50 protein-coding genes and 2 pseudogenes (2 of these 52 only partly in view) are annotated in these 57,671 nt (G+C 28.7%); 5 read left to right on the top strand and 47 right to left on the bottom strand.

Annotated features, from left to right (window positions below):
- Positions 1 to 1,335: the 3' portion of a family 43 glycosylhydrolase gene (locus CLSA_RS23730; RefSeq protein WP_022743973.1), read on the top strand. 678 nt of this gene lie to the left of the window's left edge; the window shows 1,335 of its 2,013 coding nt (coding positions 679-2,013); the start codon falls outside the window, past its left edge; the stop codon is at positions 1,333 to 1,335.
- A gap of 84 nt (positions 1,336 to 1,419) precedes the next feature.
- The gene (locus CLSA_RS03295; RefSeq protein ID WP_022743972.1) at positions 1,420 to 3,108 is read left to right on the top strand and encodes an endo-1,4-beta-xylanase; all 1,689 of its coding nucleotides are present in this window, start codon (positions 1,420 to 1,422) and stop codon (positions 3,106 to 3,108) included.
- 103 nt (positions 3,109 to 3,211) lie between these two features.
- Here CLSA_RS03295 and CLSA_RS03290 read toward each other — a convergent pair whose 3' ends face one another.
- The 16 genes from CLSA_RS03290 to CLSA_RS03220 all read right to left on the bottom strand — a co-directional run bounded on the left by CLSA_RS03290 (position 3,212) and on the right by CLSA_RS03220 (position 20,095).
- Positions 3,212 to 4,819 (bottom strand): hypothetical protein, encoded by a 1,608-nt coding sequence (locus CLSA_RS03290; RefSeq protein ID WP_022743971.1) that lies wholly within the window; start codon positions 4,817 to 4,819, stop codon positions 3,212 to 3,214.
- On the bottom strand, positions 4,812 to 5,519 hold the full coding sequence (locus CLSA_RS03285) for an ABC transporter ATP-binding protein (RefSeq protein WP_022743970.1): 708 nt from the start codon (positions 5,517 to 5,519) through the stop codon (positions 4,812 to 4,814). Before CLSA_RS03285 ends, CLSA_RS03290 begins: the two co-directional genes overlap by 8 nt.
- A gap of 486 nt (positions 5,520 to 6,005) precedes the next feature.
- Positions 6,006 to 6,290: a hypothetical protein gene (locus CLSA_RS03280; RefSeq protein ID WP_022743969.1), complete on the bottom strand. Its 285-nt coding sequence runs from the start codon at positions 6,288 to 6,290 to the stop codon at positions 6,006 to 6,008.
- A 92-nt stretch (positions 6,291 to 6,382) separates the two neighbouring features.
- Entirely contained in the window at positions 6,383 to 7,873 is a 1,491-nt protein-coding gene (locus CLSA_RS03275) for an Hsp70 family protein (protein WP_022743968.1), read from the bottom strand.
- A 13-nt stretch (positions 7,874 to 7,886) separates the two neighbouring features.
- The gene (locus CLSA_RS03270; protein ID WP_022743967.1) at positions 7,887 to 9,308 is read right to left on the bottom strand and encodes a hypothetical protein; all 1,422 of its coding nucleotides are present in this window, start codon (positions 9,306 to 9,308) and stop codon (positions 7,887 to 7,889) included.
- Between the two features lie 15 nt (positions 9,309 to 9,323).
- Positions 9,324 to 10,916 carry an Hsp70 family protein gene (locus tag CLSA_RS03265; RefSeq protein ID WP_022743966.1) on the bottom strand — a complete coding sequence of 531 codons (1,593 nt, stop codon included), beginning with the start codon at positions 10,914 to 10,916 and terminating at the stop codon, positions 9,324 to 9,326.
- A gap of 5 nt (positions 10,917 to 10,921) precedes the next feature.
- Positions 10,922 to 12,466, bottom strand: a complete 1,545-nt coding sequence (locus CLSA_RS03260) for an Hsp70 family protein (protein WP_022743965.1) — start codon at positions 12,464 to 12,466, stop codon at positions 10,922 to 10,924.
- A 58-nt stretch (positions 12,467 to 12,524) separates the two neighbouring features.
- Positions 12,525 to 13,823, bottom strand: a complete 1,299-nt coding sequence (locus tag CLSA_RS03255) for a VWA domain-containing protein (protein ID WP_022743964.1) — start codon at positions 13,821 to 13,823, stop codon at positions 12,525 to 12,527.
- A gap of 19 nt (positions 13,824 to 13,842) precedes the next feature.
- On the bottom strand, positions 13,843 to 14,016 hold the full coding sequence (locus CLSA_RS22345) for a DUF4236 domain-containing protein (RefSeq protein ID WP_022743963.1): 174 nt from the start codon (positions 14,014 to 14,016) through the stop codon (positions 13,843 to 13,845).
- A 9-nt stretch (positions 14,017 to 14,025) separates the two neighbouring features.
- A complete protein-coding gene (locus tag CLSA_RS03250) occupies positions 14,026 to 14,622 on the bottom strand; it encodes a TerD family protein (RefSeq protein ID WP_022743962.1) in 597 nt (198 codons plus the stop codon).
- Between the two features lie 109 nt (positions 14,623 to 14,731).
- Positions 14,732 to 15,454, bottom strand: coding sequence for a TerC family protein (locus CLSA_RS03245; protein ID WP_022743961.1), 723 nt, complete (start codon positions 15,452 to 15,454; stop codon positions 14,732 to 14,734).
- Positions 15,455 to 15,516: 62 nt separating this feature from the next.
- Positions 15,517 to 16,095: a TerD family protein gene (locus CLSA_RS03240; protein WP_022743960.1), complete on the bottom strand. Its 579-nt coding sequence runs from the start codon at positions 16,093 to 16,095 to the stop codon at positions 15,517 to 15,519.
- 30 nt (positions 16,096 to 16,125) lie between these two features.
- The gene (locus tag CLSA_RS03235; RefSeq protein WP_022743959.1) at positions 16,126 to 16,722 is read right to left on the bottom strand and encodes a TerD family protein; all 597 of its coding nucleotides are present in this window, start codon (positions 16,720 to 16,722) and stop codon (positions 16,126 to 16,128) included.
- Positions 16,723 to 16,765: 43 nt separating this feature from the next.
- Positions 16,766 to 17,344, bottom strand: a complete 579-nt coding sequence (locus CLSA_RS03230) for a TerD family protein (RefSeq protein WP_022743958.1) — start codon at positions 17,342 to 17,344, stop codon at positions 16,766 to 16,768.
- A 150-nt stretch (positions 17,345 to 17,494) separates the two neighbouring features.
- Positions 17,495 to 18,862: a TerD family protein gene (locus CLSA_RS24430; RefSeq protein ID WP_022743957.1), complete on the bottom strand. Its 1,368-nt coding sequence runs from the start codon at positions 18,860 to 18,862 to the stop codon at positions 17,495 to 17,497.
- 690 nt (positions 18,863 to 19,552) lie between these two features.
- Positions 19,553 to 20,095, bottom strand: coding sequence for an IS91 family transposase (locus tag CLSA_RS03220; protein ID WP_022743956.1), 543 nt, complete (start codon positions 20,093 to 20,095; stop codon positions 19,553 to 19,555).
- Between the two features lie 244 nt (positions 20,096 to 20,339).
- Between CLSA_RS03220 and CLSA_RS03215 the strand changes: the two are divergent.
- Positions 20,340 to 20,591, top strand: a pseudogene (locus tag CLSA_RS03215) (transposase); the annotation flags it as partial.
- Positions 20,592 to 20,593: 2 nt separating this feature from the next.
- Positions 20,594 to 21,169: pseudogene (locus CLSA_RS24635) on the top strand (site-specific integrase); the annotation flags it as partial.
- A 65-nt stretch (positions 21,170 to 21,234) separates the two neighbouring features.
- On the opposite strand, the gene rlmD reads toward CLSA_RS24635, so the two are convergent.
- The 4 genes from rlmD to CLSA_RS03190 all read right to left on the bottom strand — a co-directional run bounded on the left by rlmD (position 21,235) and on the right by CLSA_RS03190 (position 25,151).
- Positions 21,235 to 22,590 carry a 23S rRNA (uracil(1939)-C(5))-methyltransferase RlmD gene (gene rlmD, locus CLSA_RS03205; protein WP_022743953.1) on the bottom strand — a complete coding sequence of 452 codons (1,356 nt, stop codon included), beginning with the start codon at positions 22,588 to 22,590 and terminating at the stop codon, positions 21,235 to 21,237.
- Between the two features lie 443 nt (positions 22,591 to 23,033).
- Positions 23,034 to 23,411 carry a hypothetical protein gene (locus CLSA_RS03200; RefSeq protein WP_022743952.1) on the bottom strand — a complete coding sequence of 126 codons (378 nt, stop codon included), beginning with the start codon at positions 23,409 to 23,411 and terminating at the stop codon, positions 23,034 to 23,036.
- 20 nt (positions 23,412 to 23,431) lie between these two features.
- Complete coding sequence (locus CLSA_RS03195) at positions 23,432 to 24,130, bottom strand: hypothetical protein (RefSeq protein ID WP_022743951.1); 699 nt, start codon at positions 24,128 to 24,130, stop codon at positions 23,432 to 23,434.
- A gap of 316 nt (positions 24,131 to 24,446) precedes the next feature.
- Positions 24,447 to 25,151, bottom strand: coding sequence for a helix-hairpin-helix domain-containing protein (locus CLSA_RS03190; protein WP_171770635.1), 705 nt, complete (start codon positions 25,149 to 25,151; stop codon positions 24,447 to 24,449).
- A 242-nt stretch (positions 25,152 to 25,393) separates the two neighbouring features.
- Here CLSA_RS03190 and CLSA_RS03185 point away from each other — a divergent pair, with 242 nt between their 5' ends.
- Positions 25,394 to 26,629: a D-alanyl-D-alanine carboxypeptidase family protein gene (locus CLSA_RS03185; protein WP_022743949.1), complete on the top strand. Its 1,236-nt coding sequence runs from the start codon at positions 25,394 to 25,396 to the stop codon at positions 26,627 to 26,629.
- Positions 26,630 to 26,707: 78 nt separating this feature from the next.
- Here the strand turns inward: CLSA_RS03185 and CLSA_RS03180 are convergent, their stop codons facing one another.
- The 27 genes from CLSA_RS03180 to CLSA_RS03055 form a co-directional block, all read right to left on the bottom strand.
- Positions 26,708 to 27,619, bottom strand: coding sequence for an RluA family pseudouridine synthase (locus CLSA_RS03180; RefSeq protein ID WP_022743948.1), 912 nt, complete (start codon positions 27,617 to 27,619; stop codon positions 26,708 to 26,710).
- A 72-nt stretch (positions 27,620 to 27,691) separates the two neighbouring features.
- Positions 27,692 to 28,975 (bottom strand): LCP family protein, encoded by a 1,284-nt coding sequence (locus tag CLSA_RS03175; protein WP_022743947.1) that lies wholly within the window; start codon positions 28,973 to 28,975, stop codon positions 27,692 to 27,694.
- A 117-nt stretch (positions 28,976 to 29,092) separates the two neighbouring features.
- Positions 29,093 to 29,662 carry a bis(5'-nucleosyl)-tetraphosphatase (symmetrical) YqeK gene (yqeK, locus tag CLSA_RS03170; RefSeq protein ID WP_022743946.1) on the bottom strand — a complete coding sequence of 190 codons (570 nt, stop codon included), beginning with the start codon at positions 29,660 to 29,662 and terminating at the stop codon, positions 29,093 to 29,095.
- Positions 29,663 to 29,714: 52 nt separating this feature from the next.
- Complete coding sequence (nadD, locus tag CLSA_RS03165) at positions 29,715 to 30,332, bottom strand: nicotinate-nucleotide adenylyltransferase (RefSeq protein ID WP_022743945.1); 618 nt, start codon at positions 30,330 to 30,332, stop codon at positions 29,715 to 29,717.
- A 296-nt stretch (positions 30,333 to 30,628) separates the two neighbouring features.
- Positions 30,629 to 30,931, bottom strand: a complete 303-nt coding sequence (gene yhbY, locus CLSA_RS03160; RefSeq protein ID WP_022743944.1) for a ribosome assembly RNA-binding protein YhbY — start codon at positions 30,929 to 30,931, stop codon at positions 30,629 to 30,631.
- A gap of 208 nt (positions 30,932 to 31,139) precedes the next feature.
- Positions 31,140 to 32,432 (bottom strand): GTPase ObgE, encoded by a 1,293-nt coding sequence (obgE, locus tag CLSA_RS03155; protein ID WP_022743943.1) that lies wholly within the window; start codon positions 32,430 to 32,432, stop codon positions 31,140 to 31,142.
- A gap of 637 nt (positions 32,433 to 33,069) precedes the next feature.
- Positions 33,070 to 33,369: a 50S ribosomal protein L27 gene (rpmA, locus tag CLSA_RS03150; RefSeq protein ID WP_022743942.1), complete on the bottom strand. Its 300-nt coding sequence runs from the start codon at positions 33,367 to 33,369 to the stop codon at positions 33,070 to 33,072.
- Between the two features lie 4 nt (positions 33,370 to 33,373).
- Positions 33,374 to 33,760, bottom strand: a complete 387-nt coding sequence (locus CLSA_RS03145) for a ribosomal-processing cysteine protease Prp (RefSeq protein ID WP_022743941.1) — start codon at positions 33,758 to 33,760, stop codon at positions 33,374 to 33,376.
- Between the two features lie 4 nt (positions 33,761 to 33,764).
- The gene (gene rplU / locus CLSA_RS03140) at positions 33,765 to 34,076 is read right to left on the bottom strand and encodes a 50S ribosomal protein L21 (RefSeq protein WP_022743940.1); all 312 of its coding nucleotides are present in this window, start codon (positions 34,074 to 34,076) and stop codon (positions 33,765 to 33,767) included.
- Positions 34,077 to 34,335: 259 nt separating this feature from the next.
- The gene (locus CLSA_RS03135; RefSeq protein WP_022743939.1) at positions 34,336 to 35,784 is read right to left on the bottom strand and encodes an Rne/Rng family ribonuclease; all 1,449 of its coding nucleotides are present in this window, start codon (positions 35,782 to 35,784) and stop codon (positions 34,336 to 34,338) included.
- Between the two features lie 286 nt (positions 35,785 to 36,070).
- Positions 36,071 to 36,772 (bottom strand): TIGR03936 family radical SAM-associated protein, encoded by a 702-nt coding sequence (locus CLSA_RS03130; protein WP_022743938.1) that lies wholly within the window; start codon positions 36,770 to 36,772, stop codon positions 36,071 to 36,073.
- Positions 36,756 to 38,612, bottom strand: coding sequence for a TIGR03960 family B12-binding radical SAM protein (locus tag CLSA_RS03125; RefSeq protein ID WP_022743937.1), 1,857 nt, complete (start codon positions 38,610 to 38,612; stop codon positions 36,756 to 36,758). The genes CLSA_RS03130 and CLSA_RS03125 overlap by 17 nt, the downstream gene beginning before the upstream one ends.
- Before the next feature lie 50 nt (positions 38,613 to 38,662).
- Positions 38,663 to 38,860, bottom strand: coding sequence for a hypothetical protein (locus CLSA_RS03120; protein ID WP_041716044.1), 198 nt, complete (start codon positions 38,858 to 38,860; stop codon positions 38,663 to 38,665).
- A 222-nt stretch (positions 38,861 to 39,082) separates the two neighbouring features.
- Positions 39,083 to 43,318, bottom strand: a complete 4,236-nt coding sequence (locus CLSA_RS03115) for a DUF445 family protein (RefSeq protein ID WP_022743936.1) — start codon at positions 43,316 to 43,318, stop codon at positions 39,083 to 39,085.
- Between the two features lie 382 nt (positions 43,319 to 43,700).
- Positions 43,701 to 44,492 (bottom strand): sensor histidine kinase, encoded by a 792-nt coding sequence (locus CLSA_RS03110; RefSeq protein WP_236903293.1) that lies wholly within the window; start codon positions 44,490 to 44,492, stop codon positions 43,701 to 43,703.
- A gap of 168 nt (positions 44,493 to 44,660) precedes the next feature.
- Positions 44,661 to 47,297, bottom strand: coding sequence for an ABC transporter permease (locus tag CLSA_RS03105; RefSeq protein ID WP_022743934.1), 2,637 nt, complete (start codon positions 47,295 to 47,297; stop codon positions 44,661 to 44,663).
- The gene (locus tag CLSA_RS03100; protein ID WP_022743933.1) at positions 47,294 to 47,977 is read right to left on the bottom strand and encodes an ABC transporter ATP-binding protein; all 684 of its coding nucleotides are present in this window, start codon (positions 47,975 to 47,977) and stop codon (positions 47,294 to 47,296) included. Before CLSA_RS03100 ends, CLSA_RS03105 begins: the two co-directional genes overlap by 4 nt.
- An 81-nt stretch (positions 47,978 to 48,058) precedes the next feature.
- Positions 48,059 to 48,814 carry an ABC transporter permease gene (locus CLSA_RS03095; protein WP_022743932.1) on the bottom strand — a complete coding sequence of 252 codons (756 nt, stop codon included), beginning with the start codon at positions 48,812 to 48,814 and terminating at the stop codon, positions 48,059 to 48,061.
- Positions 48,814 to 49,719 carry an ABC transporter ATP-binding protein gene (locus CLSA_RS03090; RefSeq protein ID WP_022743931.1) on the bottom strand — a complete coding sequence of 302 codons (906 nt, stop codon included), beginning with the start codon at positions 49,717 to 49,719 and terminating at the stop codon, positions 48,814 to 48,816. Before CLSA_RS03090 ends, CLSA_RS03095 begins: the two co-directional genes overlap by 1 nt.
- Positions 49,720 to 49,832: 113 nt before the next feature.
- The gene (locus CLSA_RS03085) at positions 49,833 to 50,510 is read right to left on the bottom strand and encodes a response regulator transcription factor (RefSeq protein ID WP_022743930.1); all 678 of its coding nucleotides are present in this window, start codon (positions 50,508 to 50,510) and stop codon (positions 49,833 to 49,835) included.
- 496 nt (positions 50,511 to 51,006) lie between these two features.
- A complete protein-coding gene (locus tag CLSA_RS23030; protein ID WP_022743929.1) occupies positions 51,007 to 51,174 on the bottom strand; it encodes a hypothetical protein in 168 nt (55 codons plus the stop codon).
- 266 nt (positions 51,175 to 51,440) lie between these two features.
- Entirely contained in the window at positions 51,441 to 52,205 is a 765-nt protein-coding gene (locus CLSA_RS03080; protein ID WP_022743928.1) for an ABC transporter permease, read from the bottom strand.
- A gap of 9 nt (positions 52,206 to 52,214) precedes the next feature.
- Complete coding sequence (locus CLSA_RS03075) at positions 52,215 to 52,973, bottom strand: ABC transporter permease (RefSeq protein WP_022743927.1); 759 nt, start codon at positions 52,971 to 52,973, stop codon at positions 52,215 to 52,217.
- Positions 52,966 to 53,889, bottom strand: coding sequence for an ABC transporter ATP-binding protein (locus CLSA_RS03070; RefSeq protein ID WP_022743926.1), 924 nt, complete (start codon positions 53,887 to 53,889; stop codon positions 52,966 to 52,968). The genes CLSA_RS03075 and CLSA_RS03070 overlap by 8 nt, the downstream gene beginning before the upstream one ends.
- Before the next feature lie 131 nt (positions 53,890 to 54,020).
- A complete protein-coding gene (locus CLSA_RS03065; protein ID WP_022743925.1) occupies positions 54,021 to 54,947 on the bottom strand; it encodes a sensor histidine kinase in 927 nt (308 codons plus the stop codon).
- A 2-nt stretch (positions 54,948 to 54,949) separates the two neighbouring features.
- Positions 54,950 to 55,648 (bottom strand): response regulator transcription factor, encoded by a 699-nt coding sequence (locus CLSA_RS03060; protein ID WP_022743924.1) that lies wholly within the window; start codon positions 55,646 to 55,648, stop codon positions 54,950 to 54,952.
- A gap of 977 nt (positions 55,649 to 56,625) precedes the next feature.
- Positions 56,626 to 57,671 carry the 3' portion of a YcdB/YcdC domain-containing protein gene (locus CLSA_RS03055; protein ID WP_022743923.1) on the bottom strand. It continues 1,042 nt past the right edge of the window, so only the last 1,046 of its 2,088 coding nucleotides appear in the window; its start codon lies beyond the right edge, outside the window; it ends in the stop codon at positions 56,626 to 56,628.

The following is a 57,671-nucleotide window of genomic DNA, read 5'->3' as shown; positions in this document are numbered from 1 at the left end:
CACCCTAAAACATCTAGAGTTGTTAAACTTGGGGCTGATATGATTAGTCTTGCTGGAACTCCTACTACAATAGATGCACCATATATACTTGAGGACTCAGGACTCAACAAAGATGGAAATACTTATTACTATACTTATTGTACAAATTGGGAATCTAGATCTAATAGCAGTGATCCAGGTGTTGCAGAGATTGCATACATGACAAGTAATAGTCCAACAGGGCCATTTACCTATAAGGGTACTATTTTAAAGAATCCTGGAAAATATTTTGGATGCTACGGAAATAATCACCATTCAATTGTAAAATTTAAAAACAAATGGTATATCTTCTATCATTCTCAGTGGCTTGAAAATAAGATGGGCACTAATAAGGGATACAGAAGCGCACAAGTTGATGAGATAAACATAAGTAATGGAAAAATATCTCCAGCGACTGGAACACTTACTGGTGTAGCACAAACAAAAGATTTGAATCCTTATACGTTAAATCAAATGTCAACTATGGCTTGGCAAGGAGGCATAAAGGTACAAGGTTTAGGAAATACAGATGTTCAAATGAGCGCTGGTAATTGGGTTGGAGTTTCTAATGTAGGATTTGGAACAGGTCCAGCATCTATTACTATGAAGGTATCATCGCAAAAAGGATCAGTAATTAAAGTATGTACTGATAATCCATCCAATAAAGCTTTAGGATATGTTGTTGTACCACCAACAGGAAATGCATTTACAAATGTATCAGCAAATGTTTCTAATATTACAGGAACAAAGAAATTGTTCTTTGTATCATCTAATGATTGTGTAGTAGATAATTGGCAATTTTCTAAGAATCCTGCTTCAGGAACAGGTAGTAGCACTACAAAAGATAGTACTAATACAAGTGGAACTACTCAAACATTAAGTGATGGATGGTATTACATCAAAAATGTTAATGCACAAAAATATCTTCAAGTTGCAAATAATGTAGGAAAAGCTGCTCAAAATGTTGAACTTGGTACAGGTTCAGGAGCTGCTGGTCAAAAATGGTACTTAAAAAATGTAGGAAATGGCTATGTTACATTAAAGAGTGCTTTAGGTAACTATATGCTTGATGTATACAATGGTGAGAATAAAGATGGCTCAAATATTCGTATTTTTAATGCATATTCAAACAATGCACAAAAGTTTGCTCTTAAATCTTCTTCAACAAACGGAGCATATGGAATTACAACTATGAGTAGTAACCAAACTAAAGCATTAGATGATTATAACTTCCAAACTTTTGATGGTGCCAATGTATGTCAATGGACTTATGGTGGAACTAATAATCAGCTATGGATATTTGAAGCAGCCAAATAGTGAAGTATTAGTCTGAAAGTAAATTTTGAAAACTCAATAAAATCATTATAATTAATAATTCTATATTACAAGGAGGAAAATAATATGAAAAAATATGTAAGCATAATTTTGTCTGCACTCCTTATTGGTAGTACATTTTGTACTCCAGGAATTCAGGCAAACGCAGCAACAACAAACAATACAAGTAATGCTAATTTATTAAATACTTATGGGAAAGTGTTTGGAAAGGTGGGAAATATATTAAACGCATCCCAAATTTCAGATCCCAATGCAAAAAGCGCTATAAAGAAGGAATATAATAGTGTAACTGCAGAAAATGAAATGAAACCTGATGCTATTTTAGGTCATTCTGCAAATGTGATTCCTGTAGCACAAGCAAAAGCACTTGGTTACTATATTCCTGATAATTATTCAGAAAGTACAGTTCCAAAACTTAATTTTACAACTGTAGATAATATGTTGAAGTTCTGTTTTGACAATGGATTATCAATGCGTGGCCATACACTTCTTTGGCATTCACAAACTCCAGATTGGTATTTTAGAAGTGGCTATAACAATAATGGTGGATATGTAACTCCTGATGTCATGAATAAAAGAATGGAATTCTATATTAAAACTGTTATGAACCATGTATTTTCAAGTAAATATGGAAGTGTAATTTATGCATGGGATGTTGCAAATGAATATTTACATGCAGCACCTGCAGGAAGTGACAAAGCTACTGGATGGCAAAAGATTTATGGAAATCTTGGCACAAAACCAGCTTTCGTAAAACAAGCCTTTCAGTATGCATATGACACATTAGCATATTACAAATTAACAAATAAAGTTAAATTATTTTATAATGATTACAACGAATATATGGAAGTAGATAATATTATTAAATTAATCAATTACATTAATTCAGATAGAAAAGTGTGTGCAGGAATAGGTATGCAATCTCACTTGAGTACTAATTTCCCATCAGTTGCTTATTATAAAAGCGCATTACAAGCATTTGCAAAAGCAGGATTTGAAATTCAAATTACAGAACTTGATGTTGGATGTACTTCTTTATCAGAACAATCAAAATATTATTATGATTTAATGTCTGCTATTTTATCTGTGAAAAAATCAGGTGCAAATATTAGTGCCCTTGTATTTTGGGGATTAAGTGATGATCATTCATGGCGTCGTAATGATCCAGTATATGTTAGACCATTATTATATTCTAATTATTCAACACCAAAAGAAGCATATAATTCAGTTTTAAAAGCATTTTCTGATTCAGCATATGGTACAGGTAGTAGCACTACAAAAGATAGTACTAATACAAGTGGAACTACTCAAACATTAAGTGATGGATGGTATTACATCAAAAATGTTAATGCACAAAAATATCTTCAAGTTGCAAATAATGTAGGAAAAGCTGCTCAAAATGTTGAACTTGGTACAGGTTCAGGAGCTGCTGGTCAAAAATGGTACTTAAAAAATGTAGGAAATGGCTATGTTACATTAAAGAGTGCTTTAGGTAACTATATGCTTGATGTATACAATGGTGAGAATAAAGATGGCTCAAATATTCGTATTTTTAATGCATATTCAAACAATGCACAAAAGTTTGCTCTTAAATCTTCTTCAACAAACGGAGCATATGGAATTACAACTATGAGTAGTAATCAAACTAAGGCATTAGATGATTATAACTTCCAAACTTTTGATGGTGCCAATGTATGTCAATGGACTTACGGAGGAACTAGTAATCAATTATGGATATTTGAAGCAGCTAAATAATTGATTAGTCATAAAAATTTAATAGTAAATTAAATAAAAGAAAAAAATTAACCAGTATTATATAAATGAATTTAATACTGGTTAATTTTTTTATAGCTTAAAACTATTTAACCTTGAAAGTCTTCCATGATAATTTATACACTGTAACAAGTGCTACAATTATATACACAACAGTAATTACAAGCACAATTCCAGCAAAATATGCTGGCGGAGTCTTAATTTTTGAACTCAAATAACAAATCCAAAACACTATTCCATTAATTATATTAAAGAATGGACTTTTAATGTTTAGCTCCGTTGTATATGGCTGCATTATATAATATAAAAATAAATCGTGAACAGAAAAAAACAATGATAAAATTAAAATCATAAATACCATAGGTAATATATTCACAAAATTATCCACACCATTCATCAGTGCAATTATCATAAGCGAACTCGCTATTGCTGTTGCAGGAATTAAATTTATAAACGCAACTTTAAATAATCTTATCTTGAAATTTTTTAAGATTACATTTTTCTCTCTATAAAATCCGTATCTTAATAGACTTATATCGCAATTATAAAACATAGCTTTTGTTATTCTTCTAGAATTAGATATAGAATACATAATAAGCAATAATCCTGGAATAGTTTTATCAATTTCTCCTATGAACTCATTCATAAAACTTGGAAATACTATTTGAACTACAAGAGCTGCTAAAAATATGAGTGCAATTATAATAAGCTCTATATACATTGGTTTATATAAAAGTTTTCTATGCCTCATAAAAAATAATGCATTTAAGTATTCATATCCTTCTTTATCACTACATATCTGTGAATTTAATTCCAACTCTTTAAATTCATTTTCATTTATCTTTACATCTTCAAATCTCGCTTCATTTAACTTATGATTATCACTATATAATTCATTTAATTTATTAGCAGCATTAAATGCCTTGGAATAAAATTTGTACTTTAATGTATAAACAATGCTTATAATGCCAAGCAGAATTATGATTAGTATAATAATTTTATTAAATAAATATTTATCTACTGGTAAAATTATTTTAAAAGCAGCAGGAACATATGCAGTAATTAACGCTAGAATTCCATAGATTATTATAAATATATAATTTTTGCACAATATAATATTTTTCTTTTCAAAAATAAATAAATGTAATGCCTCACCACAAAATCTAAACATGGTAAGTAATAAGGTTAACTCTATTCCTTGAAAAATTGTTCCACCTAAAATCTTACTTACAATAATTAATGCAGGTAAAAGACGTACTCCACCCCATATATATTCACAAAATATAATTGATATTGCATAATCTCTAGCTCTCATTTTCATTAATTTAATACAAACAAACTTATCTTTGCTAGGAGTCAAAGCTGATGAACTTGCAGTTGCTCCAAAAACAAAACTAAGCACAAACAGCAAATATGTAAATACTGAATATTTATCTTCTACACTGTAACTCTTATAAAAAAAGAAGATTGGTAAATATATTGCTATTGATACATATGCAATTGGCCCTAATAAGCCTTGTACTATTTTGGTTAATACTGCAAATATTGAAATAATTTTTTTTATTTTCATTTCCTTATATACTGTATCCTTTAGTAACTTACCTATAATAGGAATACACTTAAAATAGTATATAAGAAAATTAATTCTATTAGACATGCTAATGTTTAAAATGTTTTTTAATGTATCAATCATCTTTTTCATCCTTTAGTAGTTCTATTATTTCCTCTTCAAATTTGCTGCTCTTTAACATTTCATGATTAATTTGCTCTAGCTTACCTTCACTAAGTACTACAATTTCATCACATAAATCTGTTGCAAGCTGTAAAATATGCGTTGAAAAAATAATTATATGATTATGTTTTATTTCTTTTAACATCTTTTTAATTTCAAGTGCAACTACAACATCTAAAGAAGTAAGTGGCTCATCAAGCAATATTACTGGCGGTTTTGCAATAATAAAACATAGCATTTGCAGTTTATTTTTCATACCATGTGAATAACCTTTAATTAATTTATGCCTATCTTCTTCTTGGATTTTCATCATATTAAAATATTCATCAATAGTTTTTAGTTCTGAAACTCTATTTTTAAATATATCCAAATAAAATTTTATAAATTCATATCCTGTAAGAAACTCTGGAAGAATTGGTGTTGAAAAAACATATCCTATGTCATCATTACTTAAATCACTTTCATGTCCATTAATTCGTAAAATAGCATTCCCCTCATCTTGATTAATTTCACCACTTAAGCAATTAAAAAGAGTAGTTTTTCCTGCTCCGTTTCGTCCAAGCAATCCATATATTTTTCCTTTTTCAAAAATAAAGTTTATATCTTTTAATACACGCTTACTCTCAAAAGATTTTTTAATTCCTTTTAATTCTAACTGCATATTATCTCCCCCATCATCTTAAAACATATATATTTAAATAAAGCACAATAAAAAAAAATAATAAACCAATATGTTTGCCTATTCCACGTCATACCTCATCAGCAAATTCAGCTAATAGATCCACTATGAGTAAAATTCACCGCCTTGTCTGACAAGAAATATGCATCACATCTTTGGTCTATTATTTTTTGCTTATGCCTAAATCTCATACTACTTTCATCATCTCATAAAATAATATATTTTAATTATACAAAAAAATACTTGTATAACTCTTAATTCAACCTTAAATTAAACTTGGATATTTAGGGCTTTTATCATGTTTAAAACACAAAAAAGAATAAATAATAAATTAAAAAGAGTTAATTGAACTTTTACCATACTATCTCAGTAATCCAAAAGCTTCAATTAACACTTTATCATATAACAAATTTCGTAAAAGATACTCACGTTTTACAATATAAATTATACTTTAATTCTATGAAACAATTATTCTATATTAGTTCCTGTATTATTTAACTTCTTTATAATATAATATACTCCATAAATAACTAAAACTATTGGTGCAATTTTTATTGCTAATAATATAATACTTAATACTCCATGTATTAGACTTGTAGCAATACTAATAACTATCATCGATATAAAAAAGCAAATTGCCCATACTATAGCAGCCTTTTTACTACTCAATGATATAAACTTTAATTTTTTATTTATTATTCCAAGTACTGCTGTACTTAAAATTAAACTTCCAATAACAGTAATAAAAAACATTTTTTCACCTTCTTAATTTATAATTATCTTCTAGCTATCTTTATCTTCTGTAAATTCTCCTCACATATTTGTCTACTTAAAATTATTGTGCATTATATTAATTTCAATACTTCAATTTTATTTATCCCACTCGTTGCCTCTTGAATTGTTACTTTAACTTCCTGAGAGCTTCCAACTTCAAATGTTATTATAATTTCTAGCTGATACTTAGGAAATGGTTTCAATCCTGTAACTCTAACAGTTCCTACATGCGCATTATCTCTAGCTTTATCATTAGTTCCCTGATAAACTTCAACATCAATTTCTGTTTGATTATCTTCATCTGTTGTAAATGTTAAAGTTTCCTTCGCTGGAGTTTTTTGATTTTGTTCAATTAATGCAATAAAGTTTCCTTCTGCATCTTCAACGCCCAATGCATGTGCTACTGCTGTTTCTATCTTAATATTTTTATCAGAATCTAAGTTCTTTGATAGGTAAGCTGCATATATGGCTGCTCCTTGTGCAACACAAAGGCTTGGATCTATATCTGAATAAGTTTTACCGTCTCCACATTCTTCTTTAATTATTTCATCTATAATAGCAATTTTACTTGATCCACCAACCTTTATTACCTTGTTAATATCAGTCGCTTTAATTCCAGCATTATTAATTGTTTCTTTTGTTATTTTTCTTATTTTTTCTAAATATACTTCAATTGCTTTCTCAAAATCTTCTCTTGTATACTCTGCATCTATATGCATTCCTGGAATAACATCTGGTACTGCTATATAAGTATTATCTGTAGAACTTAGAATTTCCTTACTCTTTATTACTGTATCTAATAATTTTTGTTTTCCTACCTTTTTAAGTTTTTCAAGCTGTACACTTTCAAAATCAATTCCTTCTTTTTCTATTATGTAATCCATAAATGATTTATCAAAATCCAATCCGCCTAGCCTATCGTCTCCCCCTATCCCAATTACATTAAATAAAAGTTCATTGTGATTTTCTTTTATATTAATAATTGTTAAGTCGAAAGTTCCTCCACCTAAGTCAAAGACTAAGATATTTTCATCTCTAACTTTATCTGTCTCTGAATGATGAAGGCCATAAGCAAATGCTGCCGCTATTGGCTCTTGAATTATTCCTAACAAATCTAATCCAGCTAATTTAGCTGCTTCTGATGTATTTTGAAGCTGATGTGATTTAAAATAATATGGTACTGTAACAACAACTCCTGATGAATTATATACTCCACTTGGAAACATATTTTGTATGCTATCATAAATATTTTTCAATATCATCGATGATATTTCTACTGGTGAATGTGCCTTAGACCCTAACTTAATTTTAATATTATTATCATCCATTAATCTCTTAACACCAATAATTACATTATCAGGATTTAATATTCCACTCATAAAAGCAGCATTACCATATATATATTTATCATTTTTTTCATCATAATAAACTACTGATCTTAAACATCTTTCACCTTTTGGACTATAAACATCGGCATCTTTTCCTGTCCATCTTGCTACAGAACTATAAGTTGTTCCTAAATCAATACCTATTACTGGTGAATTTTGTGCATCATATTTCATTATTTTTCCCCACCTATTTTTTATATTTATAAGCTACAATTTGAGCTTGACGTAATACATGATTATGACCTACTCCATAAACATCTTTTAAATACTCATATCCACTTCTAATAACACTTTCAATTGTTTCATCTAAACTTTCATCTTCAGTATTTTCAATATCTAATACCTCAATATAAGAAAAATCTATTTTTGTTTTTAGCTGAACTTCCATTTTGCTTATATTTATGCTAAATAATAATTCATCAAAGTATTTCTTTAATTTTATATATACTGGTAATATTTCATTTTGAATAATTTCTTTAGTTGAATTCTTAACAAAACTTATTCCAGATTCAACTCCATCCATAATAGGAAATAAATTTCCTTCTATAAAATTGAAATATGTATCTATTAAATTAGACTTTTTTGACTCAATATAAGCAATATTACTATAGTTTTCATTTAAAATGCTTCTTATTTCATCTTCATATTTATCATTGATATCACTGATGATGCTCACATTGTTAAAATCTTGATTTATCATTTCTAATAATTTATTTGTTCTATTATTTATAGCATTTTTACTCATTTTATTAATCATATTAATGCCTTTTATTCTATTTTCAACAAGCTTTTTATCTTCAGCATTTAATTCTTCTAGTGTGATTGATATTTCTTTATTAAATTTTTCAACTAGCAACTCAATTTTATTAAAAGTTTTCTTTGAATTTAAAACTAATTCTTTTCCCTCTAAAGCCCATTGCTTATAATTTAGCAGATTTCTTTCATAAACTATGATGTCTTTCTCTATTTGATCTTTATAGTCATTTAAATCATACTCTGAGTTTAATTCTTCTTCTTTTACGTTTTCTTTATCATCGTCTATTATTATTTCAATATCTTTTTTGGTTTTAAACTCATCTTTCTCTTCTAAATCTATTTTATTATTATTTTCTAGCACTTCATTATTTAATATTGACTGTTCCTTTTTATCTTCAAATTGAGCTTCTTGATTATTTTCAGCTGTAAATTCATCATCATTTTTTTCTATTTGATTGTCAATTGATACTTCTTCTTTTTTGTCTAAATAAACTTTTTCTTCACACTCGCAGCTTTCTTCTTGAACATTTATATTATCTTCACATTTTATTTCTTGTTTATCTTCAGCTTGAATTTCATCCTTATTTTTTACTATTTCATTATCAGTTAATACTTGTTCTTTTTTATCCGAATAAGCTTTTTCTTCACACTCATTACTCTCTTCTTGAACATTTAATATTGACTGTTCCTTCTTATCTTCAAGTTGAACTTCTTTGTTATTGTTAACTTCCACATCCGTATTTTGATTATCCTTACTTCGTGGGATGTTACTTGATTCTTTGGACACTTCATTTTCTAAATCACTTTTATTTTGCTTGTCCATAGTTGGATTACTATTGTTAATTTCACTCATTGGTTTCACCTCTCATTACGATCTTTTTACATCCAATGTAACATTACTTTCGCTTCCGTTACTAATACATTTTGCTGTTACATTAACTATGTTTTCTTCATTAACATCAAATTTAACAACTATTTTTTCTTCACCCTTTGGTTTAGATGGAATATTACTTAATTTAAATTCTCCTATACAAATAGCTTTATCATTGCCCTCTACATTCTTTTCATTAATAAATTCAACATCTTCATCACATTGATAAATTAGAAGAGTTAATTCTGTTTGATTATCAGATTGAGTAGAATATTCTTTTTCCTCACTTATTACTTGTCCTTTAGGTATTTCTATTCCTTTTTCTATTAATTTTGAAAATCTCATTCCTGAAATCATAATACCTAAGTTATGAGTTACTATTTGGGATATATTTATATCTCCTTCTGGCTTTACTTCATTATTTTCCACACAATCTGATGGAACTGATAAAGTAGCTCCAAAAATCGCAGCACCTTCTGATACTATAGTTCTTGGATTAAAGTTGCTATAAGGTTCTATTCCAAAAATGTCTTTTACTTTTTCTTTAATTCTTGGAACTAAAGTTGAACCTCCAACCAAAATAATCTTATCAATATCTTCTACTGTTAATTTAGCATTTTCTAAAGCACATTTAACAGTTTCTTCAGTCTTATCTATTAAAGGATCTATTGCAGCATTAAATTCCTCTTTTGTGATTTCTACATCAACACTTAACAAATCTCCTTCTTCATTTTGAATAATATTTGGAATTAGTACATTGGTAGCATCATTTTCACTTAATTCTATTTTAGCCTTTTCAGCAGCTTCTTTTAATTTTTGAATAGCTTGTTTTATTTTCTTTTTGCTTATTCCTTGGTCTTTAGTTGTATCTAAAATATCAATATTATTTTCTTCTAAGAACTTAGTATTAATCATTTCCATTAACTTTTGATCAAAATCATCTCCACCAAGCTGATTTATTCCTTCTTTTGCTAAAATATCATAGTTTGCATTTCCACTTTCTGATGTATTAGCATCTAATATACATACATCAAAAGTTCCTCCACCTAAATCATAAACTAATATCTTTTGACTTTTGGTCGCATTAAATCCATACATTATAGCTGCTGCTACTGGCTCTTCTAATAAATATAATACATTTAAATTTGCAAGTTCTGCTGCCTTCAAAGTTGCTTGCTTTGCATTATCAGTAAAATTAGCTGGTATACAAATTACTGCATTAGCAATTTCGCCTAATGGTTCAAAATTATCTTGTTCCTTAGCTGCTTCAACTATCTTTTTTAATATTTCTGCTGATATTTCTTCAGGTGAATATTCTTTGTCATTTATCTTTACTTTATAACTATCTTCCCCCATATGTCTTTTGATAGAGGCAACTGTATTTACAGGGTCTATCATCATTCTTCCCTTTGCTTGCATCCCTACTAACTTAGTATCATCATTTAAAAATGAAACTACTGATGGAATATAATCATTACTGTCTATTTTAATAATTCTACTTTTGCCTTTTGTAAAAACCGAAGCTATAGTTGTTGATGTTCCTAAATCTATTCCTAACACATATGAACTTTTTGATAATATTATACTCATTTTTGTTACCTCCCATTTTCCTTAGCATCAATGATTACTTCTGTAGCCTTAAGTCTACCCATATCCAGATAAGCTTTTAATCTCTTTATATCATTACTTCCTATAAGTTCTGCATACTCTTGACTAATAGGAAGTTGCACACTCCTAAATCTAATTATCATATTTTCATCGATTTCAAACAATGCTAATATTGGAATCTCTTGCTGCATTGGCTTATTTATATCAAGAACTAATTCGCCTAAATATTCATTTTCATTAGGAACTGGATTATCACCCCTAAACACATTAAGTAAAACTCTTTCTTGATATGGTCTTGATGTAGCTCCAATAACACCATCTAAAGCAGGAAGCATTGATCCTTTTTTTATAATTGGTGTAAATACTAATTTATTATATCTGTCTAATAGATCAATTCCATATGTAAAGACTGTTTTTTCCTTTACTACAATCTTCTTTAATAAATCAATTCCGCTCTTTTTCTGATAATCAGGAGTTGCGAGTGACGTTGCCATAAGTGCGGCACCTCTTGCAACTACTTCATCTACATTTGGAGCCATATAAGGTTCTTTAATTCTATTCTTAACACTTTCCCTGATTATTGGCATTTTTGTAGAACCACCTACTAAAATTACCCTATCAATATCATCCTCAGTATAATTTATACTCTTCATAGCCATATTCATCTTCTCTATAGTTCTATCTATTAATGGTTTAGATAATTCATTAAATTCATTTCTTGTTATTGTTTTTTCTAAACAGTAATCATCAATCAAATTAGGTAATATAACTTCTACCTCATCCATATCTGATAAATCTATCTTAGCTTTTTCTGCTGCCTCTTTTACTTTAGTTACTGCTGATATATATTTTCTTTCCTTTTCTAAAGTAATTGAAATATTTAAATCTTTATTAATCTGTTTATATAATAAATTACAAATTACTTGATCGAAATCATCTCCACCAAGCCTCGAATCACCATCAACAGCTAAAATTTCAAAATTATTTCCTTTTACTTGCATTATTGATATATCAAATGTTCCTCCACCTAAGTCATACACCATTAGAGTCTGATTTTTATTTTGATCAATACCATAATCTAAAGCTGCTGCTGTTGGCTCTGGCATTAATCTTAAAACCTTTAAACCAGCTCTTTCAGCTGCAGATTTAGTAATCTGTCTCTGCTCAGATGTAAAGTAAGCTGGAACTGTTACAACTGCTTCTTCCACTTCTTCTCCTAAAGCTTCACTTGCTTTCATTTTAATAGTCTTCAAAATATTAACTGCTACATCTTCAGGTGTAAAAATCTTTCCCCCTAAATTATAATGTACATCTTTTCCAATTTCTCTTTTGCTTGAAGCTACTGAATTTTTAGGATCAATTAAAAGACGTGATTTTGCTTGCTGTCCAACTATTATTTCATCATTTCTAAGTGCTACAACAGATGGGACTGTATTTTTACCATCTATTTGAACGATCTGAACCTTTCCTCTTCTTAAACATGCAACTGCTGAGTTTGTAGTTCCTAAATCTATTCCTACTATAATTCCCATTATCCATTCCCCTTTTCTATTCACTGAATTTGTACCTAAAATATATGCCTTCAAATAATTATTTTTTTATTATTCCTTTTGAAGAAGCTTCTTTTAACCATATAGGAAATTCATTTAACAGTTTTTCATACAATGCTTCATCAGATAACGAATTAATATTATCTATCGAAAAGAAATTAGCATTGTCTACAATTCTTCCTTCCATTTCATCTAATTCTTCTAATATTCCGTAATTAGAACCTCCAACTCCCATAAACTGCCAGAAAATTGGATAATTAGATGATTCTATTAATAATTTTTTAATCTTACGAGTTTCATAAATGCCACCATCACTTAAAAAAATTACATATACCGGTAAATGGTTATACATATATTGATTAATTAATTCACTCATGACTTTAGGCTCATCATTTCCCCATCCTATATGCCATTTTTTCCACCCTTTAGATTCTTCATTTAAATAGTTTTTAATATTATCTAATGTTATAGGTGATAAATGTTTAGTTTTACTTGCAAATGCCCATGTATCCAGTTCACCATTATCATCAAACATCAAAGCTACTGGCAATAATTTATCCATTGTTCTTTGAATATCGCCGTTTCTATATTGCCAATCCATTGAACCTGAATTATCTAATATAACTACAACACTAGCAGTAGTTTGTTCCATATGTTTTTTTTCTAGTGTTATAGTTACCTTTTTGGTCAAATCAATTAAATGTGGTGCTTTTTCTAATACTAATTTTTGAACTCTATCCTTTTTTTCTAGATAAATATTTTTTCCCAAGTCTTCTTGCTTTGTATGCACTGACTCATCTAAATTAGTTAATTCACTTTCTTCAATTTCTTCTCCACCATAATTTCTTAATATATCACCTAAACCACCATTAAATCCACTTGCAACTATACCTAATCTCCAAATCCCATCTCTTTCGTAAATTTCAGCAAGAATAATTGACTTTTCACTGGTATAATCCTTACCTTCAATTTTTAATTGTCCTACTTCTCTTTCCCCATCCATAAGTCTCAAGCTACCATTCTTTACATCTTTCACAGTACCTTGTCCATCTATGGTTGCGCATAATACAATTTTCTTTATCGTTGGTGGAATCAATTTAATATCTATTTCAAATATATTTCTATCTTGAAATTTTTTTATCGATTCTTCTGGCGATGTTAACTGATTATAAAAAATAAAATATCTATCATCAGATAATTTTTCATCTTTATCTACACCAAAACAACACATATCCAAATCTATATTGTCTTTAATAAAATTCATATCTGATTTTATAGTTATCTTCATATTAGATACTAATTGTTCTAATTTTGTTTTTTGCCCCTTTATAAACTCCATATTGTCTTATCTCCATTTCTCAAAAAATCTTTTTTATTACAGTGCCAAAAATTGAATATGTAATCCTAGTTCCTCTACTACTTATATTGTATTTCATTCCTTTCGAATTTAATGAAATTGAATGACCACTTCTACTTAGATTAAGTTTCACACCTGGAATTATATTTACATTTTTTCTAAATCCTAAGCCCATAAATAATCCCTACTTTCTACCTGCTACCCATTTCAATCCCCAGTTATATTCCTTATCCATTGATTTATGTCCATCAAAAAATCTAACTAATTTTTCTACTGAAAAATTATTATCATTTACATTTTCAATCATTGCTAATGCACACATAATATACTTATTATTGTACTCATCCATATTGATTAAAATCTCCTCTTGGCCAGGCACATTAATACAAACCTTTCCATTAGCTTCTTTCCAACTTGCTGCTCCTTTATATATAAATGTATATACAAGAATCCTCTTTATATCTTTTATTTGATTTCCATTTATAAACAAATTTTCGCCATCTGCATTTGTTCCAGTTCTATCATCACCATCTAAAAATATGTACGGTGCTCTATCAAAACTACCAAAGCTGTTTCCTAATGCTTGTACCGTTCCAATTTTTCCATCTTTCAACTCATAAAGACATCCTAAATCTAAATCAATAGCTTTAGAGCCAAACAATGATGAAAATATCCCCTTTTGAGTTCCTGAATTCCAATTTAAATTTATATTTATTTTCCCTAATTGTCTATTTTCCTTTGACAAATTTATTTTTGATCCTTTTTCTAATACTATTGACATTTTTAACTCTCTCCTTTATTTAATAATCAATTATTCTTTCAGTTATATTCAAATTATTCCTAAAGTTATTAAAAATGGGTTGAACATAAGCTCAACCCACTAACCACAATTATGCAGTTGTACTTTCATTTCTTTTATTAAACTTGCTAACCACAAATGTTCCTAAAAATACTATTATTAATACTGAGAAAAATAATAAATCTGGAACTTCAATTCCTACTAATGTTACTCCTAGTTTAAGTCCTATTAAAGCAATAAGTATATATGCTGTTTTTTCCAGTTCTGGAACTTTTTCTATCAAGACTACGAATATTTGAGCAACACCTCTCATCATTAGAATTCCAAATATTGCTCCAAGGAATAATACCCAAACCTTATCACTTACTGCAAGTGCTGCTGTAACACTATCTATTGAAAAAACAATATCCATTAATTCTACACTAGCTACAGTGGCCCATAATCCTTTTTTTACAATTTTACTTATATCAGGATCTTCTTCACCACCGCCAAATAATCCTTTATAAGCCATGTAAAGTAGATAAAGTGCACCAATAGCCTTTATCCAAGTGAATTTAATTAAGTATGTTCCTACACCTATTACTAAAAATCTAAAAATGTACGCTCCCCAAATTCCATACATAAGTGCTTTTTTTTGTTGTTTTTCTGGAAGATGTTTAACCATCATAGCCAACACCAAAGCATTATCTGCCGAAAGTAATCCTTCCAGTAATATCAATAGTAATATAGTTGATATCCCTGTTACCGTGAATACCCCTTCAAAATTCGCCAATGAAAAAAATTGACTATAGTTATCTATTATACTTTGTAGCATATATTTTTTACTCCTTAATATTTATTAAATTATTTTTAAAATTTATAATGATTTTTGAACGTTTAGACATTCAACCCAAAATTTTTACATAAGGCTGCTAATCCACCTTCGAATGCACTTCCTATAGCATTAAATTTCCATTCTGATCCATTTCTATAAAGCTCTGCTACAACTATAGCAGTTTCTATTGAAAAATCTTCACCTAAATCATATTTTATAAGTTCTTCCTTAGTATCTGAATTAACTACTCTAACATATGAATTAGATACTTGTCCAAAGTTTTGCTTTCTTTCTTCCGCTTCATGAATGGTAACAGTAAAATCAATTTTATTAATATGTTGTGGAATTGACGATAAATCAATTAGCATTTGTTCATCATCTCCATCTCCATCTCCTGTTAAATTATCTCCTAAATGCTCTATCGCTCCTGAACTGTGCTTTAGGTTATTATAAAATATCATATCTGCTTCATTATGAACTTTTCCATCTTCTCCGCAGCAAAAAGCTACTGCATCTAAATCAAAATCATTACCACCATCATATTTATTAACATCCCAACCAAGTCCTATTATTACTTTTTTTAATGATGCATTACCTTTAGTTAAATCTACTTTTTGTCCCTTTTTTAATACAATTCCCATTGAAATCCCTCCAAATATTATAAAATTATTTTAACGATATTTCTCAGCCATATCCCCTAAACATGTATCTTGTGTACCTTCTCCTATTGCTGCAAACTTCCATTCATTATTATGTCTATATACTTCTCCAATTATTAAAGCTGTTTTACCATTATAATCTTCTGTCAAATTAAACATAGCAATATTTTGATTGTTATTATAATCTGCTATTCTTATAAACGCATTTTCAATCATTCCAAAACTTTGCTTTCTTTCTATACATTGATATATATTAGTTACAAAGATTAATTTATTTACATCGTGAGGAATTTTAGATAAATCAACTAAGATTTGCTCATCATCCCCATCTCCATCACCTGTTAGGTTATCTCCTGCGTGTATAACTCCTCCACACTTACTTTTTAAATTACCAAAATATATTAAATCTTCTTTACTTATAAATCTATTATTTCTTAACATAAGTACTGATGCATCTACATCTACATCAGGTTTAGAAGAACCTAAATTAAAAAATCCTTTTTTCTCTTGCTTTACCGGATCCCATCCAAGCCCTACTATTAATTTTTTTAAAGTACTATTATTTTTGGTTAAATCAATCTTTTGTCCCTTTACCAAGTTTATACTCATTATCATTCCCCTTTATGTTTTAATCTATTAATCAATTTCTTTTCTATACATTTAATCCAAAGTTTCTACATAATGCTGCTAATCCACCTTGAAATCCGCTACCTATTGCATTAAATTTCCATTCTTCATTATATCTATAAATTTCAGCAACAACTATAGCAGTTTCTATTGAAAAATCTTCTCCTAAATCATATTTTAAAAGTTCTTGACTATTATCTGAGTTTACAACTCTTACGTATGCATTGGAGACTTGTCCAAAATTTTGTTTTCTTTCTTCTGGTTCGTGAATTGTAACAGTAAAATTAATTCTGCTTATATTTTGTGGAATTAATGATAAATCAATTATAATTTCTTCATCATTACCATCTCCATCACCTGTTAAATTATCCCCTAAATGCTCTATAGCTCCTGAACTATGTTTTAAATTGTTATAAAATATAAAATCTAAATCATTATGAACCATTCCATCTTCTCCACAACAAAATGCTGCTGCATCCAAATCAAAGTCATATCCACCATCATATTTATTAGTGTCCCAGCCTAATCCTATTAATATTTTCTTTAATGATGCATTTCCCTTTGTTAAATCAATTTTTTGCCCTTTTTTAAGAACTATCCCCATTATTTTCCTCCTAATAATTTTATTATATAATTTACATTTAATTATATAATAATTTATTTTTTTGATATATATATCAATATTATCATAAATTATAAAAATATCCATATAAATTTTAACCAAATATTACATAATACACCATATATTTTTTATTTAATATACAAATTCTGAGGTATTCAAGTTAAGTTCCTTACAAATTTCACCAATCACTTGTTTTTCTATATTACTAAATTCTCCATCAGCCAAACCTATTGTGCAACATAATCTAACAACAAAACGTGCTGCATCTAGCTTTGTTCTCATTTTTGCTATTATTCTTAGTAATTCTGCTTTTCCCATCATAAAATCTCTTTGTAATTTTTGAGTATAACAATCAAATTTAGATAACACCATATTAGTATCTATGTGTTTCATTTCTTGACTTGTTTTAAAATAATTTATCAAACGCTCTCTTTCTGAATATTCTATAACACCATCTGCCATAGCAACTAATGCACTTCCAGCAACTAATGCTTCAACAAAATCATTATCTAAATATCTATTGACTATATTTTTTGCGTTATTAGATTGTTCCCTTAGCCATTGTGCTGAATTAATATTATTAGATGCACTCCAACGTTTATTGCAATTTATACATAAAAATTCAATATTCTTACTTCCTATAAGTCCACCTAAAAGACCAACTGGTCCTAAAAGTAATCCACCAACAATTGCTTTTCCTACTCCAAAGCCCTTTTTACCTGCTGTTACTTGAGTAGAATGGCAATATGGACAAGTAATTTCTGATTGTTGATTTCCATTAGATAACTGTGAATTATATATTTGTTGATTATTATCTAAGGTTTGAGGATTATATCCTTGGTTTTGATCGTAACGAGTATGTACTATAGGATTTTGAGAATATACTGGAGCAGAAGGATATGAATTATTTGACTGCTCTTCCTCTACTTCTATTCCAAACATATTACATAGAGCTGCTAATCCACCTTGGAATCCACTTCCTACAGCATTAAATTTCCATTCATTATTGTAGCGATATAGTTCAGCTACGACAATGGCTGTTTCTATTGAAAAGTCCCTTCCAAGATCATAACGCAAAATAACTTCTGAAGTATCTGCATCAATAATCCTAATGTATGAATTAGATATTTGGCCAAAATTCTGATTTCTTTCTTTCGCATCATTTATTGTTATTGTAAACGCAATTTTTTCTATATTGGAAGGCACTAATCCAAGATTGATTTTAATTTGCTCATCATCTCCACTACCAACACCAGTTTTATTGTCACCACTATGTATAATTGTTCCTTGTCCTCCATTAGGATTATTATAAAAAATAAAGTCATCTTCATTATTTACCTTGTTAAAACTATTCAATAGAAATGCAGATGCATCCAAATCAAAACTGTATCCCCTTGAATTTTGATTTACATCCCATCCAATCCCCACTATAACATTATTTAAATTAGGATTTTTCTTTGTCAAATCAACTTTTTGACCCTTACTTAATGTTACCGTCATTTTTATCTCCTGCCTCTTCTAATTTTTATTTTAATGCTTTTATATTAGTATTCTTTTTAATATTTCTTCTGTTCACCATTAATAGGTTCATTTTCACCATCTACATCAATATAATTTTTTTAAAATATATCGTTGCTATTTCCTTAATCTTTCTACCAATAACTTTATATAACATATCTTTATTTATTGCATGAATATATAAAAGTGTATCTATTAAGTATATTAATAGATTTATATCGTAGTTTTTATCAAAATACTTTGATAATTCATAAAGTAATACCACTATATTTCATAATATACCATTATTATACTTTATAACATTATATTAGACAATTAATTATATTATGATAAATATCCATATTAATGTTTATTAGCATTCTTTCGCCTAATTATAATTTTGTTTGTAATAATTATTACAAACTGATTTTCGCTTCCAGCTCTGAAAGCCGCATGGTTGAGGGATCCCCTGAAATATCAGAAAATATAACACTGCTCCTAAAACCTTATAGAATGAGTGTTTCCAAAATTGGAAGCGAAAAATAAGTTATAAAAACCTTTCGGGTATTTTTTGTACAGATAACTTATTAATTGCCTTGTCTTATAAGAATTAAAGTGCTTTTTTATTATTTCTAATAAAACTTTTTGCCATGATTTTTTCAAATATGGATATGGTATATACTCAACTTGCTTCTACCTCTTTGTCTTTTTATCAACTGCACCTTCAGTTACTAAAGCATGTACATGTGGATTCCATTTTAAATCCCCACCAAAAGTATGAATTACTGCAATTACTCCAACTTCATAATTAGAGCCTTTCTTTTTATTGTACCAATACTTAATTACTTCATTTACTCCCTCTTGTAATTCCTTTAATAATTCTCTCTTAGAATAAAAATAATTTCTAAGTTCTTTCGGTAGTGTAAATACACTGTGTCCATGTACAACTCTTAGCATAGTTTGCCTTTGTTTTTCAGCCCATTTCATTGTATATAATCTACCACACCTATTACAAAATTTACTTTTACATGTAAATGGAACCTTTGTACTCTCTCCACATATTTCACACTTATATTCTGCAAATCCGTACTTAATATCGCTACACTTTAAAGACTTACTTACTGCTTCATCAATATGCTTTCGCATATATTTCGGAACCTTATCCCAATATTTATTTTTAAAATCATTATAGTTATCCTTTAATATATCTTTTACTGTTATTTTCTCTTTCATCATAATATCTATATTTTATTAGTTATCCACAGATTGTCCAATAATATAATTTCCTAGAGAAGAACAAAGTGCCTGTGCCACGCTCTCCCTTAATCACGTTTTTGCACGCTAAATTTCTCTTAGCCATTGATATGACTGGCTTTCAAATTTCAAAATTTTTATACTTTCCTAGACATTAAAAAATGCGCCGCTACAAAACTAAACTCTGTTAGTTTTGCAACAGCCCCTTTTAGCGCATAATATTAATATGAAAAACAGAAATATTATACCTATTCATCAAATAGGTTTCCCAATAAGTTTTGAAAATATTATACCTAATGATGATTCAGTAAGAATGCTTTATGATGTTATGGAGGGATTAGATTATACAGAATTAAATAAAACTTACTCTACTATTGGTAGAAATCCAACAATCTTACCTGAAACCATGTTTGCAATTATAGTTTATAGATATATGGAAGGAATATATTCAAGCCGTGCCCTTGAAAAGGCATGTAAAAGTTTTATATTCCATTACAGATAGCTTTTCATACTGGCATGAGAGGTGGCGAAATAGTCTCCTTAACATAGGATAATGTAGATTTAGATAATGGAATTATTCATGTAAAGCATACTTTAATAGAAACTGGCACTAAAGGAATGAAAGAATTTATACTTAGTACACCAAAAACAAAATCTTCATATAGAAGTATCAATATTGGTAATACTCTAATTAATATATTAAGAAAACATAACGAATGGCAATTACAAAATAAAGAAAACTACGGTCAATGGTATCGTAATTCAAACTTTGTTTGTACTAAAGAAAATGGTGAACCTTTGACTACAAATACATACAAATATCTGAGTAGAGTTGTTAAGAATGAACTTTGTATCAATTTCTCTATGCATAGCTTAAGACATACACATGCTACTTTATTGCTTGAAAGGTGAGCTAATATTAAAGAAATACAGAAGAGGTTAGGACATAGCAAACTTGCCACTACAATGGATACTTATTCACATGTAACTGATAAAATGAAGAATAGTACTGTTGATATTTTTGAAAATATAACAAAAAATTTGCCACCAAATTAAATATTATGGTGGCAAATTAGTGGTAAATAGCTATTTTTTATATCTTTAAATCCTTATAAATGGCTCTATTTCTTAATTAGCTTCACTACAGTTTCAGCATGAGGAGTATTCGGGAACATATCTTTCACCTTAGTTTGAACCACCTTATATCCTTTTTCTACTAACACCTTAAGATCATTTACTAATGTTTTTGGATTACATGAAACATATATTATTTCTGGTGCTTTGAATTTAATTACATAGTCAAGTGCCTTAGGGTGTACTCCACTTCTTGGTGGATCTAAAATAATTATATCTGGTTTATCTTTTACTTGTTTAATTATTTCAGCTACATCTCCTGCTAAGAATTCACAATTATTTAATCCGTTTAATTTTGCATTTTCTTTTGCAGCTTCAACAGCTTCTTCTATAAGTTCAATTCCTACAACCTTTTTAGCTTTTGGTGCAACTATTTGACCAATTGTTCCTGTACCACAATATAAATCAAATACAACCTTATTTTCACTATCTCCCATAAATTCTCTAACCATTGAATAAAGGCTTTCTGCACCTTTTGTGTTAGTTTGGAAAAATGAAAATGGTGATATGTTAAATTCTAATCCAAGTAAAGTTTCTCTAATGTAATCTTTTCCGTATAATATATTAACTTTTTCAGGTATTACTGCATCGGATTTAGAGTCATTTTCTGTATGTATTATTGATACTAAATTTCCTTTATAACTTTGTTCTCTTAATAATTTAACATATTCAGTTAGGTCAAAGTCAATTTGAGTAGTTGTCACTAAGTTTACTAATAGTTCTCCTGTATTTTGAGCTTTTCTTATAACTAAGTGTCTTAAATATCCTTCAGCCTTCATTATTCTATAATATGGTAAATCCTTTTCACCAAAGTAATCTGATGTTAATTTTATAATCTTTCTATAATCTTCATCAACAAGTTTACATTGATCAACTGTTTTTATACCAAAAGATTTTCCTCTCATATGCATTCCAAGTGAAAGTGGTGCACCTTTTGCTTCATCTCCAAAAGTGAACTCCATTTTGTTTCTGTATTCCCATTGACTTGGGCTTCCTAAAATACCTAAATATTCTCCTGCTTTAACATCTGCTTCTTTAAATAACGCTTGAACTTCTTCACTTAAAAATTCTAATTGCTTTTCATATGGCAAACTTTGTGATGAGCATCCTCCACAAACTCCAAAGTGAGGACATGGTGCTTCAATTTCATAATCTGCCTTTTCATCTACGCTTAATAATTTTACTTCAGCATACTCTTCTCTCTTCTTCTTTACTCTTCCTGTTATTGTTTGGCCTGGGAAAGCATTTTTTACATATATTATTTTATCCTCTGCATATCCTATACCAGTTGATGGAAATTGTAATTTTTCTATTTTTACTGTTAAGTCGCTTCCTCTTTTCATTATTTACTCCTATATACTCGTATTTTTTCTTAATATAATTTGCTTTTTAAGCTTGTTTAATTCTAATTACTTAATAATATGAAGAAAAATAATTCCCCCATAATATGATATGTATTTTTTGTCATGCAAAAAGCATATTCGTCAATTAAGTAAGCTTTCGTAATAGCAAACAAGCTATCCTTTAAACTTTCCAACTTAGTATAAGGTACATTCAAAAAAATAACAAGTCAATTTACCTCCTTTCCTAATGAAAAATATCCACAGCAAATTGAACTTGTTATTTATTTTCGTATGCCTAACATAAAATACACAAACATACTAATCTATTATTTTCAAGATACTCAATCAAATAAAAGACTAGTAACTTCATTTAAATTATAAATACCAATCTATTAAACAAATTGTTTTTTAAGGCACATGATTCGATTGTACCTAAATTATGTCTAAATATTAAGTATTTTTTTTGCAATTGTATTTTTTAATTTTGTTTTCTTCATTAATGGATCATAAATACAATTAAACACGAAATATATACCTGCTACCATTAATATTAATATTCCATTATCTCTTACAACTCTATATTGGAACATTCTTAGCACTAAATCAAATATTAATAATAGTAATGCAGAAAATGCAACCATTAATAACTGATCTAGAGCATTTGCACAAATAACTTTAAAAATAGAAGGTTTATCTTCATTGGCTACTGATTCATCATTTTTAGATATTGTGTTATCTTTACTGACTACAACCTCTTCTTTAGCTTCAGTTTCCTTTGCCTTACTTTCTATTTCATTTTCTTTCATATTATCTTTTTCCAAGAAAAATTCCCCCTTACAGTCTACTTCATACTCATATCTGCATCAGCAAATTTATATTTTTTAGTAGACAAATTATATATTATACACTCTTTAGTGACTAGAATTTCTTCTTTTAAGCCATCTATTGTGTTGTCCAACTTAATATCATTGTCTCCATTTTTTAATTTTTGAATTATTTCTTTGTTAATCTGAGAATAATCTCTATTTTCTTGTCCTGTAAACGCTGCTATGTACTTTGCAAAAGATGTTTTACCTAAATCAAAATTATTATTTTTTATCGCACCTTCGCCATCAAAATTCAGACTTAATTTTAAGCTTATATCTCCATATGCTAAGTCTTCCCCATACGTTTTCATTCCAAAATACATACTTTCAATTTTATTCTTTTCTGGTTTTTCATTATCAAAATATATGGAATTATCATTTATTGATACACCATTTTCTTCTTTTATTTTTTCACCCTTTGAATATTTTAATCCAAAGTCCTTAGTTATCCCTTCAATCTTAGCTAACTTTTCATTGTATAACTTTTTAGTTTGATCTAATGTATAATTTTTTGCCCATGATCCTTGTAGATCCTTATCTTTTTCATCTATATTAATGTTATCTTCCGTATTTGTCTTAGACTTATCCTGTGACGCATCATTTGTTTTGCCACATCCTATTAATGAAGTTGCTATTAATAAACTCATCATTATACTTATAATCTTTTTAGACATCAACTACTTCCCCCTTGACTTTTAGTTATATTTATTAATTTAATTAATAAAAATTCTGTAAATAATAATTACATAGGAAGTCAATAATATAATGTTATCATTTTTTTATTACAACTTTGTGTCAAATCAAAATTTTCAAATTTATATATACATTATATTTAAAACTACTTTACATAATTCTCAAGACACACATACATTAATATTATATATTTTTTTATCTAACTCGGCAATTCTTATCTGTAATATGTGCTAAGGCTTATTCGAAAATCAAAAAATATTTATAATAACCTTTGACTTGTTATTTATTTTTATATGTCTAAACTTCTATTTGGTCTTTTATTTTTTCGAACATCTTACCTCCAAATCCTTTTACATTTTTTAAATCCTCTATAGATTTAAATCCACCATTTTGTTCTCTATATTCAATTATGCTTTTAGCTTTTCCATCTCCTACTCCATTTAATTTTTTCAATTCTTCGATTGTAGCACTATTTATATTAATCATTTCACTAGAGCTTGCTTGAGTTTTATTAGAATTGACCACTATATTTGTATTCGATGAATTTTGGGTTGTTTCATTTATATTTGCAATATAGACTTCCTCATGATTTTGAAGCTTTTTTGCTCTATTTATATTACTTAAATCTGCATTTTCTGTAATTCCACCAGCTTTATCTATAAGATCTTTAACTATAGAATCTTCATTCAAAGTATATACATCAGGCTTCTTAACTTCACCTTTGATTTCTACTACTATAAATTTGTCTTTTAATGAAACGTCTTCTGTTTTTGTATTCTGCTCAGAACTCTTTTTCCCTTGGCTTTTGCTAGAATTGTTAATTAAATCTTGGTCTGATTTATCATTATTTATATCATCCTCTACAAAAACACTTTCTGTATCATTCTTCTTTAATTCTTTAAATCCAGATTTCAAATATAATATTCCACTTGAAATCAATATAATTACTAATATAGCTAGTATACCAGTTGTCTTTTTATTTTTAATCATTTTATCAATTATTTTTTGAATCAAATCACCAGTAACCTCCATTTCATATCCCAAAAATAATATTAACATTCATTCCTATACAAAACATTTTCTCCACATTTGGAATGTTTTAGACGTTGCATGTAAATATAATCCAATTAATATAGCATATTTAATGTTTTTTTGATAAAATATATTTTATGTAAGCATAGGATACAAAAAAGTGTACCGTACATAACTATGCCTAAAATAATTAATGTAGTTTGGAGAATAATATGAAAAGAAGATTAAAAGCACTTACTATAATATTTCTATTTTTAGTTTCTTTAATACCAATAAAAGCATCAGCAGATGCAACCCCTCCATCAATTAATGCTGCTGGTTGTGCTTTAATAGATGCCTCTACTGGTCAAATGCTATACGGAAAAAATGAAAATACTCAGTATGAACCGGCATCCACAACAAAAGTAATGACAGCTCTTATCGTTTTAGAGAAATGTAAATTAAATGATGAAGTTACAATTCAACAAGATGTTGATAGAGAAGATGGTACTAGAATTGGATTAAAAAAAGGTGATGTACTTACTGTACACGAGCTACTTCTTGGGTTACTTCTTGACTCAGGAAATGATGCTGCTGATGCTTTAGCTTATCATGTATCTGGAAGTATAGATGAATTTGCCAAGCTTATGAATGCTAAGGCAAAAGAACTTGGTGCAACAAATACAAACTTTAAAAATCCAAGTGGATTACCTGACCCTCAGCATTTAACAACACCACATGATTTAGCATTATTTTTAAGAGAAGCTGTAAACAATCAAGACTTTATAAAGATTTCAACTACTCCTTCTTATACACTAGCTATGAGGAATGATCCTCAAAGAACTATTAATTTATACAATAAAAATTATATGATTAATAAAGGCTCTAAATTTTATTATCCTAATGCTTTGTGTGGAAAAAATGGATATACTATAACAGCAAATCAAACATATGTAGCTTCTGCTAAAAAAGATGATCATATTCTTGTAGCTTCTTTTTTATATGCAGTGGATAAAAATCAAAATTTTGAAGATATGAAGACTGTTTTCGATTATGGATTTAACAATTTTTCTTGGGTTCATATTTATTCAAAAAATGATAAAGTTTCAGAGTATAAAATAAATAATACTCTTACAATTCCTCTTCTTAGTACTAAAGATCTAGATTACGTAGTACCTAAAGGAGATGAAACTAAAGAATCTTATGATATTAAAGTGGAAGATAAGGATTTAAGTAAACAATCTTTTAATGAAGGCGATGAAATATTAAAAGGTAAAGTTTATGTAAATGATAAAGAATTAGAGACAGTGGATTTAGCCGCTGGTGCTTCTAGAAATTACACTTCATTATTTGATGTTAGTTCTTTATCTAAAAATTCTATTATAGCCATTTATGGTGGCTGTGCTTTAGCTGCATTAGGTGCTGCTACTGGACTAGGAATATTGATAAAACAAAAATTCAAAAAATAAATACTTGTCAAAACAGTACAGGCTGTAAGTTTATAAACTTACAGCCTGTTTTTATACATCTTTGTTCCATGGGACTTGTTATTTTTTTGAATGCACCTTATCTAATAGCTCTACCATGTCTTCTGGTAATTTTGATTTTAATGATAGCATTTCTCCTGACCTCGGTGATTTAAAATCTAATGCATATGCATGAAGCGCCTGTCTTTTTATTAAATCTTCTTCCTCTTCACCATATCCATATAGTGTATCTCCATAAATCGGATGACCTATATTACTTAAATGTACTCTTATTTGATGTGTTCTTCCAGTTTCTAATTTACATTCTACCAAACTAGCATCTTCAAAGCTTTCAACAACTTTATAATGAGTTATGCTTCTTTGTCCTCTCTCATCTATTATTCTTTTAGTTCCATTCTCTATTCCTTCGGGTCTATAAATAGGTAAATCAATCGTACCTTCTGTTTTCTCTAACTTACCATGTACTATTGCCAAATATCTTTTTTCCACCTTATTTTCGCTCATTTCCTTAGATAACATTCCATGAGAAAATTGGTTCTTAGCAATTATGATAAGACCTGAAGTATTCATATCTAACCTAGAAACTAATCTGACTATACAGTTTTGATTAGTTTCCATAAAATAATTTATTATCCCATTGGCAAGAGTTCCACTTTGATAACTTTTAGTTGGATGAACTACCATAAATGGTTTCTTATTAACTACTAATATATCTTCATCTTCATATATTACTTCTATATCCATCTTTTCTGGCGCTATATTTTGGCTCTCATCTTTTGCTAAATCAATTTTAATAATTTCCCCTTCATTTAGTACTCGATTCATTTTAACTACTTCATCATTCACGAAAATTCTTTTATCAATCGACGCACTTCGTATTAATCTAGTTGATAAGCCAAGCTCTGATTTTAAATATTCTCTTATTTTAACGCCTTCACCTATGTTACTAACTTTCTTTTCTAAAATGCTCATCTATTTCTTCTCCTTAATTAACTAGTTAGGCACATGAAAATAAAAAATAACAAAATAACAAGTTCATGTGCCTTATTTCCCAAACTCTTTAAAATCCTTACCTAAAATTATAACAACATCATAGTTATTATATTCTGCAGTGCTTTTCTTTTTATTACTTTTTTTAATGTTTATATCATTTTTAATTGTATTTAAAGCATTGTTATCATTAGCTAATATTATACTTTCATTACTAAGTTCAGTATTACCAGTATCAATATTTTTGTATCCAGCACCATTCAGTTCTTTCATAGCCTTCGATGCTAGTCCATTAATTTTGGTTCCATTTAATATTTTTATTCTAATATCTTTTGATGATGTATTAGTTGCTGTACTACTAGACTGCTTAGTTGAGGATTTTGATGATGAAATTACATCTTTATTAGAATTTTTATCAGGTACCAAATATGATTGTCCATTTATCATTTTAGGAGTTCCAGAAACTGTTGTCATAGATACATTATCATGATTTACTGTAATAAATTTTAATCCATAACTTATTATATCAGTAGGTGACATATTGGTTTCTACATCATCGCCCAATGCTGATAATATTTTAGGTACTCTAAAGAATACAAAAGGACTTGTACACTTTTCTACAACCTTTGATATGAATTTATGTTGATTTTCTATTCTATCTAAATCTCCATTAGCTAATCCACTTCCATCATTATTTTTTCTCCATCTAAAAAACTCTTCAGCTTTTTTACCATCTAATGTGACAGTTTCACCTGCTTTGAAATTAATATGAAGATTTTGTGCATCATCGTCATAAATCATATTCCTATCAATCTGCATTTTAACACCACCAATAGCATCAATAATATCCCTAAATGCATTATAGTCTAGTTTAACAATATAATTTATATTTATATTTAATAAATTTTCAACTTCTGATTTTATTTTTGGATACCCACCAATTTCATAGGCCGCGTTAATCTTCCAGTTTATCCCATTAATATTTATAAGAGTATCTCTTGGAACTGATACAATATTTATCTTTCTATCTTGTGGATTGTAGTTTAATACCATTATTGTATCTGTTCGTTTAATTGACTGATTATCTTCTTCATTTGGATTACCAATGTCTGTTCCAAGTAATAGAATATTAACTGGTTCATTTGAGGATACATCAATTCCTGCTGGCATTGATTTACTTCCCACTTTCATTAATGCAAAAGCTCCCGATATTAATGAAAATATAAAAAAAGTTAATATAATAGATATAGCTCCTAAAATTATTCTCTCTAATATACTTGTAGAACCATCACCTTTTATAAATCTTTTTATCTTCCATATAGTACCCATTAATCTCATAACATCACCTCTTGTTTTCTACGTTAAAAGCTTAATTTATCTTAATCAAATTCTAGAAATTATTGATATAACGCAGGTGAAAATAAACTAATATGTGGATTTATTATTTGTTGAATATTACTTATCATTCAGTAAAAGGTAATTTCTGCACTTAATTGTATTCTCATCAACTAACAAATTTTTAGTTAGCAAAAATTGTATAGTATGTGTTAGTCCTGTATATACTCCTCTATCTAAATTTTCGAAAGTAATTTCTCTTATTTTTTCAACACCTTCAAAATCTCTATTTGGCTCTATCATATCCGCAATATAGATAATTTTAGTTAAAGTAGACATATCCTCTTTTCCTGTAGTATGCCATCTAATTGCATCTAATATTTCTTCATCTTGAATTCCTAATTTATTTTTTGCTTCTATTGGTGCAATAATACTATGCCATAAATCTATATTGTTCTTTTCCACACTAGAAAGGCTTATATTATTTTCACGAATGATTGATTTCATTTTTTCTTCTGATAAATTTTTAGCCACATCATGTGCTAATGCTGCTATTTCTGCTTTTTCTTCAGAAATACAATTTAATATAGCTAACTTTTTAGCTGTTTCTGCAACACCAAGTGTATGATTATAACGTTTTTCTTTTAAATTTTCTTTAAGATATTTTTTTATTTCGTCTATAGATAACAAACTTCTTCCCTCCGCGCATAATAAATAAGTTTTCTACTTAAAATTTGATAATTTATTTTTTGATTGTACGTAAATATAACTTATGATTGACTATAAAATTATTAACTTTTGGTGGAATAAAAAAGTCTACTCTTTTTCCATCTCTTATTCTAGATCTTATATATGTTGATGATATTTCGAGCTCCTTTAATTCTAAAATTATTATATTGGCATTATACTTATTTTCTATTCTTTTTTTTTGAGCTCTTAGTTCTTCCTTGTTAAAACCACCTCTAAAAAAAACTACTAATGTGCATAGTGAGAAAATTTTAGAAATCTCTTTCCATTTTTCTATATCCATTAAACAGTCTGCTCCTGTTATAAAGAATAACTGTTTGCTTTCATCATTCTCTTTTAAATATTCTAATGTTTCATATGTAAAACTAAGACCTTTCTTTTCTATTTCATAACTTGAAATGGAAAATTCCTCAAAAGGTTCTATAGCTATTTTAACCATATCATATCTTAAAGCAGAATCAGTTACTGTAGATTCTGTTTTAAGAGGCTGCTTTCCTGCAGGCATAAATACAACTTCATCTAAATTTAACTGCACCTTAGCTTCATATGCTATATATAAATGTGCATAATGAATGGGATCAAATGTTCCACCTATTATACCATATCGCTTCATACTATTTCTCCTCCTCGAGAATGAATTAAACTGTCTTCATATTGTTTTGAAACAATATGACTTATATCTATATGCTTTAAAAATAGTTTACATCATAATAATTAATAGTAACTTAATTTTATCGAAAATTAAAATTAAAACATATATATTTTTAGATTATTCTTATAAAATTATATTACTAAATAACAAAATTTTAGAAAAGCTACTTCAATAAATTAACTTGAAGTAGCTTTTTATTAAGGCACATTCAAAAGCAACTTTGGACTTGTTATTTTCATGCGCCTAATTCTATTAAATTATTTTTTAGCAGGTGGTAATTCAATCTTAGGTTTATTTTTAGATTTCTTATATAAAGTTATCTTACTTCCTATTGCTTGAATTCCTTCACATTTAATCTTTTTGCATATTAAATCTGAAGCCTCTCTTGTATCTAATCCGCTATTTTCTAAAACCTTTATCTTTATTAATTCTCTAGCTTCTAATGCTTGTGAAACTTGAATTAAAAAATTTTCTTCAATACCAAACTTACCAATTTGGAATATTGGTGTTATATCATTAGCTAAGCCTCTTAAATAAGCTCTTTGTTTTCCTGTTATCATTTATTTTCCTCCTAAAATTGTACCAGTATATATTTTTCTAAATATACCTGTTCTATTAATTATCCCCGGGGGATTTTTTCATTTAACAGTTAACATTACATAATTAACTGTTGAAGATAAAATTCCTTTGGAATTTTTTATATTATTTCAAAGCTCGATTAGAGTTTTTTTATCAACTGTTAACTTTTAATTATTAACTGTTAACTAACTAAAGTACATACTCAAATTCGAAGTCATTTAATCTTACCATATCGCCATCTTTGATTCCCATTTCTCTAATTTCATCAAAGATACCTTTATTTCTAAGAACCTTATGGAAGTATCTTAATGAATCTGCATCATTTACATTAACAGCACTTAATAATCTATCTACAAATGTACCTTCGATAACATAAGTATTGTATCCTTCTTCTACATTCTTTTCAACAGATATTTCATAAGTAAACTTCTTATCTTCTGGTATATATCTTTCGTCTTCTGCTATCTCTAATTCCTTAATTGGAATTTCCTTAAGCATTCTTGCTGCTTCTTTCATTACCGCATCAACACCATCATTTGTAGCTGCTGACATTTTAAATACTTTAGCATATCCTAATTCTTCAACTTTTTTCTTAAAGTCTTCATATATGCTTTCATCATAAAGCATATCAGTTTTATTAGCTACAACAATTTGTGGTCTATCCCAAAGCTTAACAGAATATTTCTTTAATTCTTCATTAATCTTAAGGAAATCCTCAAACGGTTCTCTTCCTTCAACACCTGAAATATCAACTATATGTATTAAAAGTCTAGTTCTTTCGATATGTCTTAAGAATTGAATTCCAAGACCAACACCTTCTGCTGCTCCTTCAATAATACCTGGAATATCAGCCATAACAAAAGGTTCAATACCATCAACTGCAACAACTCCTAAATTAGGTTTTAAAGTTGTAAAGTGATAATTTGCAATCTTTGGTTTAGCCTTTGTTGTCATTGAAAGTAATGTTGATTTTCCTACATTAGGGAATCCTAATAATCCAACGTCTGCAAGTAATTTTAATTCTAGAACTATATTAAGTTCATCACCAGGCATTCCTGGTTCTGCATAGTGAGGTGCTTGCTTAGTTGCAGTTGCAAACTTAACATTTCCTTTTCCGCCTTTTCCACCTCTTAATAATACTAATTCTTGACCCTTATGCGAAAGGTCTGCTATTATCTTGTTGCTTTCAGCTTCTCTGATGATTGTTCCCATCGGTACTTTTACATAAAGACTTTCTCCATCTTTACCATAGCACTTAGAACCGCCACCATTGCCACCATCTTCTGCAATAAATTTCTTCTTGTATTTGAAATCTAATAATGTAGTTATTCCTGTATCTACTTGGAAAATAATGCTTCCACCTTTTCCTCCATCACCACCATCTGGTCCACCTAATGGAACATACTTTTCTCTTCTAAAAGAGATAGCACCATTTCCACCGTTACCAGATTTAACGAAAACTGCCGTTTTATCTATAAACATATATACTCACCTTTCTTAAACACTTTAGTTTATTAAGCACATTCAAAAAAATAACAAATTCATGTGCCTTATTTCTATCTTTGTAATTACATTTTTATGTAAATACACAATAATTTTTCTAAAAGTCATCTTAATCATTAGGTCTGTAGTTCAAAAAATCAAGTAACATTAAGACTTTTTATTTTTGAATACGCCATATAATAAAATATTATTCCCTTTAAAATTGTACTTTATTATATCATACTTGTTTTAGACACATAAAATAACATATCTTAATATATATTAAACATATATCTAATACTTAATTCAATAAGCATCTACAATGTACAATGCACAACTCACAATAAAAATAATAGTATTGATAAGGCACGTAAAAATAAATAATACTCAAAAATCTGCTTGTATTTTAAAAAGTTATCCACATTTTAAGGCACATGAAAAAAGTTAATCACAGATTTTGTATTATGAACTGTGCATTGTGCATTATTTTATAATATTTACTATACTCTTGTATAATAAATTTTAGATAAATAAAAGAAAATAACAAATCAAAACATGATTCATATTTTTCTCTCTTACTTACACTAAGCATTTAAAAAAGCACCCTTATATTTAAGAGTGCTTTATTTCTAAAAAATTATTCAGCTATTGCTTCTACGTTTACTGGGTAAACACTTGCTTTCTTCTTGTCTCTACCAAGTCTTTCGAATTTAACAACTCCATCAACTTTAGCAAATAAAGTATCGTCTTTACCTTTTCCAACATTTTCACCTGGGTGAATCTTAGTTCCTCTTTGTCTTACAAGGATGTTTCCAGCAAGAACAAATTGTCCATCAGCAGATTTAACTCCTAATCTCTTTGATTCAGAGTCTCTACCATTCTTAGAACTACCAACTCCCTTTTTATGAGCGAATAATTGAAGGTTCATAATTAACATGTGACTACACCTCCTCTTTTTTTAAAGTTATATATTCTTTACGTCTCTTACTTCCAAACGTTTCATCCAAACTTAAAATCACACTTTCCAAGCTTTTTTCAAAAGTTTTTAATAAAACTTGTGCTTGGTCTAACTCTTCAACATTAAAATCTTGAAGATCTAGTTTTAAGTATCCATCACCAATTTCATAAGTTGAATTAAGCTTTAAAACTTCATCCAATCCAATAATCACACTTTGAGAAAGCACTGATACTGAATTACAAATCATATCAAACGCTTCACCTACTAACGTAACATCATTATGAAAATCACGTTCAGCACATAATGCATGATTGTTTATTACGAAACCAATAATATTACCATTGTGTTGATTAATTTGTATCTTAACCATAATATTAAGCTTCGATCTTTTCGATTACTAACTTAGTGTAAGGTTGTCTGTGTCCATTTTTTCTTCTATAGTCTTTTTTAGACTTATATTTGAAAACTACAACTTTCTTAGCCTTACCTTGTGCTGCAACCTTAGCTACAACTTTAGCTCCTGCAACTACTGGAGTACCAACTTTGATACCAGCATCAGTTCCTACAGCTAAAACCTCTTCTAATTCAACTGTTGCATCAACTTCAGCGTTAAGTTTTTCAACGTATATTACGTCTCCTTCTTGAACTCTGTATTGTTTTCCACCTGTTTTTAATACTGCGTACATTAAAACACCTCCTCATAACGGTCTCGCCACTTTTGGTACAAAGATTCAACTTTGTTTTACAAAAAACCTTACGTGCGCGGTTTACAAAACTCATCATATCATGTTTATTGATTATAGTCAATAATATTTTTAATTTATGCATTTTCTGCATAAATTTCGGACTTATTACTTTATAGATAAACAACAATTTAAACTTATAATATAACTTAACTAAAGGAATGAATCTATTTTACTTGGTTTCTATATAATTCTGCTGCACCTAACCTTTTTCTATAACTGTAACTTTATAATCCTGTAGATTATCTTTTTGTCCTTGGAATATTAGTGGTTCAACTTTATATCCTTCTATATTATCTGCATAAGTTAGATATATTTCCTTATCTAAACCATCTATATCTTTGATAAATTCAAAGATATTTTCTTTAATTCTTTCTTTATAGACACTATCTACTTGAACATGAAAACAACTTATTGAATTTTCTTCTTTAATTCTTATAATTTCATTTTTTATAAGACCTTTAATATAAGACAATTTTAAAATTATGCCTCTACCCTTACATAATCTACATTCTTCTTCCATGTATTCATATATACTTTTCCCTTGTCTTTTTCTAGCTATCTGAACTAAATCTAATTCTGTAAATGGGAATATCTTCACATTTCCTTTATCTAGCTTTAAGCTTTCTTTAAGTGCTGACATAACAATGTCTTTTTGACTTTTATCTCTCATATCTATGAAATCTATCATTATTATTCCACTTAAATTTCTTAGCCTTATTTGTCTTCCTATTTCTTTTGCAGCTTCTAAATTAGTCTCAAGAATTGTCTTATTAAAATTTCTCTCTTTAATGTTTTTTCCACTATTAACATCAATAACATACATAGCCTCAGTTCTATCTATTACTATGTACCCTCCACAATTAAGATTAACTTTATTATGTCTTAATTTTAATAATTCTTTTTCTAGTCCATAAAAATCAAATAAATTTCTATATCCTTCATACTCTTCTAATTTAAAATTATTTTCCCCTTCAATAAAACTAGAAATTTTATCAAAGTCATCTTTATTATTAACATAAATTTTTGTAATTTCTTCTCCTATGGAATTCATTAATATTTTTGTTAAACTTAAATCCTCACCATAAAGTTTTTTTAAATTAGTTGAGTATTTCATTTGTTTATCTATATTCTTAAACTCTTTATAAAGTTTATCTATTTCTTTTTGAACAATGTCAAGACTAACATTAGCTCCCTCTGTTCTAACTGTTATACAAACATCTTCTAATGGTGATATATTTTTTAAAATATTATCCTTTTTCTCTTTGTCAGTTATTCTTTTAGAAAAATCTATTCCTTTTTTATAGCAGTTTAATACAACATATTTACCTGGAATTGAAGCTTTATGAGTTAATTTAGCGCCCTTATCATTTAGTGGTTCCTTTATTACTTCCACTAATATTTCGTCACCCTTTTTTATCCCATTAGCCTTAAGCTCATCACTGTAATACATGTATCCTTCTTTATCTAGCCCTAAATCTACAAATATAGAATTTATGGCTGGTAAAATATTTTTAATCCTACCCTTATAAAGTTCTCCTATTATAGGTTGATTCTTCTTTTCCTCTACTATGCTTTCTATTAACTCATTATTAGATTTAACACCAATTCTTAAAATCTTCTCTCTTCGTTCAATAAAAATTTCTTTCATAACTTTACACATCCTAGTTAGGCACATGAAAATAAATAACAGGTCCAAAGTTGCCCTTAATATTTTTCATCAGGCAAGAAGATAAATTGCCCTCATAGCGGGTCTATTAAGTCAATTTACCGATATAGCATGATGGAAAATAGGCTGACAAATTGACTTGTTATTTATTTGATTGTGCCGTAATACATAATTTACAATATACAAATTTTATCATGAAATATGGTAAATTGTTAATTCTTTTTATAAGGCATATTAAAATTTGTTATTTTTAATCTATCCTATAAAATTAGATACACTTATATAATGGTACAAGTTTATTGTTTGTATAAAAATACATTTCTTCTCTTTTTATACTTGCAAATGAATCCTTAAGTGCATTTGAAGTTTTTTCTTGAATATATTTAACTAATAAATCTGCACTTAAATGTTCCCTGCTTCCTGTGCTTATTACTACATTAAGTACTAACACTCCATCTTTAATCCAAAAGCTAAATTCCTTCACAAAAGCTCTTATATTAACTTCTTTTTCACCCTTTTTACTTTTCTTTACTGTATTCCATTCATTAACTTCTAAAAGATTATTCATTTCCTCTTCTAACTTTGAAGCATCAGAATACTTAATCTTTATTGTGTATCTTGCAGCATCAATTAACGCCATGGCTTGAGGAACTTTTTTTTCACCTGGAGTATAAGGAATTGCAAGTGCACTTATGTACTTTATTCCACTTGGAGCAGTAGCATTAAGTTTATCCACAATTTCTTGTTCATCCACTTCAGTTGTTAACACCATATCCATATATTCACCACTTGAATATACACCTACTGATAAAGGTTGCGCTATTGAAGTATTCATATGAGGATTAAATCCTTGTGAAAACTCTACTGGAAGTCCTGCTCTTCTAATATTTTTTTGAATAGTCTTAAGTACATCTAAATGAGATATAAACTTAATATTTTCTTCTTTTGTAAATTTAGTTAAGTATCGCACCTTCAAAACACTCCCCATCTTTAAAGTTTACATCAACTCCACAACCTGTACATCCTTTTCTACAGTTTTGAGTTAATTCAGCTTTCTTTGCTTTTTCATTTTCTATTTCTAAATATTTTCTATTTACTCCAATATCAATGAAATCCCAAGGTAAAACTTCATCATAACCTCTTTCTCTATAAGCATAGAAATCAACATCTAAATTACATTCTTCTAATGATTCCATCCAAGCATCATATTTAAAGTATTGACCCCAGCCATCAAATTTCGCACCTTTTTCAAATGCTTTAATTAAAACATCACATAATCTTCTGTCTCCTCTTGCAAATACAGATTCCATAATAGATGTCTTTTGTTCATGATAATTATAAACTATGCATTTTGATTTAATTGAATCCTTAACAGCATTAATCTTTTTATTTACTTCTTCAAGTCTTGCCATTGGAGCCCATTGGAATGGTGTAAATGGCTTAGGTATAAGTATTGATGTACTCACCGTAAGTCTTAGACCCTTATAATCACCTTTTTTCTTAGGTACTGCTTTATATTCAGAAACAATTTTTTCTGCTAATTCTCCAATTCCTTTGCAGTCTTCAAGTTCTTCATAAGGAAGTCCAACCATAAAATAAAGTTTAAGAGTCTTCCATCCTGCTTCAAAAGCACTTCTAGATGCTTCTAAAATTTTATCTTCTGTAAGTCCCTTATTTATTATATCCCTCATTCTTTGAGATCCTGCTTCTGGAGCAAATGTTAATCCTGTCTTTCTTACCTTTTGAATATCCTTAAGTAAATCAACTGAAAAAGCATCAACTCTAATTGAAGGTAAAGCTACTCCAACTCTATCTTCTTCATGTTCTTTCATTAAATCTGAAACTAGTTCCTTTATATCAGAATAATCACATGTACTTAGTGATGAAAGAGAAATTTCTTCATATCCTGTACTTTTAACTAAATCTCTAGCTAATGTTAAAAGATCTTCCTTTGACTTTTCTCTAACCGGTCTATAAATCATTCCCGCTTGGCAGAATCTACATCCATTTGTACATCCTCTGAATAGTTCTAGAACCACTCTATCATGAACAATTTCTGTATAAGGAACTATTATATCAGTTGGAAAATCAACCTTTGTATAATTCTTTATAATTCTCTTTTTAACAGTCTTTGGAACATCATCGTACTTTGGCTTGAATTCTTTTATTGTGTTATCTTCATTATAAATAACATCGTATAATGAAGGAACATAGATACCTTGTATCTTAGAAATCTCTCTTAAGAATTCTTTCTTTTTTCCTTTGCCCTTATATTTTTTATAAACGTCTAAGACATCATTCATCATTTCTTCGCCTTCGCCAATTTCAAAGAAATCTACTATGTCATATAATGGTTCTGGATTATAAGCACAAGGACCTCCTGCCATAACTATAGGCTCATCTTCACCTCTCTCTGATGCTCTTATAGTAATCCCAGACATATCAAGCATATTTAAAATATTTGTATAACTCATTTCATATTGAAGCGTGAAACCTAAAATATCAAATTTCTTTAAAGAATCCTTAGTTTCCAACGTAAATAATGGAATATCATTTTTTCTCATTTGCTCTTCCATATCAGGCCATGGTGTAAATGTTCTTTCACAATATGTATCTTCTCTTAAATTTATAGTATGATAAAGAATTCTGCTCCCCAAATGAGACATTCCTACCTCATAAACATCCGGAAAACAAAATGCAAATCTTATATCAACATCATTTGGGTTCTTAACTATTTCATTTAATTCCCCACCTGTATATCTACTTGGTTTTTCAACCTTAAATAAGATATCATCTGAAACTTTGTTCATTATTTCTTCCTCCTTAAAAACACATCTTCTTCTGTGGTAACTTACCGAAATCAAATACATTTTTGTTCCACAGGACTATGAAAACTTACATTAACGAAAACAAAAGAAGTATACATTATACTGTTATACTTCTCATTTGCTATGACTATTCTAACACACTTAATCTTCATTGGGAATATTCTTATTGTATTCATATTTTTATTTGCAGTTTCTTCAATTGTTTTGAGATTTATATTTCTAAATCTCAAAAGAGCATCGCTCCAGATTAAAATTTAATCATTTTGCGACACTCCTTCAATTTTAAATACAAATATCAACAGAGTGCTTTTTTAGCCATATCTTTAGCTGTTTTTTCACTACCGTCCTTCATATCCTTAAGTTTTTGTTTGCCTATTTCTGTATTTAGTTCATCCATCTGCTTATTTAGTTCATTAAATATATCTTGCTATTTCTATTTTATGTTATTGCTCTTAATCTTCAACATAATCTTGATCTCTAGGACCTTTTTTACTATAAATATAATCTGCTCCGCATAAAACAATAGTTAACCATAAATTAATTCCAAATACACCGCCCATGATTCCATAAAGATATAACTTCATGAAAAATTCTCCTATAACTTTTTTAAATAGCGTATGAATTTCTTCAGGATTCATTAAATTAATTTGTTTATTAGTAATACCCTTAAGATTAATACTTTGCATCATTGGAAGTATGTAATGATTTGTTGATTCTATGGCTGCTTCTATTATTTCATTTACTAAATAGCGTTTTGAATCATTTGAAATTAAATTCAAATGCTTATTTAAAGCTTCTTCTATTATTTCTTTGATTACTTGTAAGTTTTCATTATTGAATTTATCTTGTTCAAACATTATATTAATACTATTCTCTATATCTTTACTTAAGATATCAATATTAATAAATTCTTTAAGTTCCTTCTTTGATAACTGATTATCATAAAATTCTTCTATTAAGATACTAATATATTTTTGAGTATTAACACTTGAAGTAATTAATTTCAAAATATTTTTTGCACTATCTTCAATCTCAGAATACTCAATACCATTAAATAAATCTTTACCAGTTTTATTCAATAATGCTGTTAGGAATTTATCATTTATAAATTCATATATTATATTATTATCTTCATTAAATACTTTATTAATATTATTATAAATATCTTCTTGAACTAAAGAAATTTCATTATAGAACTTCTTATGCAATAACTCTAAAGTATGCATATTACACATTTCAAGATAATTAATAATAGGACTATTTATAAAGTAATCTAACATTAAATCACTTGAATTATTAATTTTATTTCTAAAAATACTACTGTTACTAAATTGTTTAAACATATTATCAAATAGTAATCCGGTATTAATTTCATCAGCTTTAATTTTTAACGTTCTTGTTTCCATAGGATAAACAGTATTGTCTAAGCTCACTTTAATTAAATTACTTATCCTATCACTTTCTTCTTTTATCATAATTGGCAACTTGTTATTTAATATTATAGATACAACATCTTCAACTATCTTATCTCCACCAAATGCTGAATAAGCTAATTTTTCGAAGAAATTCAGTTCATTTGAAATTGTTTCTTTTACGCTATAAGATATCTTATATTCATTTTTCTTCAAATAAGCAATAAGCTTATCTGTGCTCCAATTAGTTAAAGTTAATAAATTACCATCAATAATATCTTTAACCTTTCCATTAAAAATAGAACCTATAGTATTATTTCCATCTAACTTGTCTTCCAAGAATTTTTTCATAAAGTTATCAATATACTTTTTAGAATCATTAAATATAAAATTCTCAATATACACTTGGATTGAATTCTTTGTATTTATTAAGAATTCATCATCAAATATTTCTCTACATGATTTTTTAATAGTTGAATTATAAATTTCACTATTGTTAGCAATAATATTTTCTAGCAGATTGCTTTTCTTTAAGTTTTCTGCTTTATTTTTGATAATCATAGTAATTTGATTTTCTATATAATTACCTAAACTACTCGATAATTCATTTGAAAGTATATCTTTAACTTGGTAATTAGAGTTTATTTTATTATTAACTAAATTCACTAATCTAGTTTGTATATCTTCACCTTTTAAAAATTGTGTAATCTTATCTTCTAAATTTAAAGCAGATGATTTTTTAATTATATTATCAAATTTGTTATTTCCTATAGCTAAAGCTATTCTCTTTGAAAATGCTGAATTATTACAATATTTTAAAATTAGATTATAAATACCTTTATTTAAATCTTGTTTCTTTTCTCTAATAAAATTCACTATAATTTGATAATTATTATTTGATACTACTTCCATTAGAGATAATTGAATTCTATGCTTATTACTATTAAATGTCTTATTAATAGCTTTTTTCTCTAACAATTCTTCATCAATTAATCTAGCCATCCCCATTGCAAATTCATTTTTATGAGCTGGTATATATCCTAATGCAAACTCCCTTAAAAATGGTATTTTAGATAAAATTTTAACTTTTTTATATGGGTGAAAAATCATCCATAAAGCTATTACATTTGTCGCCACACCAACTCCAGCCATAATTCCACATGACATTAGAATATTGGCTATACCATTTGAAGTACCCACGATATTCATGCTATCATAAGTTGCTGCACCATAAATTAGTCCTACTATAATTCCAAGAACTCCACCAAAAACCGAAAGTGGCTTTAATTGATTTCCCATAAAGTTTTGAGCTAATGTACAAATTTCATCTTCATTATATTTTTCTAAATTTCCATATACGAATTTTTTAATTTTTCCATCTAACAAACTTGGCAATGCTAAAATTAATCTTTCATGACTTTCTTTACTAATTTTACTTGCTAATTCATCCTTGTTTGGAATCAAATTAATAACTTCTTTTAATTCATAGTTTTTATATTTATCTAATGTATCATCATACATCTTATTTAAACTTTGAGAAATAGTGCTTAATATTTCTGTTTTATGACTTTCAACAACTTCTTTCAAATTAATATTATTAATTTCTGAACTTAAAAGTTCTTGTACTTGTTTCTTATATGTATTGTTACTATTTTTAATAAATTTGTTAACTAGTTTTGAGAATCCTTTTGAAATTCCTGTTAATTGATTTTCATCTATTAAATGAGCTAAGTTTTTATTAAAAATCTCATCACTCTTTTTAGTTATTAAAAGAAAAATCCCTTCCTCTAATTTATTAATAACTTTATCTTTATTAAATAATATGTTATTAAATAATATTGATTTTAATTTTTCATTAAATAATTTCACTAAATCTAATTTGACAAACTCATTTACCTTTTTAGAAAATTGAGATTTTATTATCATCCTTAAAACTTTATTTCCATGTAATTTAAATTGCTTAATTATAAATTCAGTTAATTTTTTAGAATCTAATACGTTTTGTTTTTCAAGAAGTTCTAATATATCATTAATCTTTTTACTTCTTAAATAATCAATAATTGAATTAGCTAATTTATTATAAGATTCATCATTAACATTTTTATTAACATAATCAGTAATTTTACTAACAATATTATTTTTATCTGATATATCATCCATAAAAGCACTTCGTACTTTTGAAAGTATAACCTGTTTTATACTGCCATCAATATTTCCAATAGCTTCATCAATAGCAGATTCAATCAATTCATCTAAAGAACCCTTGTTACTACCAATCCATTCTGAAATATAAGGCATTACCTTAGGCACAATTGTTTGTATAAAATTAGTTAAAGAATCTTCCATCTCATTTGGAAGCACTTCATAAATAGTAAATTCACTCTTCCTTCCAATAGATATTATTTCATCTATAAGATTTCCTATTGATTCTCTTCCTTTTTGAGAATTAATAAATTCATTAACTTTAGTGAATACTTCTAATGAAAGCTGCTCTTCCTCTTTACCTGTGATAAATTCACTTATTTTATATTCTCCAATTAATCCTTGTAATTTAGTTAAGGTTACATCAAGATTTATACTTGAGCAAACCTTGTTTAAAACTTCTTTACATTCTTCTTCATCCTTAAAAATATCCTCTTTGATTATATTGATAATAATTTCAGTAATATTTCTAACTAATTTAAATTTAAATTCTTCTTTAAATATTTCTGAAAGAGTAACATCTGAATTCTCATTATAAAGATCACAAATGTATCTTTCTAATATGTCATTCTTTTCAAATTCCTCAGCTAATAATTTATGTACTTCATCAATGATTCTCTCAATTTGATTTTGTGATAATATGTTACTTAAATTAAGATTTTCTAAAACATTATCTAGGACTAATGGTAAAAATTTATTTAAATTTTCATTCATAAAATCTTTATTCTTAATAGTACTTTCAAAGAATCCATCAATTTCAGATATCTTCCTACTTCCAAATTGCTTTTTCAATGAATCTTGAAGCAAAGTTTTAGTAATTTGTTCAATTTGATCTCCTATTTCCTTTTTAGAAACTGCTTCTCTCAATGTATTACTATTTATTATATCTCTTTCAACTAATCCACTAATTTCATCTATAAATTTTTCTTTTTTCTTTTTAATTACACCTCCTAACTTAAAAGGAGTATATTCCTTAAAAAGCATATTTACAGCATACTTATTAGTTGTATATCCTGAAACTCCTCCCGATATTCCCTGCAATGCTAATAGCATTAAAAAAACTGATAACGACATTGAATTCCCCCCCATTACGGCACATTCAAAAAAATAACAAGTCCATCTACCAAGCCTATTTTGCATCATGCTACGTTAGAGCATTCCTCTAATAGCCCGCTATGAGACAAATCCCCTTCCTTGCCTGATGCAAAATACTCATGGAATTTTGGACTTGTTATTTTCTTTCATGTGCCTAATATAAATTCATATTGGTAGTTTATTCGAAAAACAATTAAATTTCAACCAAAACATTTACTGAATGTTTACTGTTTTTGAAATAACTTGCTGAAGCCAAACAACATTTGTTTATAAATTCTAAAGTGTATAAACAAATGTTGTTACAAAATAAAATTGCTCAATGTCACTAATTAACTTATATCATGTTTTGATTGCTCATATCTTATGAAATCTTAGGGAACGAAATAGATATTGAGAATTTACCATTGTTATAAAAAGCTTCTATTTTACCATTTAACTGCATGGTAATTTCCTTAGCTATTGCCAGTCCTAAACCTGTAGTCTTTTTATTTCTAGATTGATCCTTTGTGTAAAAACGTTGAAAAATATTATCTAAATCATCGCTACTCATGGGTTCACTAATATTAGAAAAAGTAAATACATAACTATCTGACTCCTGGATTTCAAAACAATATCCTCCATTACCATGTATAGCTGCATTAAATAATATATTTGAAAATATTCTTTTTACCCCTTGTTCATCTCCTAGTATTATACATGGTTTTTCTAGTAAATGAACAGTTGGTTCTTGTCCCTTCTTGTTAAAATCATCATAATACATAGCAAGTGTATCTATAAAAACTTTTTTTGCATCCATAGGCACATGTTCATAAATAATCTCACCTGATTCAATTCGTACATATTCAAATAATTGTTCCAATAGCATTTTAACCATATTTTGACGTTCTAATATTATCCTTAAATATTCTTCTCTTTCTTCTTCTGTAACACTTGTTTGGAGCATTTGAATGTATCCACTAGCAGTTGTCAACGGTGTACGTAAATCATGTGAAATATTAATTATACTCTGTCTAAAATTCATAGTTAGCCTTTTGATTCTTATACGAGACATTCTGATATCCCTCACTAAATAATTGAGTATATTTACTAAATTTGCAATATCCCTTTGCTTTGCTATAACTGTTAGACGCTGATTAGTATCAGTTATATTCATTATTTCCTCTAATTGTTTTGTAATATGCTTTATGTTCATGCGATAATATAAATGATAAAAAATAAGCGTAATAAACATAAACATTAACAAAAAAGTTGTGAATACCCAAATATATTTCATATTAACTCCTTTATTTGAACTAAACTATATCTATAACAAATCTAAGAATCATACTATTTCGTCTTTCATCGCTTCTATAATATTGTTTTGTTTAACGGATTTAGAAGAAAACCAATATGACAAAAGTATAGCCACAAATATTAGCATTGAATAAATTGAAATTGCTTTACCTGGAAAAACAGCTAAAAACTCAATCCATGTTATTGATGTTAATCTTAACATATACCAACAAATAATAAACACCACTGGAATACTAATAATAATTGGTTTTAATGCAAAGAACAGACCTTCCAATATCAGCATTTTATTTAATCCTTTAGGTGTTAATCCAACTGACCTAAGCATAGCAAATTCCTTTCTATGAAGCCTTATATTATTCGAAACGATAGAAAATGCATTAAAAATTCCAATTATCCCAATCATTAATGCAACAGCAGAAACACTAATTGCAACAGCTTTTTGAACTAATTCTTTATGATTTCTTTCTTCCACTAAACTCCATATGTTAAAATCTTCTGATCCCAAGTAGGCACTGCAAATCTGTGTCAATTTTTCTTTTACGTTTGGACTAGCCTTATCTCCCACTAACAAATCAATTGATACCCTATTAGACTCAAGCTTTCGATCAGGTGAAAAATCACTAACTATCTGCTGATAATTTTTCATAGGAACAATAAAAGCTAGGCTATATCTAGCAGTTCCCAGGTCGCTTGGAGAAATATCTGTAACATCACCTATTTGAACATCAAATTTATTATTTGTGTTCATATCATCTTCTACTTTTTCATATAAAAGCATTTTACTTCCCTGGTTTATATTTAACAAATGTATTTGTTGTATGACTTTCGAATTAGCAGGGGTATGATATGTGCTATTTAGCAATACACCTGTTGCTGTACCTTCTTTATAATATTTCTCAAAATCAGTGCCAATTTCTGTGCAATACTTCTTAAATGATTCATCACCTAAGCCTACTAAATTTACTGTAATTCTATACTTTCCATCTTCTTTTAATACATTATACTTATTGGAGTTTACTCCATCAAATCCACCTGATTCAGCAAAAATATCTGACTCCTGATCTGATGTCACATAGGTTGAAGTACATACTTGCCTTCTAACCACACTATCTTGAGCTTCAGGTAACGAGAGAATTTCATTAAGCATTTTATCACTTGGTTCATCCATAATATTTAAATTAAGCGTAATATCATGATTAATTACTTTGTTATTCTTAGAATCAGCAAAATTATATATTGAAATAATATTAATATAACCTGATATTAAGATAAAGCACATTGAAAGAGATAAAACAGCTGTACGTAAGCTCTTCTTATTAGCTGAAAATTGCGAAGCTGCTAGTTCACCTTCTATACCAAATATTCTCTTGATTATTAAATTACGTTTCATTTTTTTTACTTTTATTACTTGGCTATTCTGGCGTATTCCAAAAATGGCTGGCACTTTTGCCACTTTTCTTGCAGGAATATATGCTGAGACTAAAACAGTAATTAACGAGCTTATTACAGAAAAAGCAATTACTACCCAAGATAAAGAAACATTTATGTTCTTATAATCTTCTGAAATGCTAAGAATTCCATTAACTCTAGAGAATACAAGATAACTAAATGTATATCCTATTATTAAGCCAATTGGTAGTTGAGCAATCCATAACAAAAATCCTTCATAAAGTACAGAATACTTAATTTGTCTTGGTGTTGCCCCTAAACTTTTTAAAATACTCAATTCCTTAATCCGACTATTAGAAGACAATGAGAATGCATTATAAATAATAAGAACAAATGCACCCATAATTAGTAAAAACAGAGTTACTGCTATTGCTAAAATTATAACAAGTTGAGTATTTGTACTACTTTTATCGCTAATTCCATATAAATTTAATAACTGGCTATTATACATAACTCCATACTGTCCATATTCGTTTTTGGTTAATCCAACGTATTCTGCAATCTCTGGTAATGTATTATATATTTTACGAGGGTTCACAAAACGCATATAAACCGTAAGTTCATCACTGGGTTGAATATTCAAAACATCCAAGTATCCCATAGCAATATACCCCGGATAAGCTGATATTCCAGAAACATCTAACTCACCAACTATTGTATAAGTCTTAGTTCCAGTTGTCTTAAAAGTTTCACCAGGCTTTTTATAATCTTGAGTTGAAATTACTTTGTTATCTAACATACGATTACCTATGGGCAGTGTTAGCTTATCGCCAATTTTATATGTGGGATTATCTGTAAAGAATAATTTTGACACAACAATTTCTCCAGCTTTTTTAGGAAGGCTACCATCTGTAAGATTATTTTTTAAATTCATGTCACTCCAAAAATTTTTATCTGCATCTCTCATTAAAAGATATGGACGTTTGGTATTAGAAAGTTCAGCAGTAACCCAACTTCCTTTAACCATTGTAGCTTCAACATCTGGGTTTTCTGTGATATACTTCAATTTATCACCTGATATAGAATTCCATAATTCTCCGTGCCAATAACCTGTTTTTTCAATTGTTGAGGTTACCTTTGTATCCCATATAGAATATAAAAATATAGATAATGAACACAACAATGCGGAAGCAATTGTTATCGCAACTAGTATAGAAATTGTATATCGCTTATTCTTTTTTATTTTGTGATATGTGTATTCATTCATAATTTTCATTTCTTGTTCACCTCATCTGAAACTATTCTTCCATCAACAATTGTAATCACTCTATCAGCTGATGATGCAATTTCTTCATCATGTGTGATCATCACAATTGTCTGGTTGAATTCCTTATTTGAAAGTTTCAACAAGTCAAGAGTTGCTTTTGTATTTTTCCTATCAAGATTACCCGTAGGTTCATCAGCCAAAATAATTGATGGTTTATAAATTAATGATCGTCCTATAGCAACTCTCTGCTGCTGTCCGCCAGAAAGCTGGCTTGGCAAATGATTAAGCCTTTCTGTTAAACCAAGCATCTCTACAAGATGATCAAATTCCTCTTGATTAGGTTTTATACTATCTAACAACATAGGTAATAGTATATTCTTTTTTACATTCAGTGTAGAGATTAAATTATAAGACTGATAAATTAATCCTATTTTTCGTCGTCGAAATAAAGCAGACTCGGTTTCATTCATTGATGAAATATCAGTTTCTTCTATATATATTTTACCTTCTGTAGGACGATCCACACCTCCTAGCATATGAAGAAGTGTAGATTTCCCTGATCCACTTGGACCAATTATTGAGACAAATTGCCCCTTGCTTATTTTCAAATTCAACTTATCTAATGCAGTAACTCTTGTATCACCAATTCCATAGATTTTTGAAACATTTTCTGTTCTTAATATATCCAAAATATTCTCTCCTTTCACTTTTACCATACATTCTTAAAAATTTTATTATCTATTTAACTGTACTTTTAATCCTTCTTGTGCCTAATCTACATCTCTTTTTGAAAATAATAAACTCGATCCTAAAACTGCAACAATTCCAATTAATAAAAATACAATTGAACAAATCATAACATCCTCTGATTTTGAAGTAAGATCAATTATGGTTTTACGCATACTGCTAAGATTATATGTTGCAAAAATGTTGTTTTTTGTTAAAAAAGCAAGCAAATTTGCTATTAAGTTACTACTTATCACAACTAAAATAGAAACTATAATTGTAATGCCTCCATTTTTTAATAAATAAGATAAAAAAGTGCCAATACCTGCAGTACCCCAAAACATGCAAAGTATTCCGAAATTCATGATAATAAATTTTACTACATCAACTTTTCCTAATTGAGACAATACTGTATATGATAATAAATTTAAAATACCAAAACCTAATAGAACTATTGTAATTACAGAAGACATAGCTATATACTGACCGAGTACTAATTTCCATCTAGCTATTCCATGACAAGCCATTTGCCTTATACTATCATTTGCATATTCAGCAGTAATTAGGAACGCTATAAAAATAAGAATGATATAAAAAACAAAATCTGCGTTATAAGATTCTTGGTAATTTGAGATTCCTGTTCCTACAAGCTGTTCTTTTATCTTAGAAGAAGAATTTATTTTTTGTACAAGCAAAGAAACAAAAGAAATAACATTCATTGCTAGCAATATTATTGAAATTACATAAAAGATTTTACTTTTAAATATTTTATAAAATTCACTTGATATTACATTTATCATTATTTATCTCCTCCCATCATCTTTACAAAATAACTTTCTATATCTTGTCCTTCTAAAGTGAGGATTGATACCAAAACACCATTTTCAACCAATTCTTTATTAATCTGTTCTGGTATATCTAAACAATCATAAATGCAAATTTTGCCTTTATCAAATACTTTATAATCAGTACTTTTGATATTATTTTTTATAATATAAGCTGCTTTTTCTGAATCATTAACTACTAGTGAAAGACATTTTTTACAACGTTTTTCTAATTCCACAGCTGCAAATTCATCAACAAGTACTCCATTTTCTATAATTCCATATTTTGTTGCAATCTTAGCAAGCTCTCCTAAGATATGAGAGGAAATTAAGATAGTAATTTCATTTTCTCTATTTAGTTTTAATAGTAATTCTCTCACTTCCTTGATACCAGAAGGATCTAATCCATTAATAGGCTCATCTAGGATAAGAAAATCAGGATTACCTAATAAAGAAATTGCAATGGATAAACGCTGCTTCATGCCAATGGAAAAAGCTTTAGTTTTCTTTTTGCCTGTATTTTGCAAACCAACCAAGCTTAAAACTTCATCTACATTACCATAGTCTGTAATACCAAGCAACTTATCATAATAAATCAAATTTTCTCTTGCTGTCATTCCAGGATAAAGCGCTGGCTGTTCAATAACACACCCCATTCTTTTCCTGCTTCTTTCTAAATTGCTGCTTTCAAACAGTTGAATATCACCTTGGCTCTGATAAATCAATCCACAAACAATTTTCATAATTGTTGTTTTACCCGCACCATTTTTCCCTATTAAACCATAAATATCTCCCTTTTCAATATTTAAATTAACATTATTTACAGCTATTTGTTTCCCATATTTTTTAGTCAAACCATTAGTTTTTAATACTAATCTCATATTTCTTTACCTCTTACTTTCTGTAATTATGCCTTAGCCCTATATTTAAATGATAAATGAAAGATATTAAAATAGAATTTAGAATTTATCAAGAAAGTATAAAGTTTTGTAAGCTAATTGTCCTGCATTTTATATCCTATTCCCCAAACTGTTTTTATGTATTCTTCTCCAGGTTTTAATTTATTACGCAAATTACTAACATGCACTGTAACTACTCTTTCATCCATAATATATTCTTCAGTCCAAACACTCTCAAATATATTCTGTTTTGTAAATACTTTCTTAGGATTACTAATTAATAATTCTAATATCCTATATTCTTTTACAGTAAGTTCAATAGGCTCATCATTAATAGTCACAATATGATTTTCACTATCTAAAACCAAATCTTTAAATCGGAATATATTGTTTTTATCTGCTGTTGTCCCCTTATTCATTCTTCTTAATACTGCACCTATCCGCACAATTAATTCTTCATTATTGAACGGCTTTGTTATATAATCATCAGCCCCATATCTAATAAGTTCAAGTTTAGTATTTAAATCATCTTTTGCTGATACACATATAATAGGAATTTGAGATTGTTCATTAATCTTCACTAAAATTTCTTCACCGCTTAATCCTGGCAACATTAAGTCTAATAAAATTAAATCAAAAGACTCTTTTTCCAATAACAAAAGCGCCTCTGTACCAGAAAATGCAGATACTGCAATATATTGATTTTTTCTTAATAAAGTTTGTATCATTTTATTAATTTTAGGATCATCCTCTACGATTAATATTTTGTTCATAATGCCCTACCCTCCTATAAATAATATCAATCTTATTCTACTTTTTAATTCCTTTGCTATCTATTTTCACTACATATCTGTTGCATATTAAAACATCATACACTTGTCATAGATATATCGTATACTATTTTTAGGAAATATATAAGTAAATTAACATAATATATAAACACTGTAAATACCAATCATATAATTGCAATTGCTGAAATTAAGAACTCAGTTACCATACATTAAGTAAATCTTCTAAATTAATTTGATTCTTATCATCAAGCTTTTTCTTAACGCTTAATGCAAACATAGACATAGAAACTTCGCTTATTCGTTCTTTTCATATAGTTATTTAACTCATCAATGCCTATTCAAATAAACTTTTTTTGATAATCCAACCTTTCTTGACTATGTTTTGTAGCAACACTAAAAGTATGCGTTTAGTTACAAATAGATAAATATTAAAAAATAGATATAAAGGTGTTTCTTAGAACACCTTTATATCTATTTTTTAGTTGCTACAACAAATTGCAGTCAAATATGTGGACTCTGTTATAGCAGTACAGATGTTTCGTGATGAAAAAGCTCCTGCTAATTCACCTAGCTCAAGATCATTAAGTTCACCCATTGTATCTCCTGCTGGATTTGCTATGCTTTGATCTAATTTAGAGCTATACATTGGATTCTTCTAAGCTTTGATTATGCTGTTGTTTGATATATTGCCATCTCCTCTTCATTTTTATAATTTATTTCAAAAATCTTTTTTGATTTGTGAAATCCAAATTGCATTTAAGAAATAAATTAACAAGCGAAATGTTAAAGGATATAGTCTAATAAACAACATTTTTAGAATTATATTAAAAGTTTTTGAGATAGCCAATTTACAAATTATTTTTAATTCTAAAAATATTTATATAATAAAAGTATAAAGATATATAGAATTTATTACCCCTTGTGTTTTTTTGCTGTATTTTTAGATAAAGTGTTTCTATCCTCAAACCCTTTCATACAAAACAACATAATCATTGAAAGTATTATCATAATGGATAAGGCACCGATTTCAACTGAAAGATTAAAGTTAAGAGTGTCATCTCCTGTAAACTTAATAATTCCTAAACCAGCGGTAATAGGGTAGTAATCAGTCAATGCTCTGCCAGCGATAAAGATTCCACAAAAACCGTAAACAAATGCCAATCCAACTCCAGCAAGAAAACCGTTTTGTTTTCGGCTAAAAAATATGATGATTGGTAACACAGCCAAGTAACAGCAAAGACTCAATCCAACGAGTTGAAAAAGCGATTTCACTACAAGTGCTGATGACATATTTCTATTATAAAATACTATACCCAAGAGAAATGTGCATATGAAGCTAAAAAAGCCGTACAATGTTGTAACAAGCCCAACAGTAATCAATTTTCCCATCAGTAATTTACGAAATGGAATAGGTACAGTTAACATGTTCTTCAATGTATGATCAACATACTCACGGTTTATAATATATCCTCCTATGAGAACAATCATAAATGGAAAAATCATACTAAAATTATTCCATATGACACTATTCGTATAACTTTCGTACTGAATAATTTCATTACTGCTGTTTTGTTGAAAAGCTGCTAAAAGTACTGAAAATAGCACTGCTACTATGCCAATCCAAAGAATGCTGTAGCGCTTAAGCTTTTGAAATTCTGTAACAATTATATTAATCATAGTTTCCTCCTAATCTTCCTGCTTTTTGAATGTAATTGAAATTAGTAGAATTGATATTGCCGCTATTAAAAATAACATTCCTGCACAAAACTGGGTTGATAACATATAGGGCTTTCTAATTGTAATATATTCTGCCGATAGGCTCCAATAAGACGACCACCAACGCATAATGACTGGTACAGGCAACACAGTAATAGCCACACTGTTAGGAGCAAAATTAACCATATTAAGTGCTATTCCAAAATTTAAAATAGAATAAATGAAGGCAATTATAATGGAAAAAATATAGCTTTTGTTAAAATAGACAACAAGAAGAACAACAGGAAGAACTGAGACAAATAGCATTATACCGAGGACAGCACTTAATCCCAATTTAAAAACAACGCCTTCTACAGCCCCAACAATTAATCCACCAATGATTGTAGTACCTAAACCAGTAATAGAATATAGCACAGCAACAATTAGAAGCACAGCCAGCTTTGCTTCTACAAGTCTGGTTTTAGAAACTGGTACAGTCATCAAATTTTTTAGCATGTCGCTGTCCCTTTCCATAAAGAATAGTATGCTCGCTACTATACTTAGGACACATGGCAAAAGGAGAAAATCCCCAAACGTAACAATCAGTTTAAAAAGCTCCTCAAAATGCAAATTGTCTTTTGCCACTAATACAGTCAATGGTATAGGAAATAGGCAGGCTGCTAACATACAAAATAGAATAAAACGCTGCCGTTTAATTTTAGCAAATTCGCATATGATTAAATCAAGCAATTCCTTCACCTCCGGTGAGCCTTTTGAAATAATCCTCCAATGTATCATTTTGCGTATGTGCTTCCGATATATTTAAACCGCTTTCTATCCATTTACGGGTAATAGCAGCTACATCTATATTCGTATCATAAACCCGTAAATTATGATCATCATCAATATGAATATTAGAGATATGAAAGTCAGTCTCCAATATTCGGGAAGCTTGGGAGGTATCTGTCACAACGAAATGAACATATCTACTATTTTTCTGCTGCAATTCTTCCAAACTTTCTTCTTCCAGTAAGACACCGTGATCAATGATGCCAATATCATCCACTAATAAAGCTATTTCAGATAGAATATGACTGGAAATTAAAATTGTTTTACCTTGTTCCATACTAAGGCGCTTTATAAAATCACGAACTTCCACTATACCAATTGGATCAAGCCCGTTAATAGGTTCGTCCAAAATCAAAAGCTCTGGATCATGCATAATAGAATTTGCTATTCCTAGTCGCTGTTTCATGCCAAGCGAATACTGTGAGAACAGCTTTTTATCCATATAAGGCAACCCTACCACATCCAATGCGTTCTTAATGGCATCGAATGTGGGTACTCCACGTAGCCTGGCCATAATTTTAAGGTTTTCAGTTCCAGTAAGGTTAGGATAAAATCCTGGCGATTCAATCAGGTTTCCAATTCGAGAAAGAATTTTTCTCTTGTCAGTATTAATATCCTTTCCGAAAATACGTACTTCTCCAGACGTAGGACTCGTTAGATTTAACAACATCTTCATAGTAGTGGTTTTTCCAGCACCATTGCGTCCTAACAAACCATAAATTCTTCCTTTCTTTACATGAATGTTTAAATTATCAACACTTCTTTGTTCACCATATTGTTTTGTTAAATTATTTGTTTCGATTACCAAATCATTCAAAATATAAAATCCTCCTTTAATTTTATGAATTTAATTTTATCACCATAACCTTGCATAAACATTGCACAAACATTAACTCTACCTTGAATGTCATTAAAAGAAGCAAAAAAACCTGCCTTTCAGCAGGTTTTTTAATCAATCAATGGAAATTGTACAATGAACTCTGTTAGTTGATACGGTTGGCTTTTAACTACAATCACCCCTCCCATCTTCTCCACAAGCTGCTGTACAATGGATAATCCTAAGCCACTTCCTCTTTTAGAACGTGCTATGTCGCATTTATAGAGACGTTCGAAGACATGGGGCAAATCTTGTTTGGAAATTCCCTTACCATCGTCTGCAACAACAATCACTGCATTAGCACGAAGTATAGAAACTTTTATTTTTATGTGGTTTGCTTGACTATGGGCAATCACATTCTGAATCAGGTTATTCATAATACGGGAATATGCATCTGTATCCAAATTAACCTTTATGAACTTTTCTGGGATGTCAATATCGAAGTCGAGACTATTGTTCTCAAAGATTGGAATCCAGTCTTTAAGTAGTTTTCTGGTAACTTCCGTAAGCTCTACCTTCTGTACCATAAATGTTTCTTCGTTAGAATTGAGTTTAAACCACTCAAACAAAACATTTACATAGTCTTTAATATCATGTGCTCTTAGACGAGCGGTTTCTATATATTCTTCCTTCTCCTTACCGACTACAATACCTTTTTGCGCCGCGTCTAAATATCCAATAAGCGTTGTCAACGGAGTACGTACATCATGAGAAAGACTTGTCATCAATTGACTGTTCATTTTTTCCGCTTTTTTTAAGTCAATAATCCGCCCTTGAAATTCATGAATAATATTATTTATTTTATAGCAAATAATAGAAGTCATATCATTGGATTTTGCCAATATCTTTCGATTACTGTTGCCTTGTGCAATGTCATCCAATACTTCTGAAATATCATTCAGTTTTAACTTAATATTACGTATTTTTCGAGAGAGTAGAAGGGTGTAAATTAAAGCAACAATAACAATAATACCCTCAAACAATGGAAATCCATTCATAATTAGACCTCACGGCTAAAGCGATAGCCTACACCTTTCACTGTTTGAATATAAGTCGGATTGCTCGGATCAGGCTCTATCTGTTTTCGCAGTTTGCTTATATGTCCCATTATGTTATTGTCATCATAGACATATGGCTCCTGCCATATTTCTTCATATATTTGCTGTTTGGTTAAAATTTTTCCTTGGTTTTTTGCAAGGTAGCAAAGAATGTCAAATTCCTTAGCATGTAGCTCCACTTGCCTTTCTTGAATATGAACAATTCGGGTGTCAATATCAATAATAAGCTTCTGAAAGGACATACAATTAGTTTCTTTGCTATAACTGCTATTTAATGTTGTATATCTGCGGATCAAAGACAAAATGCGAGCAATAAATTCTTCGACATCAAAAGGCTTCGTTAAATAATCGTCAGCACCAGAGCGCAAACCATTCACTTTGTCGGCGCTGGCAGCTTTCGCAGTAAGCATTAAGACTGGCACGATGCTAATGCTCCTAATTTTCTCAAGAATTTGAAATCCATCCATTTCAGGGAGCATAACGTCTAAAACAATCAGTTGATAATTACCTTGCAATGCTAACTTCAAACCATCCGTTCCAGTATATGCACATTCAACAATGATATCTTCTTTCTCTATACATTTTTTCAATAACTGGCATAACTCCATGTCATCGTCAATAATCAAAACTCTACTTTGCACAATATTTCCTCCTGTATCTCATATTCTCTACCTTAACGGCATCTTAGGCAATAATCCATGCATTCCCCATATCTATACCATCCAGTACATTTTATCTTACTATAATGTGTGACTTATAAAGTCATTATACCAATGCAATTAGCTATAAAGCTTTATTTTTACTAACTTCTTCTACTAATTTCATATAAAATCAGTTTAGTTTTCCGTCATATGCTCTTGCGTACTATAAAATCATATCCAAATATAACAATGTTTTATATTTATTCATGTATTCTTTAATATCTTCTATATTACTTTTTATTGATGTATAATCTCCCATTCAAGCCTCTATCTAACCATATTTTAAATATAATTACATTATTTAACATTATACACTATATAATACCATAAAATAACCATAAAATGCAAAATATAGATATCCAAATTAAGAACTCAACTTATTTGTGGTTAATATCTCCACTAGAAATCGGAAATATTTTTGTGTAGTAGGCCTTTGAAAATGAGTTGTTAAGGCTTCTTAGTTGTAGGTTGTTTCACTTTAGCTTGTCACATTGAAAATGGGAGCATGCTAAATTGAGCACAACCTACAACTTAGAGCCTTCAACGACATTTTCATAGTCCTACGTAACAAAAATATTTCTGATTTTGGTAAGTCACCACATAAGTATAATTTATAGTTGGGATATCTATATATAGCTAATCATTGAGAATTTGATATATCACAAACAGAGAAATTGGATACATATCTGTTGTGTAATAGACCTTTGAAAATAAGCTGTTTAGGTTCTTAATGAGAGCTTGTTCCATTTACTGCTTATCAAAATGAATATTTGGAACATGCAGAAATGGGGCAACATCACAGTTAGAACCTTTCAGCGAAATTTTCATAGTCATATGGAACAAACATGTATCCAATTTCGGCTAGGACTCATATAAATTTTAGTTTCATTGCGGAACCCTGTATTTAAAATTAATTGTTACTTTTCTGATTGGCTTTGTTTTAATATATTATAAATTATCTGTGCTGATTCAGCATTGCTTACTTTACTTGTTCCATTAAAATTTCCATTATTATCACCTTTCATAATACCAAAACTATAGCATATTGCTGCATATCCTTGGTATTGATATTCTACACTATCATTAAATGGGTTCTTGAAGATTTCTGGATGAGATGCAACCTTATCATATCCTAAATATCTTACTACAATCTTTGCTATATCTTGATTAGAAAGTAATGACTCTGGATTTTTTTCATCTTTTTGAATAATCCCTCTATCAATTAACATTTCATAAAAGTCATCATCACTGTATGAAGATTGCTCTGGTGAATATAAATATTTCAAGAAATTTATTTGAGTTATATTGCTATCCGGATTAAATTTTTCACCTGAAATATAATATCCATTTTCTAAAAGTTCTTTTACTATTTTTTCGCATGGATGTCCACTTATATCACAGTACTCTGGTAATTTATTATCTTTATAAGTTTTTCCTTCTGAATCTATCCTTACTCCACTAATTGGATTAATAATATAATTTCCTTTTAAATTTCTAAAATTATAAACTAATGATACTTTATTATTATCTGTTAAATTATATTCTAACCCAAAATCTCCATATTCGTTAATCTTATTGAATGCTGCTTCTTTAGTTATAGCTTGACTTATATCAGGAAATGTAACATTATCATACCATCTATTTTGATATTCAATGATTTTTCCTGTAGTTTTATCAATTTCAACTTCTAATGAATTACTGTCAAAATCTATTCCATTAACTTGACGCACAAAATTAAATGAATAAATATTTCCATCTTGAGATATATTCTTAAATTTTAAATTGTTGCTATCTTCATATTTAGTTTGACTAAATTTCTCTTCTGCATTTTTCTTTAAAAACTGTTCTGCTACTTTCTGTGCATCTGACTTTGACATATTTTCATTTCCATCTTTATTATTATAAAAATAAAATGATAGTAGCTCTCCAGTTTTTGCATCTACCTTACCATCTCCATCTTTAA

It is taken from the genome of Clostridium saccharobutylicum DSM 13864 (assembly GCF_000473995.1).
Lineage (GTDB): Bacteria > Bacillota > Clostridia > Clostridiales > Clostridiaceae > Clostridium > Clostridium saccharobutylicum.
Note: the sequence above shows the minus strand (reverse complement) of the source record. Positions and strands in the feature narration are given on the sequence as shown.

What these genes read in the sequence shown, in the direction of transcription:
- CLSA_RS03295 (WP_022743972.1), top strand. Translation starts at nt 1,420, where the DNA reads ATGAAAAAATATGTAAGCATAATTTTGTCTGCACTCCTTATTGGTAGT.
- CLSA_RS03290 (WP_022743971.1), bottom strand. Translation starts at nt 4,819, where the DNA reads ATGATTGATACATTAAAAAACATTTTAAACATTAGCATGTCTAATAGA.
- CLSA_RS03285 (WP_022743970.1), bottom strand. Translation starts at nt 5,519, where the DNA reads ATGCAGTTAGAATTAAAAGGAATTAAAAAATCTTTTGAGAGTAAGCGT.
- CLSA_RS03280 (WP_022743969.1), bottom strand. Translation starts at nt 6,290, where the DNA reads ATGTTTTTTATTACTGTTATTGGAAGTTTAATTTTAAGTACAGCAGTA.
- CLSA_RS03275 (WP_022743968.1), bottom strand. Translation starts at nt 7,873, where the DNA reads ATGAAATATGATGCACAAAATTCACCAGTAATAGGTATTGATTTAGGA.
- CLSA_RS03270 (WP_022743967.1), bottom strand. Translation starts at nt 9,308, where the DNA reads ATGAGTGAAATTAACAATAGTAATCCAACTATGGACAAGCAAAATAAA.
- CLSA_RS03265 (WP_022743966.1), bottom strand. Translation starts at nt 10,916, where the DNA reads ATGAGTATAATATTATCAAAAAGTTCATATGTGTTAGGAATAGATTTA.
- CLSA_RS03260 (WP_022743965.1), bottom strand. Translation starts at nt 12,466, where the DNA reads ATGGGAATTATAGTAGGAATAGATTTAGGAACTACAAACTCAGCAGTT.
- CLSA_RS03255 (WP_022743964.1), bottom strand. Translation starts at nt 13,823, where the DNA reads ATGGAGTTTATAAAGGGGCAAAAAACAAAATTAGAACAATTAGTATCT.
- CLSA_RS22345 (WP_022743963.1), bottom strand. Translation starts at nt 14,016, where the DNA reads ATGGGCTTAGGATTTAGAAAAAATGTAAATATAATTCCAGGTGTGAAA.
- CLSA_RS03250 (WP_022743962.1), bottom strand. Translation starts at nt 14,622, where the DNA reads ATGTCAATAGTATTAGAAAAAGGATCAAAAATAAATTTGTCAAAGGAA.
- CLSA_RS03245 (WP_022743961.1), bottom strand. Translation starts at nt 15,454, where the DNA reads ATGCTACAAAGTATAATAGATAACTATAGTCAATTTTTTTCATTGGCG.
- CLSA_RS03240 (WP_022743960.1), bottom strand. Translation starts at nt 16,095, where the DNA reads ATGGGAATTGTATTAAAAAAGGGACAAAAAGTAGATTTAACTAAAGGT.
- CLSA_RS03235 (WP_022743959.1), bottom strand. Translation starts at nt 16,722, where the DNA reads ATGAGTATAAACTTGGTAAAGGGACAAAAGATTGATTTAACCAAAAAT.
- CLSA_RS03230 (WP_022743958.1), bottom strand. Translation starts at nt 17,344, where the DNA reads ATGGGGATAGTTCTTAAAAAAGGGCAAAAAATTGATTTAACAAAGGGA.
- CLSA_RS24430 (WP_022743957.1), bottom strand. Translation starts at nt 18,862, where the DNA reads ATGACGGTAACATTAAGTAAGGGTCAAAAAGTTGATTTGACAAAGAAA.
- CLSA_RS03220 (WP_022743956.1), bottom strand. Translation starts at nt 20,095, where the DNA reads ATGATGAAAGAGAAAATAACAGTAAAAGATATATTAAAGGATAACTAT.
- rlmD (WP_022743953.1), bottom strand. Translation starts at nt 22,590, where the DNA reads ATGAAAAGAGGAAGCGACTTAACAGTAAAAATAGAAAAATTACAATTT.
- CLSA_RS03195 (WP_022743951.1), bottom strand. Translation starts at nt 24,130, where the DNA reads ATGTCTAAAAAGATTATAAGTATAATGATGAGTTTATTAATAGCAACT.
- CLSA_RS03185 (WP_022743949.1), top strand. Translation starts at nt 25,394, where the DNA reads ATGAAAAGAAGATTAAAAGCACTTACTATAATATTTCTATTTTTAGTT.
- CLSA_RS03180 (WP_022743948.1), bottom strand. Translation starts at nt 27,619, where the DNA reads ATGAGCATTTTAGAAAAGAAAGTTAGTAACATAGGTGAAGGCGTTAAA.
- CLSA_RS03175 (WP_022743947.1), bottom strand. Translation starts at nt 28,975, where the DNA reads ATGAGATTAATGGGTACTATATGGAAGATAAAAAGATTTATAAAAGGT.
- nadD (WP_022743945.1), bottom strand. Translation starts at nt 30,332, where the DNA reads ATGAAGCGATATGGTATAATAGGTGGAACATTTGATCCCATTCATTAT.
- yhbY (WP_022743944.1), bottom strand. Translation starts at nt 30,931, where the DNA reads ATGATAACAGGAAAACAAAGAGCTTATTTAAGAGGCTTAGCTAATGAT.
- obgE (WP_022743943.1), bottom strand. Translation starts at nt 32,432, where the DNA reads ATGTTTATAGATAAAACGGCAGTTTTCGTTAAATCTGGTAACGGTGGA.
- rpmA (WP_022743942.1), bottom strand. Translation starts at nt 33,369, where the DNA reads ATGTTAATTATGAACCTTCAATTATTCGCTCATAAAAAGGGAGTTGGT.
- CLSA_RS03145 (WP_022743941.1), bottom strand. Translation starts at nt 33,760, where the DNA reads ATGGTTAAGATACAAATTAATCAACACAATGGTAATATTATTGGTTTC.
- rplU (WP_022743940.1), bottom strand. Translation starts at nt 34,076, where the DNA reads ATGTACGCAGTATTAAAAACAGGTGGAAAACAATACAGAGTTCAAGAA.
- CLSA_RS03135 (WP_022743939.1), bottom strand. Translation starts at nt 35,784, where the DNA reads ATGAAAGAAATTTTTATTGAACGAAGAGAGAAGATTTTAAGAATTGGT.
- CLSA_RS03125 (WP_022743937.1), bottom strand. Translation starts at nt 38,612, where the DNA reads ATGAACAAAGTTTCAGATGATATCTTATTTAAGGTTGAAAAACCAAGT.
- CLSA_RS03115 (WP_022743936.1), bottom strand. Translation starts at nt 43,318, where the DNA reads ATGTCGTTATCAGTTTTTTTAATGCTATTAGCATTGCAGGGAATATCG.
- CLSA_RS03110 (WP_236903293.1), bottom strand. Translation starts at nt 44,492, where the DNA reads ATGAATATAACTGATACTAATCAGCGTCTAACAGTTATAGCAAAGCAA.
- CLSA_RS03105 (WP_022743934.1), bottom strand. Translation starts at nt 47,297, where the DNA reads ATGAAAATTATGAATGAATACACATATCACAAAATAAAAAAGAATAAG.
- CLSA_RS03095 (WP_022743932.1), bottom strand. Translation starts at nt 48,814, where the DNA reads ATGATAAATGTAATATCAAGTGAATTTTATAAAATATTTAAAAGTAAA.
- CLSA_RS03090 (WP_022743931.1), bottom strand. Translation starts at nt 49,719, where the DNA reads ATGAGATTAGTATTAAAAACTAATGGTTTGACTAAAAAATATGGGAAA.
- CLSA_RS03085 (WP_022743930.1), bottom strand. Translation starts at nt 50,510, where the DNA reads ATGAACAAAATATTAATCGTAGAGGATGATCCTAAAATTAATAAAATG.
- CLSA_RS23030 (WP_022743929.1), bottom strand. Translation starts at nt 51,174, where the DNA reads ATGTATAGCTCTAAATTAGATCAAAGCATAGCAAATCCAGCAGGAGAT.
- CLSA_RS03080 (WP_022743928.1), bottom strand. Translation starts at nt 52,205, where the DNA reads ATGATTAATATAATTGTTACAGAATTTCAAAAGCTTAAGCGCTACAGC.
- CLSA_RS03065 (WP_022743925.1), bottom strand. Translation starts at nt 54,947, where the DNA reads ATGAATGGATTTCCATTGTTTGAGGGTATTATTGTTATTGTTGCTTTA.